The organism is Mesorhizobium sp. M7A.F.Ca.US.006.01.1.1, assembly GCF_003997935.1.
In the GTDB taxonomy this organism is placed as follows: Bacteria; Pseudomonadota; Alphaproteobacteria; order Rhizobiales; family Rhizobiaceae; genus Mesorhizobium.
The window spans coordinates 1-57,671 of sequence record NZ_RZQL01000002.1 but is presented as its reverse complement, the minus strand read 5'-3'; the positions used below and the strand labels follow the sequence as shown (position 1 = coordinate 57,671).

The following is a 57,671-nucleotide window of genomic DNA, read 5'->3' as shown; positions in this document are numbered from 1 at the left end:
CCACGCGACCAACGTGCCATAGCGCGCGATTTCATAATGTTCGACGGCCTGTGCCGCGGCGACCAGCCCTGCATCCAGCGCGGGTTCACCCTTGTATTCGTCGAGGATTTCCGACCCTTCCTCAAGAATGCCGTCGATCGCCGGACAGGTCTTGCCGCGGGCCGGTTTGTCCATAAGTTCGAACACTTGCTCGAGCCGATCGACCTGGCCCTCGGTTTCCATGCGATGTTTCTCAAAGGCTGCGGCCACCTCCTCGGATTCGGCGCCCTTTGCCATCTTCGGCAAGGCTTTGAGTATCTTCTTTTCAGCGTAGTAAATGTCCTTCAGCCCATCGAGGAACAAAGCCTCCAGTCCTTTTGTCGTCGCTCTTTTTGCAGTCGCCATGATTTGTCTCCCTTGGATTGTCGTGAAAGCTCACCGGGGGTGTAGCCATGGACTAACTTTCCATGGAAGCAGTTGTTCCCTGGGGGCGACGTGGAAGGGCAGCACGTCAAACACCGCTTTTGTCGAGAGCCGATCGCTATCAAAAGGCGATGGACGATGACGGTGTGAGAACCGCTGGCAGGGGGACGGAGATGGTGAAAAGGAACACTTCGATAGGTTCATATACAAAATCATATTTACATATAAAACAAATCATGATGATCTTGCAGTCGTGCAACGGCGGCTAAGGTGGTCGGTTCCGGCGCCCGTCGCCGAGCCTGAATGCCGGAAGATGATCGTGCAAATGAAATCAACATGATGTTGCGGTCGAGTAAGCCGTGCATTGGTCGGATCCAGGGAGTGCGGCATGCCCTTTGATGTCATCGTTGTCGGAGCCGGCGCAGCCGGGGCTGTTCTTGCCGCCCGGCTAACCGAAGATGCGGCCACGACCGTGCTTTTACTGGAAGCGGGGCCGGACTACCGGAGCGGCGAGCAACCGGCCGAAATGGCGAGTCCAAATCCCTTCAACCTGCTGCTTCCCGATCATTTTCAGCAACAATACATGTATCCCGACCTGATGGCTCGTCGCACGAAGCGGCAGGAACACCGGGTCTACTGGCGCGGCAAGGGGCTTGGCGGTTCGACGGCCGTCAATGGGCAGATTGCCATTCGCGGCGTGCTCCATGCATTCGATCGCTGGGAGGAAATCGGATGCAAGGGCTGGTCGGGAGCCGACGTGCTGCCCTTCTTCTGCCGCCTGGAGGATGACCCGATCGCGGCCAATTTTCACGGCAGCGATGGCCCGATTCCGATCTACCGCGCGCCTGTCGAAAGCTGGGGGAGCGTCGACAAGGCCATGCGCCAAAGCGCGATGGCTCTCGGCCATCCCTGGCATGACGATCTCAATGCTCCGGATGCCGAAGGGGCTTGCACCTATCCGATCAACAGTCGAGCCGGCAAGCGCGTGTCGGTCAATGACGGCTATCTGGAAGCTGCCCGCGACCGGCCGAACCTCACCATCATCGGGCAGGCGACAGTGGACAAGGTGCTTTTCGATGGCAAGAAAGCGATCGGCGTTTTGGCCATCGTGGCCGGTCAGGTTCGCAAATTCGAGGCGCCGCTGGTCATCCTCTCGGCCGGCGCCATCCACTCTCCGGTCATCCTGCAGCGCTCGGGCATCGGTCCGGCGGCTCTCTTGAATCGAAAGGACATCGAGGTGCTTGCCGACCTGCCGGTCGGCGAAGGTTTCTTCGACCATCCTTATTGCCGTATCGAACTGAAGCTGAAGCCGGAATTCAAGGCGACCGATGTCGACGCGCGGCATACCAACTGCTGTGTGCGGATGAGTTCCGGCGTGCCGGGTGCCGAGCGCGACGACATTCTCTACGTCGCCATGAACCATGGCGGTATCGGGGTGGAGTCCGACAGCGCCCAGTTCGGCGAGGCCATGGTCAATCTGATCCTGATGGAGGCCAAGAGCCGGGGCACCGTGCAGCTGCGTTCCGCCAATCCCTTCGACCAGCCGATCGTGGAAGAGAACATGCTGGACGATCCAATGGATCTTCAGCGCATGCGTATCGCCTATCGCCACCTTGGCGAGATTGCCCGGCAGGCGCCGATCCAGGCGATCGCCGAGCGCGTTCTGCTGGGGGATTCCGATCTGCCCTTGTCATGGCTCGAAACGGCAAGCGACGAAGAGGTCGACAATTTCCTGCTGGCGCAGTCTTCCGACGCACAGCATGGGATCGGTGGCTGTTGCATGGGGAGGCCCGGCGAGGCCGTGGTCGATCCGGAATGCCGGGTCTACGGTTTTGAAGGATTGCGGGTAATCGATGCGTCGATCATGCCGCTCGATTGCCAGGCAAACACCAACCTCACCTCGATCATGATTGGCGAGAAAATGGCTGACAGGCTGCGCCGGTCCATCTGACAGCCCCAGAGAGGAAAGACGATATGGAGGCTTACCAGCGGCTAAAGGATCTGGGACTCACCTTGCCGCCGACACCCATTCCTGCCGGCAACTACATTCCGGCCAAGATGTGCGACGACCTGCTTTTTCTCGCAGGGCAGGGACCGAGCCGTCCGGATGGCACATGGTACACCGGCAAGGTCGGCAGGGACGTGACCTGGGAAGATGCCTACGAGCATGCACGGCTCGTCGGCCTGCAGCTTCTCGGTGTCGCGGCCCGTATCGTCGGCGATCTCAACAGGGTCGAGGTGATCAAGGTGCTCGGCATGGTCAATGCGGTGCCCGACTTCGCCGATCATCCCAAGGTCATCAACGGCTGCTCGGACATCTTCGTCGCCGTCCTCGGCGACAAGGGCCGGCATTCCCGTTCAGCTGTCGGCATGGACTCGCTGCCGAACGGCATGACGGTCGAGGTGGAAGCCATCCTGAGAGTGCTGCCTCGCGAGTAAACCACTCGCGAGGACAGGCCCGCGCGGGCCGTGGATGTCAGCGGGTGATATCCATGGTAATCGTCTTCAGGTCGCACATTTCCATCAACGTGTGCCGACCCCCGGTGCGACCGAGGCCGCTCTGCGTCCCGGCGGCGCCGCCGGCAGGGATGTGCGGCTCCCAATAGCAGCTCATCTCGTTGATGTTGACGATACCGACCTTCAGGCTTTCAGCAAAGGCAAAGGCGTTCTTGATGGTGCTGGTGAAGACCGCGGCCGACAGGCCGTAGGGGCTGGACGCGGCAAGTTCCATCGCCTCCTCGTCGGTCTCGAAGCTCAACACGGGTGCGATCGGCCCGAAGGATTCCTCGACATTGAGCAGGCTTTCCCTGGTCAGTGCTGTGACGATCGACGGCTCGAAATAGAGATTGGTTGCAAAACCCGCTGCCACATTGCCGCCGGTGACGATCTCGGCGCCACGCGCGCGGGCGTCCGCGATGTGGCTGAGCACTTTGTCGACGGCCACCGCATTGTTGATCGGGCCCATCGTCGTCGCGGGATCGAAAGGGTCGCCCATTTTCACCTTCGCGGCCGCTTTCACGAGACCTTCGATGAAACGGTCATGGACGGATTTATGCACCAGCACGCGTTCGGTGGCCGTGCAGATCTGCCCGGCATTGGCGAAGCAGCCGGCCCCCACCTGGGCGGCGGCCATGTCGATGTCGGCATCGGCCAGCACGATGGTCGGGCCGTTGCCGCCCATTTCGAGCAGAAGCGGCTTGCCCGCGCCACGCCGGGCGATCGTCGCGCCGGTGGCGGAACTGCCGGTGAAGCCGATGGCATGGGTGCCCGGATGAACGACCGCCTCGTCACCCACCTCCGCACCGTCACCCAGAACGAGATTGATGACGCCGTCCGGCAGGCCCGCCTCGATGAAGCATTCGACAAGTGCCGTGGCAATCAGCGACGTCGTCGGCGCCGGCACCCAGACGACGGTGTTGCCCGTTGCGATGGCCGGTCCGAGATAATAGAGGCAGGGCAGGGCGAGCGGGAAATTCCAGGGCGTGATGATGGCAAAGACGCCCTTCGGCTGCAGGAAGCTGAAGGCGCGCTTGTTGGCATCGGCAAGCGGAAACGCCGCCGTCTCCAGCCACTTCATCTGCTCTGCCGCATTGCGGAAACCGAGAGCTGCCGCCGACGCTTCGGCCTTTGCCTCGCTGTGGAAGGGCTTGCCCTGTTCCAGGCAAAGCAGGCGCGCAAGCTCCTCGGCGCGCCTGTCGATCGCGTCGGCGATGCGCATGCACAGCTGAGCGCGCGCGAAGGTTCCCATCTTGCGCATGGTCTCGCGTGCGTCTTCGGCGGCTTTCACCGCGCGACCGACATCGGCGCGGGTGGAAAGGGAGAGATAGCCGAGATGCTCGCCCGTCGAAGGACTGTCGATTTTCAGGAATTTGCCCGAGCTGCCGGCAATCCACTCGCCGCCGATGCGGTTGATGCCGATTCGGGCGGCTGCTTCGGGCTCCGAGACGATCGCCATGCCGCGCAGGTTGGGGCCTTCGAGAGAAGATTTGAAATGGACTGTCATCATGCGTTCCTTTGGCCGAATTCGGATTGGATGTTCAAAATGGCGGCGCGGCTGCGTTCCACGGCTGCGATGAAAAGTCTGCTGCCGGCCTCCGCGCTCGCCTGCGATGGCGTGCCGATGACGCCGTTGTCGCGGATGGCTTCGAAACGGCGCCAGACGGTGACGGCCGGGGCGGCGTAGAGGTGAGGATCCGGCCAGGATGGCGGGGTGCCGCCTGGCGGGATGAGATCGCGGCGAACGCTGTCGCCAAGCACATGCATCATCAACGACGTTTCAAGCGCGCAAGCGTGACCGGTGCCCGTGGCGGCATCGGGCAGGGCCTCCGCCGCTATGTCGGCGATGAGATCGAAATATGAGAAACCCGCGGTGACGATGCCACGCTGGCCAAGGGTGGTGATCGCCACTTGGATCGCGGCGCGGTTTCCACCATGACCGTTCAGCATGACCGGCAGGAAGCCGTCTTCGGCAAGGCAGGTGCAGAGATCGACCAGAATGGCGATGAAGGTCTGCGGGCTGAGGCTCATCGTGCCGGAGAAGGAACGATGATGCTCGGACGAGCCATAGGCGAAAGGTTCGGCGACACGGATGGAGGCCTGTCCTTCCGCCGCGGCGAGCGCAACCGCTTCCGCAAGCCAGCAATCGACGCCGAGCGGCAGATGCGGGCCATGTTGCTCGACAGCGCCGAGCGGCAGAATGACGACGGGTTTATGCACGCCGGCTGTCGCGTGTCTTTCCGTATCCGGCGAGGTCATCAGCGCAAAGCTGGACCCAGGCGGGATCGGCAAGGCCGGAGCTGGCTCGCTCATCGTGCTGCCTCGACAAGCCGGGCCTTGGCGTAGGTCATGCCGGAATCGGCGAGCAGCGCGACCATGATGATTGCCCCCTTGTAGAGTTCGAGGCTGGAGGGATCCGTGCCGAACACCCGAAGCGCGGTCGTCAGCAGGCTGACGATCAGGGCGCCGACGACCGCGCCCCACACCGTTCCCCGTGCGCCGAAAATACTGGTGCCGCCAAGCACGGCAGCGGCGATCGCGTCCAGAAGCAGCGAGGTACCGCCGATATTGGGCGTCACGACAGGCACCCGGCTGATCATGATCACAGCCGTCAGGAAGACGAAGATACTGGAGGCGCAATAGACGAGGATCGTGTGTTTCGTCACCGGGATACCGGCAAGTTCCGCGGCCCCGGCATCCGACCCGAGCGCATAGGTACGCAGCCCGAAACGGCTGTGCCGCATCAGGATTGCTGCTACGGCGACGATCAGCAGCGTTGCGAAGATGACATTGGGAATGCCGAAGCTCCGCTCGATGCCGACCGCGCGAAGCGTCGGATCCTTCAGCATCAGGACGCCTTTGGAGGCAACGGCAAGCGTTGCGCCCTGCAGCGCGACCATTGTGGCCAGTGTCGTCACGAAGGGCGGTATCTTCAACAGTGCGATAACGGCGCCGTTCGCGAGGCCGATCACCACCATCACGGCAAAGCCGACGAGCAAGGCAAGCGGCAGGCTGGCGCCGCCGTCGATCAGGCTGGCGACGAAGACGGCACAGAAGGCGACGCCGACGCCGGCGGACAGGTCGATGCCTGCCGTCAACAGAACGATCAGCGCGCCAAGCGCCAGGATAGCGATCGGGGTCGCCTGAGCGACGATGTTGATGAGGCTGGCGGTTGAAACGATGCGGGCGTCGATGAGCGCGAAGATCGCCAGCAGGATGACCAGCAGGATCAACGGCGAGAGATCGAGAAAGCGCCTGCACCAGATGTTCTGTTGGCGGGTCATGAGGATTCTCTCATTAGATGTGCCAGGCTTCGACCGGTTCGCGCAGGCCTGATTTGACGCTGCGCAGGATTGCATCGTTGACGGCGACGGCGCGCAGGGCGTCGTCGAGCGGCATCACGAAAGCGGTGTCGTCGCGAACCGCCGAAATGAAATGGTGGACCTCCTCGAAGAGATCCCCGGTGATACGGCCATTGACGGTTGGCCAGTGCAGGGCGTCGGGTTGCGACCACTGTCCACGCGACAGGATGCGTAGACCGTGGTCGCGCACGTCGAGGTCGATCATGCCTTCGGTGCCGATAATTTCCGTGCGTGCCCAGATGCCGGTCGGAACGGTCGGTGGCAGCGTCCAGCCGAAGTAGAGCTGTCCGCTCATTCCGTTCGACAGCTCGACGGTGGAGAAGATCGCGTCTTCGGATCGAACCCCGAGCGAAGGCATGAGCTTGGCGACCGGGCGGGAGTAGACGGCGATGATGTCCGAACCCGAGATCCATTGCAGCGCATCCACGTCATGCACGCCGAGGTAAAAGCAGACGCTCGAGTTTCCGTTCATGCGAAGACCGACTTCGCGATTGGTGAAACGGCCGCTGCTGCCGTGGATCGGCTCGCCGATCCGCCCGGATTTCACCGCTGCCGCGGCCTCGCAATAGCGCGGGTCGAACCGCAGGATGTGGCCGACCAACAGACGCGCGCCGTTTCTCTCCGCTGCTTTCGCAATCGCCTTGGCAGCGGATAGATCATGAGCCATCGGTTTTTCGAGCAGCACCGGCTTGCCGGCATCGAGCAGCGTGCGGCAGACGTCTTCATGCAGCGTGTCGGGTGCCGCCACGATGTAGGCGTCGGCGGCATTGGCAGTCAGCGCGGCTGCGGCATCGGTAAAATGCCGGACGCCGAAATCGGACGCGGCCTGGCTTCCCGAGGCAGCGTTCGGATCAACGAATGCCGACAGTTCCGCGACAGGGCTGGCGGCAACCACCTGCGCATGCAGGAGGCCCATGTAGCCGGCACCGACGATGGCGATCTTCAACTTGCTCAAAGAGTTTCTCCTTACAGGCATGGTGCAAGGTTGGATGCTGGCCGGGGTGCGCAGGCTGGTGGTGTGATCGTGCGATCACCGAAGGCCAGCGTCATCACGTCTTCTTCCGTTGCCCCACGCGCCAGCGTGCCGACAGAGTGGCCTTCGCGCATGACGACGATGCGGTCGGCCACGCCGAGGACCTCGGGCAACTCGCTCGACACCATGAGGATCGCCGCGCCTTCGGCCTTCAATCTTGCGATCAGGTGATGGAGTTCGGACTTTGCGCCGACGTCGACGCCGCGTGTCGGCTCGTCGAGCAGGATGATCTTCGGCTTGGTGGCAAGCCATTTGCCGATGACGACCTTCTGTTGATTGCCGCCCGAAAGCTCGATGGTCATCTTGTCGGGCTGGGCCGGCCGCACGCCAAGTGAGCCGATGAGATCGCGCGCGAGAGCCAGGATGCGGCGAGGTCTCAGCAGGCCGAAGTGACTGTTGTCGCGAATCCAGGCGAGGGACAGGTTATCCCTGATCGACATCGTGCCGACGAAGCCTTCCAGGTGCCGATCTTCCGGTATGTAGACGATGCCGGCGCGATTGGCGGCCTTGGTGTCGCCGCCGGTCTGCTGCCCGCCGAAAATTCTGAGCGTGCCGCCATGCATGGGTTCGAGGCCGGCAATCAACCTGAGCACTTCGGAGCGGCCGCTGCCCATCAGGCCGGCGAGCGCGACGATTTCGCCCCTGCACACGCTGAGCGTGGCCGACTTCAAGAGTTTGCCATCGGAGATGTTGCTGATCTCGATCGCGGTTTCGCCGACTTGCGCTTCGAGATAGGGGAAGATGTCGCCGACATCGCGCCCGACCATCATGGAGACGATCTCGGCCTCGTTGGTCTGGCGGGTCTGGCGCTCGCCGATGAAGCGTCCGTCACGCAGAACGACGACGCGGTCGCACTGGCTGAAGATCTCTTCCATCTTGTGCGAGATGTAGAGGATGCCGGCGCCGCGAGCTCTCAGCCTGTCGATCAGGTCGTAGAGCTGGTCGCGCTCGCGGTTGGAGAGCGCGCTGGTCGGCTCGTCCATGATGAAGAACCAGGCATCGGACAGAACGGCACGGGCAATTTCCACCATCTGCCGGTGCCCGACGGAAAGCGTTCGCAGCTCAGCGCCAATGTCGATATCGAGCGACAGCTCGTCCATGATGGTTTTCGCATCACGCCGCATCCGGGCCCGGTCGAGAAATCCCAGGCGGGTGTGCGGTTCGCGGCCGATGAAGAGATTCTCCGCCACCGTCAGGTCCGGCGAAAGGCTGAAATGCTGATGGATGACGCTGATGCCCTTGGCGTCGCTGGGGGAGTGGAACTGGACTGCGTTGCCGTCGATGACGATCTCACCCTCGTCCGGGCGATGCAGACCGGAAATGCACTTCACCAGCGTCGATTTCCCGGCCCCGTTCTCGCCGGCAAGTCCCACCACCTCGCCGGCCGAGACGGCAAAGCTGACACCGTCGAGCGCCTTGACGCCCGGAAAAGACTTGCCAAGCCCGCGCAAGGCGATTCTGTGTTTGCCGACCGATGTTGCGGCGGTGCTGCGGGGCGACGGGCTGGACTTGCGGCCGCCGGCCTTGAACAGGGCGGCGACACTCTCCGGCTGGCTGGTGAGAACGGCCACCAGAATGAGGCTCGCGGTCACGAAATAGATCAGGATCTGCGGCACCTGCAGGAAGGACAGGCCGGTGTTGATGACGCCCAGCAGCAGCGCCCCGATCGCCGTTCCCCAGATCGAGCCCTGGCCGCCGGACAGTTTCGTGCCGCCGATGATCGCGGCTGTAATGGCTGTAAATTCAAGGCCGGTGCCGGCAAGCGGCTGTGCCGAACCAAGGCGGCCGATGGTGAGGATCGCGCCGAGCCCGGCTGTCGCACCGGCAATCAGGTAGACGGAGATGCGCACGAGGTCGACCGGAACCAGAGAGGCCCGCGCTGCTCCCGCATTGCCGCCGATCGCATAGATCCAGCGCCCGTACACCGTGCGATTGAGCACGAACCACCAGAGGCCCAAGCAGATGGCGGCGATGATGACGGAGACCGGCAGCAGGCCGATCGTCTCGCGTCCCGCGAAAAGCAGGACCGGATCGGCGACCGCGATGCTGGATGCGCCGGAGAGACTGAGCGCCAGGCCGCGCGCAAACGCCATGGTGGCGAGCGTTGCGATGAAGGGGGAGATGCCGGCAAAGCCGATCAGCGTTCCATTGAGCAGACCGATCGCGGCACCGCCACCGATCGCGGCGAGAAGGCTCAAGCTCGCCGAGCCGGTTGCCGTATAGGCAAGGCCCGCGGCGATGCCGGAACAGGCGAGGTTGCTGCCGACGGAAATATCGATGCCGCGCGCGATGATCACGGCCGTCATGGCAAAAGAGATGAGGGCGATGACCGCACTCTGCTGCGCGATGCTGACAAGATTGCCGGTCGACAGAAAACGCGGATCGATCCAGCCGAAGACGGCGATGGCGACCAGCAGCACCGCGATGAGAACCGGTTCGTTGCGCCGCAGTAGCGGAGAGGTCCAGGACTGGAACATGGGTCGGTCCTCTTATCGAGCATCATGCGCGGTCACCACGGAAGCGGCGACGGCGATCGTCAGGAAAAGGGGACGCCGGATGACATGTCATCCGGCGCTTGAGCCGCTTTAGGCTGTTACTTTGCCAGGGTCATGGCGGTCGCCGGAACCTTGGGACCGAGTTGTTCGGTATAGTTCTTGGCTTCCACCGCCTCCTTGTCGGTGTTGATGTATTCGAAGGTGAGGCCATCCGCCTTGAGCTTCGCCGCCGTCGCATCCGAGGTCACGAAATAGGTCGGCATGTAGAGATCCTGCGGCAGCTTTTCGCCGTTGGCCAGGCGAGCGGCAACAGCGATGTTCCAGTAGCCGACACGATAGGCACCGGTCAGCACGTCCATCACCATCTTGCCGTCGTCGATCAGCGGCTTCATCTCGGCATCGCCGTCATAGCCACCATACAGCAGCTGGGTTCCCATCGAACTGGCAACGGAATCGGCTGCCAGGCAAAGGCTGTCGGAGATGCAGCCGATGGCCTTCAGGTCCGGATAGGTGGTGAGCCATGTCTGGGCGGCATTGGTTGCCTTGGCTGCGTCCCAGCCGGTCGGCTCGATGCCGACGACCTTGATGTCCGGAAATTCCTTTTTCAGGGTTTCGACAAAGCCTTTTTCGCGCGTGTCGGACACGAAGTTGCCACGCGAACCGACAAGCAGGGCGACTTCGCCCTTGCCGCCAAGCGACTTGCCGAGCGCGCGGGCAACCATCGACATGTTGTCGTAGTCCGGATAGAGCGTCGAATAGTTCGAGCCGGCCTCGACCTTGTTGCCCATGGTGATCACCGGAATGCCGGCGGCGGTGGCTTTCTGGATGACCGGAATGACCGCGTTCTTGTCGATCGGATCGATCAGAATCGCGCTGACGCCCTGATTGATGAAATTCTCGATGATGCTGACCTGTTTTTCCAGGCTGCCCTCGGCGCTCTGCCAGGTGGATTTCACCCCATAGTCGGCGGCAGCCACGTCGCCTGCTTCCTTCATGCGGACGAAGAAGGAGTTCTGCAGGTCGATTGCCGCAAGCCCCAGAACTTTTTCCGCGGCAAGCGAGGGCGTTGCGATGGCGAGTGCAAGCAGGGCAATGGATGCTTTCAGGGAAATGCGCATGTTTCAGTTCTCCTCTTGTTGCGACAGGACGATTCTTCGCCTCTTTTTCATGTTCCGCACGACGACCGTCCCAGCGACAGGCATTCCGGCGGTATTCCGCGGCACTCGTGCCGTATCCATGTCGGGCCGCGTCCTGCGTGGACCGGCCTTTCTCAACCTCAGCCGTTCAGGCCTTCGACACCGGCGCCGCAGACAAGCCCGGCGATGCGGGCGCCGCGCGGTGGCTTGAAAGCTCCGCTCATCAACGCGGCCAGCGATGCCGCGCCGCTGAGGTCGGCGGCGATGCCGAATTCGAACCAGAGCAATTCAGCGGCCTTCTGCATGTCCGCATCCTCGACGAGGACGATGTCGTCGACGTGCTTGGCGACGATCTCGTAGATGCTTTCGTCCGTGCGGCCGCAGGCCATGGTCGCCACCTTCGTCGTTATCTCGGGCAAGCGAACGACACGGCTGGCAGCCAGGGAGGCGTGAAGGGTCGGTGAACCGGTCGGCTCGACACCAATGATCCTGGCGTCGGGTTTGACGTGCTTCAGGACTTCGGACATGCCGCTGATGAGGCCGCCACCGCCGATCGCCACGATGTAGATGTCCGCATCGGGAATCTGGTCGGCCATCTCCAGCGCCACGGTTCCCTGGCCGGACACGATCTGCGCATCGGCGAAGGGATGCATGTAGAAGGCGCCGTTCGCCTTTGCCTCGGCCAATGCCGCCTCATGCGCTTCATCCCAGACATTGCCTGCGAAGCGAACGACAGCGCCCCATTTGCGCAGCTTTTCCGCCTTCAGCGGGCTTGCATTGTTCGGCAGGTAGATGGTGGCGGGAACGCCGGCCTGGGCAGCCACATAGGCGGTGGCCAGGCCATGATTGCCGCCGGATGCGGCGACCAGTCCATTTTCGATCCGGCTCGGCTCGAGCGTCTTCACCCGGTTCGTGGCGCCCCGGATCTTGAAGGAACCGCTCACCTGGAGGCATTCGAGTTTCAAATAGACATCATTTTGAAGGTTTGCGCCCGTGGCATGGTCGAGCTTGACGACCGGGGTGCGCCGTATGAAGGGGGCAATGCGCCGGGCAGCCGCCATGATATCCTCATGGCCCATCGGTCAGTGCCTCCGGATATTCGTTGGCAAGCACGAAGCAGCAATTCCCCGGACGCACGCGGCCGGGCTGACGCTTGGCGAAAACGATGCCGTCGATGGGGTGAAGGAGATCGATGGGCGCGCGTGACGGCGTATGGAGGAAGTGAATGCGTCCGGCAAGGTCGCCCTTGCTGACGGCACTGCCGAGCGGGCTCAAAGGCTCGAAGACGCCGTCCTCCTCGGAAAGGAGATAGCCTTCGCTTCCAGGCACCTTGAGCACGCGTGCGTTGGCGCCAGGGGCAATGTCAGGCGCGCCCTTCAGGACGCCTGCATGTTTCAGCACATTGCGGATGCCCCTGCGGCAGATGGCCAGCGCATCCTGACTGACAAGGCCGCCGCCGGCCATCTCACTGCCGATGACGATCAGCCCCTGGTGGTTGGCGGACGCGGTCGAGGTCCGGGTTTCACCGAGATTGTCGACCATGACAACGGTCGGTGCCCCGAAGGCGAGCGTCGCCTTGATGTTCTTGCGATGCCCCTGCGCGGTCGGGGAGGGCTCGATGATCGCGCTCGGCAGGATCATCAGGGACGAACCGCCGGAGTGGAGATCCAGGAAGTAGTCGGCCTTCGGAAACAGGATGTCATGCACAAAGGCCGCGATCTGGCTTGTCAGCGTGCCGTTGAAATCGCCCGGAAAACTGCGGTTGAAATTCAACCCGTCGACCGGGGAGGTGCGGGTGCCGGCCTCGACAGCCCGAATGTTGATGGCCGGGATCGCGATGATGCGTCCGGCAATATCCTGTGGATCGATCTCGCGCAGAAGCTCGCCGAGCGCGATCGGCCCCTCATATTCGTCGCCGTGGTTGCCGCCCTCGATCAGGACCGTCGGACCGTCGCCGTTCTTGATGACGGCGAGCGGAACGCGGACCGTGCCCCAAGCATCGTCGTGCGGCGATTGGGGCACATGGAAGAAGCCCATCTGCTTGCCCTCGCGATCGAAATCGACGGACGTGTAAACACTGTTGTTCCGGGGCGTGATGGTCGCGCGCACAGTGTTTGCAGGTCTCTGGACGGTCATCGGGTCGGCCTCGAAATTCATTGTCCCGCCATCATGTCAGTTTTATATATGGTGTCAAGTTTGGATATAAAACCAATGGCAATTCCGATTTCTTCTCTCTATCGTGCGTGGACCACCGGGGATTCTTCGAATGGCAGATGACGCAAAAGAGAGTAGCAAACCGACCTATTCGGCCCCGGCGCTGACCAAGGGTCTGGATGTCCTGGAGCTGCTGGCGGAGGCGCGGGCGCCCTTGACGATGAAGGAGATCGCGGAAGGCCTTGGGCGTTCGAAGAATGAGATATTCCGGATGCTGATCGCGCTGCAGGAGCGTCAATATATCGAGCGCAACGCCGAGACCGACGCCTATTCGTTGACCGACAAGCTTTTCAAGCTGGGGCTGCACACGCCGAGCGCTCAGGATCTCATGTCCGCCGCCATGCCCGAACTGACGCGGATTGCCGGGGACTCAAATCAGTCGCCGCACCTGGTCGTCTTCAATCATGGCTTGACCGTCGTGACCGCGGCCGTTCCCGGCGGCGAGGACATGGCGTTCACGCTGCGCCTCGGCTACGGCCGCCTGGCTACCGACGCGACCTCCGGCCATGTGATACTTGCCTTCCAACCGCCAAAGGTCGCGGCGCGGATGATCGATGAAAGTGAGGCGCACTCCCCGGCGCCGCTGGATCGTGACGCGCTGGAAAAGCAGCTTCGGATCATCCGCGCGGACGGCTACTGGATGCGCGAAAGCCGCGACTTCGTCGGCATCACCGATATCTGCTGTCCGGTCATCGGACCGGACGGCAGCGCCGTCGCCTCCATTATCGTCGCCTATATCAATCGCCATACGCGTGAAAGCCGCCATGCCTTTACTCTGGAGGTCCTGCGTGCTGCCTGCGATCGCATCTCCATGAAGCTGTCACCGCGGGTTCGCTAAGGGATCTTAGTGCGCTGAGGGCGCGGACGAAGCATCGTCCCACGGGCCGTTTGCACCGGCTTGATGATACCAGTATAGGTCCAGTCAGGAATGTTTTGATCCTGGGTGCTTCTCGCGCGGGAGGAAAGCCAATGACAACCGTGAACCTGATCGGGCTTGTCAGTCGGGAAATGGAAGCGGCAGCGTCCGATGTGCCGCTTTACAGACGGTTGAAATCGGCGATCGAGGCAGCGATCCGCTCCAATGCATTGAAAGCCGGCGCGGTTCTGCCGGGCGAGCGGGTTTTGGCGGAAGCCCTGTCGATCTCGCGTGTCACCGTGAGAAAAGCTCTGGCGTTGCTCGAAGAGGAAGGGCAGCTCAATCGCCGGCATGGTTCCAAAACCGAGATCGGGTCGCGGGTCGAAAAATCGCTTTCGACGCTGACGAGCTTTTCGGAGGATATCCTGGCGCGCGGCCTGAACCCCGGATGTCTATGGCTTTCCAAGCAGATAATCCGTCCATCCCCAGCCGAAATGATGGCCTTGGGTATTGCGGGCAATACCAATGTGGTTCGCATGCGTCGTGTGCGGACGGCCGATGGCGCGCCAATCGCCGTCGAGGTCTCGGCCGTGCCGGTTCGCTTCCTTCCTTCGCCCGAGATGGTTCAGGATTCCCTTTATGAAGCGCTTGATGCACGCGGCTTCCTGCCTCAGAGGGCAATCCAGCGCATGCGCTCGCGCGGCGCATCGCTGGAGGATGCAAAGCACCTTCATTGCGAGGCGGGCGCACCATTGCTGATGACCGAGCGCCGCTGCTTTCTCGCCGACGGACAGATCGTCGAATACTGCGAGACACGATACAAGGGCGACGTCTACGATTTTGTCTTCGAGCTGCAAAGGTAATACCAGTTATGAACTGGTTGTAATCTGGTATTTTCCATCTATCGTGATGGCGACAGGGGAGTGCCGACGTGCAGCGACAAGACATTGCCAACAGTCTCATCGTGTCCTGCCAGCCGGTTCCCGGCGGCCCGATGGACAGTGCGCAATTCGTGACCGGCTTTGCTAGGGCCGCTGTTGAAGCCGGAGCCAAGGCCCTGCGCATCGAATCCGTGTCCTATGTCGCGGCCGCCCGCCTGGCCGTCCGCGTGCCAATCATCGGTATCGTCAAGCGCGATCTCACCGACAGCCCCGTGCGCATCACACCCTATCTGGCCGATGTCGAAGCCCTGGCCGAGGCGGGCGCCGATATCATCGCTTTCGACGCGACGGACCGCGTCCGTCCCGTTCCTGTCGATGCGCTTGTGAAAGCCGTCAAGGCCAGGAACAAGCTGACCATGGCCGATTGCTCTTGCCTTGACGATGCGCGCCGGGCTCTTGCCGCGGGTGTCGATTTCGTCGGCACGACGCTTTCCGGCTATGTCGGCGGGCCGGAGCCGGAGGATCCGGACATCGCCCTCATCGCTCAAATGCGAACCCTGACCCCCTACGTCATCGCCGAAGGGCGTATCCGATCGCCGGATCAGGCGGCTGCCGCTGCACGCGCCGGCGCCTGTGCCGTGGTTGTCGGCTCGGCGATCACTCGTACCGAGCACGTCACCTCGTGGTTCCACCAGGCGATTTCCGAGGCCTATGCGGCAAGAGGCGCGCAAACCGTGCTCGGCATCGACATCGGGGGAACCAAGACCATGGCCGCGCTGGTCAGCGGCGGCAAGGTGATCGAGGACATGATCGTGCCGACCGCGCGAGAGGCTGGACCCGACGCCTGGCTGGCATCTCTTGTGCAAAGCACGTCGGCCTGGTCGAGCCGCTTCAGTCGTATCGGCATTGCGGTGACCGGATTGGTAGAGGATGGGCGCTGGTCGGCGTTGAATCCGGCGACGCTTGGCATTCCCGATGACTATCCGCTGGTCGAAAGGGCATCCGCTGTTTTCGGCAAACCGGCCTGTGCGCTCAACGATGCCCAGGCAGCTGCCTGGGGCGAATACAAATTCGGCGCCGGGCAAGGTCGCGACATCGTCTTTTTGACCATCTCGACCGGAATTGGCGGCGGCATCGTTTGCAACGGCCGATTGCTGTCCGGTCTTGCCGGTCACTTCGGTCTGATCCGTGGTCTGTCTGAAGACCGAGCTCCGCTCGAAGACGGCACCTCCGGCCGCTGGATCGCTACGCAAGCCCTCAAGGCCGGCTTCAAGGCCGATGCCGCCGATGTGTTCGGGCGTGCGATGAAGGGCGAGGCCTGGGCCGGCGCCATCGTCTCGCAGAGCGCCTCGCGGGTCGCGACGCTGTGCCGGGACATTCAGATGATGTTCGATCCGAAATCGATCGTCATCGGCGGCAGTATCGGTCTTGCCGAGGGTTATCTCGACCGGGTGCGCGCGCATCTGAGCGACGTTCCACCGCGCCTTTCCCCCGATCTCGTACCGGCAAAGCTCGCAGGCCACGCCGGCGTCATCGGTGTTGCCGATCTTGCCGAATGGGCAAGGTAACGGCGCCCCCGGTCATGCCATGCAAAAATCATCAAAAAAGAAGGGAACGATCATGAAATTGAGCAGGACGTCTTTTGCGCTTATGGCCACCCTCCTTGCGGGGACGGCTTTGCCGACCTTTGCCAACGCAACCGTGACCGTGCTCGGCTGGCCTGGCGGCTCCGAGGAAACCGCACTGCGGGCAACCGTGGAAACCTACAACAAGCAGGCAAGCGATGCCGACAAGGTGGAGCTGCTGTTCTTCAACCGCGAAGGCTTTTACGACAAGCTGCAGGCCGACATGGCGGCCGGATCCAGTGCCTTCGACGTGAACCTCGTCGCCACCTACTCGCTCGGTCGCTACGCGCCCTATATGGAGCCGGTCGATCTTGGCGCGGACGCGGTCAAGGTTTTCGGCGAATCCGTTCTCAAGACGATGCAGTTCGACGGCAAGCAATACGGCGTGCCGACAGACCTTTCGTTGCACTTCATGTACTACCGCAAGGATCTCGTCGACGCGTTGATCAGGGATGACGCCGCCAAGAAGACCTATGGTGAAATCGCCCAGAAATATCTCGGCAAGCCGCTGCAGCCGAAAGATCCGGACAGCTGGACCTGGGACGACTGGGCGGCCACCGCCCTCTATTTCACCAAGCAGGTGAACCCCGACAGCCCGGTGCGCTACGGCACGGTCCTGCAGATGAAGAACCTGCTGTTCAACATGATGGTCTTCCAGTCCCTGCCGCGCTCCTACGGCGGCGACTGGATGGACAAGGATGGCAATGTCACGGTGGATTCCGATGCCTACAAGACCGGCCTCGAACTCTACAAGAAGCTGTATGATGCCGGTTCTTCGCCCAAGGATTCGCTGAGCTACGAATATGCGGAAACCAACGCGGCCTTCGCATCCGGCCAGGCCGCGACGGCGCTGCAGTGGAATGCCGCGGCGGCGGATCTGACCAGCACCGAAAAATCCCCGGCCGTCGCCGAGGTGACCGGGATCGTCGCGCCACCGGCAGGTCCCGACGGACGCGCTGATCATATCCACGGCCTTGGCTTGGGCCTCAACAAGAACGCCAAGAACAAGGAAGGTGCCGTCAAATTCCTGAAGTGGCTCGCCACCGAGGATGCGGCCTTGCTCTATGCGCGCAGCGGCGGTTCGCCGGCATTGTCTTCCGATGTCGTGGCCAAGGTTGCGAAGGAACGTCCCGACCTCGTCAAGCTCGGCGAATACGCCAGCAAGTACGGCTATGTCATGACCGGAGCGACGTCCGCGAGTGCGCTCCCGGTCTATGAGCTGCAGGCAAAGGAGTTCACCGGCTACTGGTCCGGCCAGCAGAGCCTCGAGGATGCGCTCGCCCACACCAAGGCGGGCATGCAGGACCTTCTCAAGAAATGATCATTGGCCGGACGCCGGGTCGAGGCTCGGTGTCCGGCGCGTTTGGCGGATCGACATGGCCCTTGTGACACGTGCCGAAGGCAGGATGTATCTGACGCCGCTGGTCGGCTTCCTGTTGCTGTTTCTCGGCTTTCCGGCGATCGTCAATCTGATCTACTCCGTTTCGACCGTCACATTCGAGACGCTGCGCAGTCCGGTGTTGAGTGGTTTCGCCAACTATGTCGCGGTGTTGAACGACCGCGAATTCTGGAGTTCGGCCTGGTTCTCTCTGCGCTTCGGTATTCTTACCGCATCGGCGGAATGTCTGGTCGGTCTTTTCCTTGCCATCTTCCTGGCGCCGCTTCTGAGCAGGCGACCAGTCCTGATGGCACCGTTGATGCTGCCGCTGATGGTCGCCCCGGCCATGGTCGGTCTCATGTACCGGCTGGTGCTGCATGAATTCGCGGGCCCCGTCCCCTACTATCTCTTCGAATGGTTCGGCGACAGCCCGGCCTTCCTCGACATCAACAATGCCTTCCGCACGCTTGTCGTCGTGGAAACGCTGCAATGGACGCCTTTCGCCTTCCTGCTCTTCTACATGGCCTATTCGGCCATACCGCTCGACGTGCGCGAAGCCTCCTCGCTCGATGGCGCATCACCGTTCGAGATCGTTCGGTGGATCGACCTGCCATTGATGAAGCCGACGCTGGTCATCGCGTTTTTCATCCGTTTCATCGACGGTTTCCGGGTGTTCGACAATGTCTACGCACTGACCGGCAGTGGCGCTGGCGGTTCAACGACGTCCTTGTCGATCTACATCTACCAGGCCTTCTTCAAGGAAGGGGCTATCGGCAAGGCGGTCGCCGCTTCGGTTGTCCTGTTCCTGGCGTCGTTCATCGTTCTCCAAGGCCTTAATCGGCTTGCCGGCCGCAGGAAGCTTTGACGATGGTCAGGGCACTGCGCTGGATCGTTTTTGCCATCGCCGTGCTGGCGATGAATTTCCCCATTATCGTGACGCTGATCACATCGCTCAAAAGCCAGCGCGAGCTTTCGACGAACCCCGGTTTGTGGATCAGCCAGCCGACGCTCGACAACTATCTGGAGGTCCTGACGCAGACCAGCCGCTTCAACATCTATGCCTATCTGCTGAACAGCACCGTGGCGGCGCTGATTGGAACCGGCCTTGCGATCGTGCTCGCGTTCCCGGCTGCCTATGCGATCGCGCGCAGCGAGGCGGGAAAGCGCTTGGTCCTGCCGATCGTCATCAATCTTCGCGCCGTGCCGCTGATCATCTTCGCGATCCCGCTTTACATGATGTACCAGTGGCTGGGCCTGCTCGATACGCGGATCGGGCTCGGGCTCATCCTGACCATCGTCAACGCGCCGCTTGCGCTCGTCATCTTGGTGAACGCGATTTCAGATGTACCGGTCGAACTCGACGAGGCGGCGAAAGTCGATGGCGCAAGTTCCTTGCAGGTGATGATGATGATCGTCCGGCCGGTGATCCGACCAGCGCTGGTCACAACCTTCATCTTCGGCTTCATCACCGCCTGGAACGAATTCCTCTTCGGCCTCATGCTGACAACCAGCCGTGCCGTGCCGATGACGGTCGGCGCGTCGTTCTTCTTCGCCGCGAGCGGCGGTGGCGTAAAATGGGGAACCGCTTCCGCCGTCATGATGCTGGGCGCCTTGCCGCCGGCCTTGCTGGGGATTGTGATGTATAGGCAGATATCGGGATCCATGACCGCTGGAGCGGTCAAAGGCTAAAGCAATGTTCCGGGGACGAGCGGGATCGCCGAGGAGCGCGAGGCGCTGCTCGCGCAAGCCGAGCAGGGCACCGCCGGCGCTGACATGGTCATCGCGTTCGTCAACGTCGAGAGCGGTTATGACGGCGAAGGCTCCGACCGACGGACGCTCGATCTGGCGCCCGGCCAACCGACGGAAGGCCGCCATACGCTTTTCCCGGAGTTGCCCCGCAGATATCGGGTCCATGATCGCTGGCGCGGTCTAAGGCTGGAGTCTGGGAATAGATCCGCGGTGCTCCCAGGCCGAGCGAGGAAGAAATGGCGCAGCTTGCTGATGGCGAGATCGCGATGGCGCAAACGCAACGCGGTCTGGTTAGGTCCAGCCTAAGCCGAACGACTGAAAATCATAATTTGTGCAGCGCACCCAACGTGCTTTGCTCCGCTATCGGCTGAAAGAAAACAAGAAAAGAACGTCAGGCGACAGGCTTCGGCGATGCATCCGGAGCGGGTTTCGTTCGGGCCGGGATAACGCCCGACTTCAGAAAAACAGGGGAACGTGATGACGACAATAATCTCGAAGTTTCGCCGGGCCGCGCTTGTGGCCGGCATTGCGCTCAGCGCCATATCGGTGAGCCTCCACGCCGAAGCTGGCAGCTTGAAACTGGGCATGACGACCTGGGTCGGATACGGGCCGCTCTTCCTTGCCCGTGACATGGGCTACTTCAAGGAAGGTGGACTCGATGTCTCGCTCGAAATCATCGAGGAAGCATCACTGTATATGGCGGCTGTTGCCGCCGGCGAGCTCGACGGCAGCGCCTCGACCGTCGACGAGATCATGAAGTATCGTTCGAAGGATGTCTGCTTCAAGTCGGTCTATGCGCTGGATGACAGCCATGGCGGCGATGGCGTGCTCGCGCCCAGTGGAGTCAAGACCATCGCCGACCTCAAGGGCATGGACGTTGCGCTGAACGAGGGGTCAGTGTCGCAGTTCTGGTTCAATATCCTGCTCAAGCAGGCCGGTCTCACCCAGGCCGATGTGAAGATCACCAACATGACGGCGGACGATGCCGCCGCCGCCTTCATGGCCGACCGCATTCCCGTCGCCGTCACCTGGGAACCGCATCTGACGCTGGCCAAGAAGGAAAACAAGGGACAGGTGCTGATCGACTCCTCCAAGACGCCCGGCTTGATCGTCGATGTGGTGGCGCTCAACTGCGACTACATCACGAAGAACCCCGGAGATGTCGAGGCGCTGGTGAAGGGCCTCTACAAGGCCAACGAGTTCATCAAGGAGAATCCTGAGAAGGCGTATGAGGTCATGGCCAAAGGCGTCGGCGGCTGGCTGAAGGATCCGAAGGACTTCGCTTCCTCGGCCGCTGGTGTGAACTTCTACGGCAAGCAGCGCAATGCCGAATTCTTCGCCGGTGGCGAGACTGGCGAAGCCGGCAAGCTGATCAAACTAGGCGGCGATATCTGGGGCGGCTTCGGCAAGCTCAAGATGGACGTCAAGTACGACGACCTCGTCGAGACGTCCTTCCTTGGGAAATAGCTTGGCCTTGGAAAGTAGTTTGGCCTTGCAAAGTAACTTGGCCTGCGAAGTAATTTGACCTTGCAAAGTGATTTGGCTGAACCGGAGGCGGACCTCGCGCCTCCGGTCCAAGCGGCCCAAAAGGGTATCCCGTGACACTAGCACCGAACACGAGCTCTCTGGTCAGCAATGGCGTGACCGCGAGAGTGGAAGAAGGTCAGGCCGGTCGATCCGTCCTGAAAGTCATCGCCACACCGTTTCGGGCTGTGCCGCGCGCTCTCTCCATCACGCTCGGCTTCATGGTCTGGATCGCCGTCATCGGCGGCTGGTTCGCGCTGACCTATTCCGGTGCGGTCAAGGAAATGTTCCTCCCTCGCCCCGAATCCGTGTTGTCCACCACCATCAGCATGGCGCTTGACGGGTCGCTGTGGGAGCATGTTTTCGCCAGCGTCCAGGTGGTGTTGATCGGCTTCGTCCTTTCGAGCATCGTTGCGGTGCCGCTCGGATTGACGATGGGCACCTACCGCATCGTCCAGGCCGTTCTCGAACCGTTGGTCAATTTCATCCGCTATCTTCCGGTGACGTCCTTCGTGCCGCTTTTCATCCTGTGGATCGGCATCGGCATCGAGCAGCGCGTTGCCGTCATCGTCTTCGGCGTCTTCTTCCAGCAGCTGGTCATGATCGCCGACAGCGCCCGCGGCGTTCAGCGCGACTTGGTCAACGCAGCCTATACGCTCGGCACGAAACGAGGCGACACGGTCTTCCACATCGTCTTTCCGGCCACGCTTCCGAACGTGCTGGATGTGCTGCGCGTCACCATGGGCTGGGCCTGGACCTATCTCGTCGTGGCCGAACTCGTCGCCGCCCGCAGCGGACTTGGCTACATCTCGCTCAAGGCCATGCGTGGCTTCCAGGTCGACGTGATCTTCATGGCCATCGCCATGATCGGCATCCTTGGTCTTTGCACCGACCAATTGTTCCGGGGCATCCGCCGCCTCGTCGCCCCCTGGGCCAATTGAGGAGTTCGCTGACATGGACGCCCTGACACTCGCTACGAAACCAAAAAACTCCGACATCGGCATCGACAATGTGGTCCTGCGCTACGGCAAGGGCGACGACGCTGTGCTGGCGCTGGACGGCATCTCGTTTCATGTCGTGCCCAACGAGTTCTGCGTGATCGTCGGCCCATCCGGCTGCGGCAAGTCGAGCCTGCTCTATCTCATAGCCGGCCTCGAGGAGCGAACCGGCGGCATGATCTCTGTCGGCGGCAAGCCAGTTACCGAGCCGGGCCCAGATCGCGGCATGGTGTTTCAGGCCTATACGCTGTTTCCCTGGCTAACGGTGGCGCAGAACGTCGAATATGGCCCGAAGCGGAAGGGCATCGCGCCAGCCGAGCGCAGGGCCATTGTCGAGCATTTTCTCCACGAGGTCGGTCTGGCAAAGTTCGCCAACCATTACCCGTCGCAGCTGTCGGGCGGCATGAAGCAGCGCGTGGCGATTGCCCGTGCGCTCGCCAATGATCCGGAAGTGCTGCTGATGGATGAGCCTTTTGGAGCGCTCGACAGCCAAACCCGTCACTCAATGCAGAAGCTTCTGCTGAGGATCTGGGATCATTCCAAGAAGACGGTCCTGTTCGTTACCCATGACATCGACGAGGCGATCCTGCTGGCGGACAGGGTTCTCGTCATGTCCGGCCGGCCCGGTCAGATCAAGAAGGAAATCCGCGTAGGCCTCCCGCGCCCGCGCAGCATGGATCTGGTCATGGAGCCGAACTTCATCGCCATGAAGCGCGAAATCCTCGAGCTCTTGAAGAACGACGAAGACGACGAGCACTGATGCATGTCGCCCAAAAGTGACCTCGGCTTTGGGAAGACATCGGCGGTCTTCGGGGTGGATCACGAAACAGGAATGGCATGAGCATCGCGGAATTCGACTATATCGTCATCGGAGCGGGCTCGGCTGGTTGTGTCCTGGCCAACCGGCTGAGCGCCAATCCTGACAACCGCGTCTGCCTGATCGAGGCCGGCGGCAGCGACGACCGCACCCGGGTGCGCGTGCCGGCCGGCATTCTCTCGCTCTACGGCAATCCGAACTTCGACTACGGCTACAAGGGCGTGCCGCAGCCGCTGCTCGACAACCGCCGCATACCGGTCAACCGGGGTAAGCTTCTCGGCGGGTCGAGTTCGATCAACTCGATGGTCTATATTCGTGGCGCCGCGCAGGACTACGACGAATGGGCAGCGCTTGGCTGCGCCGGGTGGTCCTATGCTGATGTCCTGCCGGTCTTCAAGAAATTGGAGCGGAACTGCCTGTTGCAGAGCCCCGCCTATCATGGATTCGACGGCGAATTGCTGGTCGACAATCCGCGCGATCCCAGCGTCGTATCCAGGCTGTGGGTTGAGGCAGGCAGAGGCGTAGGCCTGCCCGAGAACCGCGACTTCAATGCCGGTGGCCAACTCGGCCTCGGCATCTACAACGTCACCCAGGACAGAGGCGAGCGCTTCTCGGCCTACAGCGCCTTTGTCCGGCCGGTTCTCGGCCGCTCGAATCTGCGGATACTGTCGGGCGTCGAGGTTCTTGATCTGGCGATTGAACGCCGGCGCGTCACCGGCGTCAACATGATCAGGGACGGCGCAACCCAACGGTTAGGATGTCGAGCCGAGGTGGTCCTCAGCGCGGGTGCGATCGGATCGCCGCGCATTCTGCTTGCTTCCGGCGTCGGCCCGGCCGGGGAGCTGAAAGCAGCGGGGATTGAGCCGGTCGCGAACCTGCCGGGCGTCGGCAAGAACTTGCGCGACCATGTCGATGGCATGATCACGGTGCGATCGAACAGCCGCAAGACGCTCGGCGTTTCGCTCGCCAATCTTCCGGCGATGCTGGCGGCGCCGTTCCAGTATTTCGCCCGGCGCAAAGGCATGCTGACGACCAATTATGTCGAAGCCGGCGGCTTTGCCAGGACGAAGTATGCCGGGAGCATACCCGACATTCAGTTCCACTTCGTGCCGGGCTATCGCAGCCATCGCGGTCGGCTCGTCGAATATGGCCACGGCTATGCCGTGCACACCTGTGTGTTGAGACCAGGCAGCGTCGGCGAAATCACACTTCAGCGCGACGGCACCCGCCGCAATATGCTCATAGACCATCGCTTCTTCAGTGACGAACAGGATGCACTGACCCTCGTCGAGGGCATAAAGGTCGCGCGTTCGATCCTTGCTTCGCCGGTTTTCGGCGGCATCCGCGGACCGGAAATCCTGCCTGGCCCCGACGTGAACACCGACGACGAGATTCTCGCCTATCTGCGTGCCGAGGCTCTCACCGTCTATCATCCGGTTGGCACGGCCAGGATGGGCAACGACGCCATGGCGGTGGTTGATCCCGCCGGCCTCAAGGTGCGCGGCTTCGACAATCTGCGCGTCGCTGATGCCTCCGTCATGCCGACATTGATCGGTGGCAACACCAATGCGCCATCCATGATGATCGGCGAAAAGGCGGCTATGGCAATACTGGCGTAACCGTCTGCGCGCGGCCTATTCGGCATTTAGGGACAAGCTAACCACTGCCACATGAAATCGTAATTTTCGCTGTCCGGTCCCTCCACTAAACCAATGATCAGACCTCCGCCGCATCCGCAGAAACTCTCGGGGAGAGCCAGAAAGGGCCGCTGAAATGCCAGTCGAAACAGTAGACACGCTTGTTGTTGGCGGCGGCCAGGCGGGGTTGGCGATGAGCGAGCATCTGAGCAAGTGCGGCGTGCCTCATCTCGTCCTCGAGAGGGACCGTATCGCCGAACGCTGGCGCACCGAAAGATGGGACTCGCTGGTCGCCAATGGTCCCGCCTGGCATGACCGTTTTCCCGGCATGGAATTTCCCAATGCCGGTCCGGATGCCTTTATCGGCAAGGAGAAGGTCGCCGACTATTTTGTCGCTTACGCCGACATGATCGCGGCGCCCATCCGCTGCGGCGTGGAGGTCAGGAATGTGCAAAGGCTTGTCGGCCGTCCCGGCTTCCGGGTCGAAACCTCGGATGGCCAGATCGAAGCCAGGAGCGTGGTTGCCGCCACCGGCGCTTTCCAGCATCCGGTCATCCCGGCCGTCGTTCCCTGGGATGCCGGGCCTATGCAGATCCATTCCAGCGCCTATCGCAATCCCGGCCAACTGCCCGAAGGGGCGGTGCTGGTGGTCGGCTCCGGGTCTTCGGGGGTGCAGATCGCCGACGAACTCCAACGTGCGGGACGGCGCGTCTATCTCTCGGTCGGGCCGCACGACCGGCCGCCGCGGGCCTATCGCGAGCGTGACTTCTGCTGGTGGCTGGGGGTTTTGGGCAAGTGGGACGCGCAGGCGCCGGCGCCCGGCACCGAACATGTCACCATCGCGGTGAGCGGCGCGCGTGGCGGCCAGACGATCGACTTCCGGCGCCTTGCCGCGCGAGGGATGACGCTGGTTGGCCGGACCGAATCCTACAGGCACGGTGTCATGACCTTCGCGCCCGATCTGGCCAAGAATATCGCGTGCGGCGATGCGAATTACATGTCGGTTCTGGACGAGGCAGATGCCTATGTCGCCCGCAACGGCCTCGACCTTCCCCCGGAGCCTGAGGCCCGCAAGATTGGGCCGGACCCGCAATGCATGACCGATCCCATTCTCGCTCTGAACCTGTCTGAAGCCGGGATAGGTTCGATCATCTGGGCGACGGGATTCACCGTTGATTACAACTGGCTGAAGGTCGATGTGTTCGACGAAAAGGGCAAGCCGAAGCATCAGCGCGGTGTGTCGACCGAGCCCGGGATCTATTTTCTTGGCCTGCCTTGGCAATCGCGCAGGGGGTCGAGCTTCATCTGGGGCGTCTGGCACGACGCCCAGCATGTGGCCGACCATATTTCCACGCAGCGCAAGTACCTAGCCTACCATGAGTCCGCAAAGCGCGAGACCAAGGTGGCATAGACACGGCACCTCAAACGGATGTCCCGACCTCGAGCCTGATCCGACGGAGACCAAGATGGCGCATACAAGAATTCGCAAGTTCAACACCAAGGACACCTATCCCGAGCAGAAGCTCGACAATGATCTCTGCCAGGCGGTCGTTACGCGGGGCGGCAGGACCGTCTATCTGCGCGGCCAGTGCCCGCAGGACCTCGACACGGCCAAGAACATCGACAGCCATGATCCAGTCGAGCAGACGCACAAGGTGATGCAGAACATCCGCCAGCTGATCGAGGAGTGCGGCGGCACCATGGAGCACCTGGTCAAGGTGGTGGTCTACATCACCGATGTACGCCATCGCGAGGCGGTCTACCGCACCATGGGCGAGTACATCAAAGGCGTGCATCCCGTTTCGACCGGCCTTGTCGTGCAGGCCCTGGCGCGGCCGGACTGGCTGGTCGAGATCGACGGCACCGCCGTTATCCCGGATTAATAGCGATGACCTTTTCCATAGTAGCGCGGTGCAGCCGGACCGGCATGTTCGGGGTCGCGGTGTCCTCCTCATCGCCTGCTGTCGCGGCGCGCTGCGCCTATGCGCAGGCTGGCGTCGGCGCCATTGCCAGCCAGAACGTCACCGACCCGACGCTTGGGCTGCGAGGCCTCGAATTGCTGGCGCGGGGCGCGTCGGCGGCAGAGGCGATTGCCATATTGAAGCGCACCGGTGCCTATCCCGAATACCGGCAGGTGCTGGCTGTCGACGCCGCTGGATCGACCGCGATCCATTCAGGACCCAGGGCGCTTGGCATCTGGGCGGAGGCGCGTGCGGAAAATGTCGCCTGCGGCGGCAACATGCTGGCCCATGACGGCGTGCCACAGGCCATGGTCGAGGCCTTCCTGGCGTCCGAGGGGCATCTCGCCGACCGCCTCATCGCGACCATGCGCGCCGCGCTGAAAGCCGGCGGAGAAGCCGGTCCTGTCCATTCCGCCGGCATGAAGCTGGTGCGTGAGGTGGCGTGGCCGGTGGCCGACCTGCGCTGCGACTGGACCGACGATTGCCCTATCGAGCAACTGGCGGCGCTGTGGGAACTCTATAAGCCACAGCTCGATGCCTACGTGACCCGCGCCATAAACCCTTCCGATGCGCCGAGCTACGGCGTGCCGGGCGACGAATAGTCAAGACAGGGGTCACCTGCGATGAGCGAACTCAGCCACAAGGACTGGATCGGCAAGGCGTCCGCGATCCGTTTTCGTGACAAGGCGTTCATCGACGGCAAGACGGTCGCGGCGCGTTCGGGCCGGACCTTTGCCAGCGTCAATCCGGCGACCGGTGACGTGCTGGCCGAGGTGGCGTCTTGTGGCGAGGAAGACATCGATCTGGCGGTTGCCGCGGCTAGGCGCAGCTTCAACGCCGGCGTCTGGTCGCGCACCAGCCCGGCGCACCGCAAGGAGGTGTTGCTGCGGCTGGCGCAGTTGCTGCGCGAAAACCTGCATGAACTGGCCCTGCTTGAATCGCTCGACATGGGCAAACTCGTCAGGGATGCAGCCTCGGTCGACGTCCCCGGCTCGGCGGCGATCTTCCAATGGTATGGCGAGGCCATAGACAAGATCTATGGCGAGGTGGCGCCGACCGGCGAAGGCGATCTGGTGCTGGTGCGGCGCGAGCCGCTTGGCGTGGTCGGCGCAGTGGTGCCGTGGAACTTCCCGCTCGACATGGCGACCTGGAAGTGCGCGCCGGCGCTGGCGGCGGGCAATTCGGTGGTGCTGAAACCCGCCGAGCAGTCGCCTCTGTCGGCCCTGCTCCTGGCGGAACTGGCTGTTGAAGCGGGCCTGCCTGCCGGCGTGCTCAATGTCGTGCCCGGCCTTGGCGAAACCGCCGGCCAGGCGCTTGGCCGCCACATGGATGTGGATTGTCTCGCCTTCACCGGTTCGACTGCCGTGGGCAAGCTGTTCCTGCAGTACTCCGGCCAATCGAACATGAAGCAGGTCTGGCTGGAAACCGGGGGCAAGAGCCCCAACCTCGTCTTTGCCGACTGCAGGGATCTCGATGCGGCGGCCGATATGGCGGCCTTCGGCATCTTCTTCAACCAGGGCGAGGTCTGTTCCGCCAATTCACGCCTGCTCGTCCAGCGCGGCATCAAGGACGCCTTGGTGGAGAAACTGGTGCAACGTGCGGCGGTCACGCAGCCTGGCGATCCGCTCGATCCGGCTTCGAAAATGGGCGCCATGGTCGATAGCCGCCACGCGGCCAATGTCATGCGCTTCGTCGAGGCCGGCAAGAAGACCGCGCGCCTGGTTGCGGGTGGCGATCTGGTGACGGTCAACGGGCGTGGCAGCTTTGTCCAGCCAACCATCTTCGACGATGTCGCGCCCGCCGATCCGATCGCTCGCGACGAGATCTTCGGGCCGGTGCTTTCGGTCATCGCCTTCGACGACGAGGCCGACGCGATCCGCATCGCCAATGACAGCCCATACGGGCTCGCCGCATCGCTGTGGACCGACAGCCTGTCGCGCGCGCACCGCGTCGCCGGCCGGCTGCATGCCGGCACGGTTTCCGTCAACACGGTCGATGCGCTGAGCCTGATGACGCCGTTCGGCGGCTTCAAGCAATCGGGCTTCGGCCGCGACCTGTCGCTGCATGCGCTCGACAAGTACACCGCGCTCAAAACGACATGGATTAGATACTGATGGGCGCATAAGCGCGTCGCGATTGAACGGATTCAAGCGATGCGCTTTAGGCCTTTGCTCCATGCATGTCGTTTGCGCAAAACCGGGGCCACTTTTGCGCGACATGCATTAAGCTTGATCGAAGCCCTCAAACCGGCAACATAGCCAGCCATGCCGCTACGCTTCACGCTCAGACAGTTGGAATATTTCGTCGCCGTGGGCGAAGCCGGCTCCATCGCCAAGGCGGCCGAACAGGTCAATGTCTCGCCGCCCTCGATTTCGGCCTCGATCGCGCAGTTGGAAACCGAGTTCGGTGTCCAGCTTTTTGTCCGCAAGCATTCGCACGGCCTCTCGCTCACCGCCGGCGGCCGCATCTTCCTGAAGGAAGCCGCGCGGCTGCTCAACGATGCCGACGCCTTGCATGACGTCGCCGGCGATTTTGCCGAGAAGGTGCGCGGCCCGCTGGCGGTGGGATGCCTGCTGACCTTTGCGCAGATCGTGCTGCCGGCGCTGCGCATGCGGTTCGAGCGCGCTTATCCCGATGTGCGCGTGCGCCAGTTCGAGCGCAATCAGGGGCAATTGCTCGAGATGCTGCAGCGCGGCGAAATCGACCTTGCCTTGACCTACGATCTCGAACTGTCGCAGGACATGACCTTCGAGCCGCTGATGCTGGTGCCGGCCTATGTCATGCTGCCGGCTGGGCATCGCTTCGCGGCCAAGGCGTCGATCACGACGGAAGAGCTGGCCGACGAGCCGATGGTGCTGCTCGACTTGCCGTACAGCCGCGAATATTTCCTGTCGGCATTCCACCAGCGGGGAATACGGCCCAACATTGCCGAGCGCACCGGCGATATCGCGGTCATGCGCTCCATGGTGGCCAACGGCTTCGGCTACGGCATCGCCAATATGCGGCCGCTCAACACGCTGGCGCCGGACGGCAAGCCGCTGGTGTTCGTGCCGCTGGATGGTGATCTGCGGCCGCTGACCATGGGCGTCGCCTTGCCCAATTCCGAACACCGCACGCAAACCGCCCAGGCGTTCATCGACCACTGCCGGCATTTTGTCGTCGAGCAAGGTGTGTTCGGCGCCGAGCGGGCCGTCGGCCAGGCAGCGCTTCCACAGAAGTAGCGCCCGGTTAAGCCAGCTGCTGGTCGGCAAGCCGTTGCAGCAATTTTTCCAGCATGGCGTCGCAGCGGCGCATCTGCTCGACGCTGACGAATTCGTCCGGCTTGTGTCCCTGCGCCATCGATCCCGGTCCGCACACGACCGTAGGCGTGCCGAGATCGCGGCTGAACAGGCCGCCTTCCGTGCCGAAGGCGACCTTGATGGTGTTGTTGGCGCCGGTCAGCGATTTGACGAAGGCGACAACTTGCGAACTGGCTGGCGTGTCCAAGCCTGGATAGGTGTTGGTGATGTCGATGTCGATTGCCGCCTCGGGCGCGATGGTCGAGGCTTCGAAAGCAATACGAGCAGCCTCCTCGCGCAGGCGGTCGAGAATCTCGTGCGGATCGTCGGCCGCGACATTGCGGATTTCGAAGTCGACCTGGCAAAGGTTCGGGACGATGTTCAGCGCCACGCCGGCGTTGATCTTGCCGACATGGACGGTCGTGTAGGCAATGTCGTAGTCGCCGTCGCCGTCGCGGGCGCCATCGCGCACCAGCCGGTCCTGTTCGCGGCGCAAGGCGGCGACGAAATCGCAGCCGAGATGGATGGCGTTGAGCGCCAGCGGGGCCAGCGCCGAATGGCCCTCGCGCCCCTTGCAAAGCGCGCGTGCGGCAAGCTTCCCCTTGTGCCCCGTCGCCACCTGCATATCGGTCGGCTCGCCGACGATGCATAGCAACGGCCGATGCGGGGCCGCTCGCAGCGTGTCGATCAGGCTGCGCACGCCGATGCAGCCGATCTCCTCGTCGTAGGAGAGTGCCAGGTGCAGCGGCGTCTTCAGCGTCATTTTCGCGGCCTTGAGGCACGCGGCGAGCGCGCAGGCGACGAAGCCCTTCATGTCGGCCGCGCCGCGTCCGTAAAGCTTGCCGTCGCGGTTGGTCATCTCGAAGGGCGGCAGCGTCCAGGCCTGGCCGTCGACCGGAACGACGTCGGTGTGACCGGACAGCATGATGCCGGAAGCATCAGTCGGTCCGATGGTGGCAAACAAATTGGCTTTGTGGCCGTCCTCGCTGTGGATGATCTGGCAAGCAATGCCATGCGCGTCCAGCGGCTCCGCCACGTAGCCGATGAGGGCGAGGTTCGAGTCGCGGCTCACCGTCGGGAATGCGAGCAGCTTTTCAAGGATCTGGATGCTGTCCATGCGTCTTGTGTCTCATTGGCCGTGGCGCTATCTAACATCGCGCAGCGGTGGCCTTGAAGTCGCATTTGGCTCAGCCGAAATTCAGCGGATGCTAATCCGGGTGAACGCGATTAGGCGCGGCCTAATCGGCACAGAAGAAATCTGTTGTTTTCCGGCGCCCGCTGCAACTTATGAATGGTCTCACGGCATCACCCACTGGCCGGCCGACTTGCGCCACGGCTCGAAACCATGATCGAGCATGTGGCAAGGCGACACTGGCAGGAAGGCAAATTCCATGCGCGATCCGCGCTATGACATTCTGTTCGAGCCTGTGAAGATCGGTCCGGTGACCGCCAAGAACCGCTTCTATCAGGTGCCGCATTGCAATGGCGGCGGCTATCGCGACCCTTCGGCCGCGGCCGAGATGCGCCGCATCAAGTCGGAAGGCGGCTGGGGTGTCATCTTCACCGAGCAGACCGAGATGCACCATACATCGGAGATCACGCCCTTCATCGAGCTCAGGCTGTGGGACGATGCCGATATCCCGGCACTGGCGAAGATGGCCAAGGCTATGCATCAGCATGGCGCGCTGGCCGGCATCCAACTGGCCTATTCAGGCATCAACGGACCTAACCTCTACACCAAGGAAGTGCCGCGCGGACCGTCGGCCCTGCCCATTCGCACCTTCACCAACGATCCGGTGCAGGCGCGCGCCATGGACAAGCAGGATATACGCGACCTGCGCCGCTGGCACCGCAATGCCTTCAAACGGGCGAGGCTCGCGGGCTTCGATCTGGTGTGCCTCTACGGCGCGCATGGCTTCGGCATCATCCAGCACTTCCTGTCCACCGCCACCAACCAGCGCAGCGACGAATATGGCGGCTCGCTGGAGAACCGCTCGCGGCTGATGCGCGAGCTGATCGAAGAGGGCAGGGACGCCATCGGCGACACGTGCGGCCTGACGCTGCGGCTGTCGCTGGACGAGATGATCGGCGAACTCGGCTTCGCCAATTCCGAAGTGCGCGACATGATCGAGATGCATGCGGACCTGCCTGACCTCTGGGATCTGGCGCATGGCGCCTGGGAGGATTGTTCGGGGCCGTCGCGGTTCAAGGAGGAGGGCGCGCAGGAGAGCCTTGTGTCCGGCATCAAGAAGCTGACCTCGAAGCCGGTGGTCGGCGTCGGTCGTTTCACCTCGCCGGACGTGATGGTGAAGATGATCAAGTCCGGTACGCTCGATTTCATCGGCTGCGCGCGCCCGTCGATTGCGGATCCCTTCCTGCCGAAGAAGGTGGAGGAGGGGCGTATCGAGGACATTCGCGAATGCATCGGCTGCAACATCTGCATCACCGGCGACATGACCATGTCGATCTCGCGCTGCACGCAGAACCCGACCTTCATGGAGGAGTGGCGCAAGGGCTGGCATCCCGAACGCATGCAGGCCAAGGGCGACAGCGACAGCGTGCTGATCGTCGGCGCCGGCCCTGCAGGGTTGGAGGCGGCGCGTGCGCTCGGCCTGCGCGGCTATCAGGTGGCCATCGCCGAAGCCGGCACCGAGCTTGGCGGCCGGGTGGCGCGCGAGTGCCGCTTGCCCGGTCTCTCGGCATGGGGGCGGGTGCGCGACTATCGCCAGTACCAGATCAGCCAGATGCACAATGTCGACGTCTATTTCGAAAGCCGATTGTCGGCCGACGACATCCTGGCCTTCGGCTTTCAAAACATTGCCATCGCCACCGGCTCGACTTGGCTCCGCGACGGCGTGGCGCGCGCGCATGTCGTGCCGATGCCGGTGGACCCGGCCATGCCGGTCTACACGCCGGACGATCTGATGGGCGGCAATGTGCCGACCGGCAGCGTCGTGCTGTTCGACGACGACCACTATTACATGGGCGGTGTCCTGGCCGAGCTGATGGCGCGCCAGGGCACGAAGGTGACGCTGGTGACGCCGTCGGCCTATGTGTCCGACTGGACCCGCAACACGCTGGAGCAGGGCGCCATCCACCGCCGGCTGGCCGAGCTCGGCGTCGAGATCGTGCTGAACCGGACCGTGACGCGCATCGTGCCGGGCGGTGTCGCCACGGCGTGCGCCTATACGGGCAGCCAATGCGACTTCGCCGCGGACGCCGTCGTGCTCGTGACGTCGCGCCAACAGGACGATGGCGTCTGGTGCGAACTGAAGGCGCGGCGAGATCAATGGGCCGATAGCGGCATCCGCTCGATCAAAATCATCGGCGATGCCGAGGCGCCGGGTCCGATCGCCTGGGCAACCTACGCCGGCCACCGCTTCGCCCGCGAGCTGGACGAAGCCGATATCGGCGACGCACTGCCCTTCCGCCGCGAGGTCACGGCGCTGGCGGCGGATTAGGCGCCTGCGGCGCGGTCAGCGAATATCGGGTTGCTCAACCATACCGCATTGCACAATTCCTTCGCTTGGTCACAATGCAGGCATGGTTCGAACCGCACTCGCCGTCCTGGTGATCGATGAAAACCGCATCCGCGCCGCGATCATCGAGGCGGGGTTGCGCGAGGCCGGGCATGAGCGGGTCACGGTCATTCATGACGTGACCGGCATTGCGCGGCGGATCGCAGAGATCGAGCCCGATGTCATCGTCATCGATCTCGAAAACCCGAACCGCGACATGCTGGAAAACATGTTCCAGCTTTCGCGTGCCGTAAAACGGCCGATCGCCATGTTCGTCGACCGCTCCGACCAGGCCTCGATCGAGGCGGCGGTCGATGCCGGTGTTTCGGCGTATGTCGTCGACGGTCTGCGGCAAGAGCGCGTCAAGCCGATCCTCGACATGGCGGTCAGCCGCTTCAATGCCTTTTCGCGCATGGCGCGCGAACTGGAAGAGGTTCGCGGCGAGCTCGAGAGCCGCAAGGTGATCGACCGCGCCAAGGGCATCCTGATGAAATCGCGCGGCCTCTCCGAAGAGGCCGCCTACACGCTGCTGCGCAAGACGGCGATGAACCAGAACCGCAAGATCGGCGACATCGCCCAGAGCCTGGTGACTGCCGCGGGGCTGCTGGGACCGCCGGAGGACGAATGAGCATGGCTGCCGAGCACCAGATCACCTCCGGATTCATGCCGCTTTTCGACAGCGCCGTGCTGGTCGCGGCCGGCGAGCTTGGCTTCGCGGCACGGGAAGGCATCGACCTCACCCTGCACCGCGAGACGTCCTGGGCCAACATCCGCGACCGCATCGCCATCGGTCACTTCCATCTTGCACATATGCTGGGTCCGATGCCGCTCGCCTGCAATCTCGGGCTGACGCCGCTCGCCTCGGAAACCATCGTGCCGTTCTCGCTCGGCCTCGGTGGCAATTGCGTCACCATCTCCAACGCCGTTTGGGCGGGCATGGCAGCGCATGGCGCCAAGGCCGACCTCGACCCGGCGCGCGCCGGTGTCGCTTTGCGTGCGCTCATCCGCGAGCGCGCTGCGGCCGGCCGCGACCCGGCGCGCGCCGGTGTCGCTTTGCGTGCGCTCATCCGCGAGCGCGCTGCGGCCGGCCGCGACCCGCTGCGCTTTGCCGTCGTGCATCCGCATTCCGGGCACAATTACGAACTGCGCTACTGGCTCGCCGCCTGCGGCATCGATCCGACGCGCGAAATCGAGATCGTCATCGTGCCGCCACCCTTCATGGCGGATGCGCTGGCCACCGGCCGCATCGATGGCTACTGCGTAGGCGAACCCTGGAACAGTGCTGCGGTTGCCGCCGGCACCGGGCATATCGTCACCGTCAAGGCGCGGATATGGCGCAACAGCCCGGAGAAGGTGATCGGCGTGCGCAAAGCCTGGGCAGACGAAAACCCCGAGGCGTTGGCGGCGCTGCTGCGCGCGCTGCATCACTCGGCGCGCTGGTGCCAGGATCCGGCCAACCATGGCGAATTGGCCGGAGTGATGGCGCAGGCCGGCTTCCTCGGTCTGCCGCCGGCCGTGCAGATGCCGATCCTGACCGGCCATCTCCGACTGGGCGGCGGCGCGGAGCGGACCATCGACGACTTCTTCCTCCCCTTCGACAAGGCGGCGAACTTTCCGTGGAAGAGCCATGCGCTGTGGTTCTACACGCAGATGGTGCGCTGGGGGCACGTGGCGCACACGCCTGAAAACCTTGCCATCGCTCGCGACTGCTACCGGCCCGACCTCTACCGTTCGGCGCTGAAGCCGCTTGGCGTGGCGCTTCCCGGCGCCAATTCGAAAGTTGAGGGTGCGCTCCAAGTTGCCACCGCGGTTGGCGCGACAGGCGCCGGCCTTGTGCTCGGCCCGGATGGGTTCTTCGACGGCCAGATCTTCGATCCGGACGAGATCGACGCGTACATTACCGGCCAGAAATCGGTTCGCGCGGAAGCATGATCATTTCCGCGCCATTCTTGTGCATTGCACAAAAATTGTGCGCGCAATTGCTCTAGTGAACAATCTATAGCCTGTGCGGGATATCGTCCAACGCGCCTACGATCAGCGGTGGTTGCTGATTTTATTGATCTTTTTATCTTTCTCGAAACTGGCACGGTTCCTGCTTTAAAATAAACAGGCCCTTCACGGGTCACGGAACAGGCGTCCAATGGCGGGCGCCACAGGCAAAGCTGCCGCTCAGGTCAATGCGCGCTCCCGGTCACCCGGACGCGAAGACCTGGCTGGCGGCTTTTTTGTTTTGATCAACACGCAATCGACGACGCGGATCCCAAGCCGCGCCCAACCGGAGATGACGATGACGAAACGGATCAGGACTGGAACGACCCTCAAGGACATGACGCGCCGCGATTTTCTGGTCAGCAGCGCGATGACGGCCGGCCTTTTCGTGGCGGCCCGCAAGCTCTTCCCTTCCGGCGCCTATGCCGCCACCGCCACTCCGGAGGTCACCGGCGCCAAGCTCGGCTTCATCGCGCTCACCGATGCGGCACCGCTGATGATCGCGAAGGAGAAGGGGCTGTTCGCCAAGTTCGGCATGCCCGATGTCGAGGTGCTCAAGCAGGCCTCCTGGGGTGCGACACGCGACAATCTGATGCTCGGCGGCGCGGCCAACGGCATCGACGGCGCCCATATACTGACACCGCTGCCTTACCTCATGCACACCGGCAAGGTGACGCAGAACAACCAGCCGATGCCGATGGCGATCGTGGCGCGGCTCAACTACGACTGCCAGGGCATTTCGGTCGCCCAGGAATATGCCGGCACCGGTGTCGGCCTCGATGCCTCGAAGCTGAAAGACGCCTTCGCCGCCAAGAAGGCGGCCGGCAAGGAAATCAAGGCTGCCATGACCTTCCCGGGCGGAACGCATGATCTGTGGCTGCGCTACTGGCTGGCAGCCGGTGGCATCGACCCCGACAAGGATGTCTCGACCATCGTCGTGCCGCCGCCGCAGATGGTGGCCAACATGAAGGTCGGCAACATGGACGTGTTCTGCGTCGGCGAGCCGTGGAATGAGCAGCTCGTCCACCAGGGCGTCGGCTTCACCGCCGCCACGACAGGCGAATTGTGGAAGGGCCATCCGGAAAAGGCGCTCGGCCTGCGCGCCGAATTCATCGAGAAACACCCGAATGCCACCAAGGCGATCCTGATGGCCGTCATGGAAGCGCAGCAATGGTGCGAGGCTGCTGAGAACAAGGACGAGATGGCCGCCATCATCGGCAAGCGGCAATGGATGAACGTGCCAGTCGCCGACATCATCGGCCGCCTCAAGGGCGACATCAATTACGGCAATGGCCGCGTCGCCAACGGCACCGATCTCTACATGAAGTTCTGGAAGAGCGGCGTCTCCTATCCGTTCAAGAGCCACGATGCGTGGTTCCTTGCCGAGAACATCCGCTGGGGCAAATTCGCGCCGACCACCGACATCAAGGCGCTGGTCGATCAGGTCAACCGCGAGGATCTGTGGCGCGAGGCGGCCAAGGATCTCGGTGTCGCGGCAGCCGACGTTCCGGCCTCATCGTCGCGTGGTGTCGAGACCTTCTTCGACGGCAAGATCTTCGATCCGGCCAACCCGTCCGCCTATCTCGACAGCCTGAAGATCAAGGCGTCGGCTTGAACCCCTGCGCAAACGGCGCATTGCGCCGTTTGTCGCTCGAATTATCTGCCCCACGGAGTTTTCCCCAGACATGTCGATCCAGACTATCGAGGACACCAAGGTGAAGGCCTTTCCCGCCAAGCCGGCAGCGGTCATCGCCTTTACCGCCAGGGCGCGGCGTCGCTTCGATCCGCTCGCCATCGCCGGCAAACTGGCGAGCGCGCTGGTGCCGCCCATCATCGTCATCGCGCTGATGTTGGTCGTCTGGCAGATCGCCTGTTCGTCGCCGACATCGAGCCTGCCGCCGCCCACCCAGGTGTGGAACGAGGCCTACGATCTGATCGCACATCCGTTCTTCGACAATGGCCCGCAGGATATCGGGCTCGCCTGGCGGGTGCTGATCTCGCTGCAGCGTGTCGCCATCGGTTTCGGCCTGGCTGCGATCGTCGGCGTCGCTCTCGGCGCGCTGGTCGGCCAGTCGATATGGGCGATGCGCGGCCTCGACCCGGTGTTCCAGATCCTGCGCACGGTGCCACCCCTGGCCTGGCTGCCGCTGTCGCTGGCGGCGTTCCGCGATTCCAGCCCGTCGGCGATCTTCGTCATCTTCATCACGTCGATCTGGCCAATCATCATCAACACCGCGGTCGGCGTGCGCAACATTCCCGAGGATTACCGCAACGTGTCGCGCATCCTGCGGCTCAACCAGTTCGAATTCTTCGTCAAGATCATGGTGCCGGCCGCCGCGCCTTACATCTTCACCGGCCTGAGGATCGGCATAGGCCTGTCCTGGCTCGCCATCGTCGCCGCCGAAATGCTGACCGGCGGCGTCGGCATCGGCTTCTTCATCTGGGACGCGTGGAACTCGTCGCGGCTGCCCGACATCATCGTCGCGCTCGCCTATATCGGCGTCACCGGCTTCTGCCTTGACCGGCTGGTCGCGGCGGTCGGCGCCTTCGTCACCCGCGGCACAACGGCAAAGTGAGGAGAGGGCAATGACGGCCTATCTGAAACTCGATCATATCGACAAATCCTTTGCCCGTGGTGCCCAGGTCAGCGAGGTGTTGAAGGACATCCGATTGACCATCGACAAGGGCGAATTCGTCTCCATCATCGGCCATTCCGGCTGCGGCAAGTCGACCCTGCTCAATCTGATCGCCGGGCTGACCAAAGTGTCCGCCGGCGCCGTGCTGCTCGAGGACAAGGAGGTCGACAGCCCCGGACCGGAACGCGCCGTGGTGTTCCAGAACCACAGCCTTTTGCCGTGGCTGACCGTCTACGAAAACATCAATCTGGCGGTGTCGAAGGTCTTCGGTCGTTCGAAGAGCAAGGCCGAGCGGCATGACTGGATCATGCGCAATCTCGACCTCGTGCAGATGGCGCATGCCAAGGATAAACGCCCGGCAGAAATATCGGGCGGCATGAAGCAGCGCGTCGGGATCGCCCGAGCACTGGCCATGGAGCCGAAGATACTGCTGCTCGACGAGCCGTTCGGCGCGCTCGATGCGCTGACGCGCGCCCATCTGCAGGATGCGGTGATGGACATCCACTCCAGGCTCGGCTCGACGACGATCATGATCACCCACGATGTCGACGAGGCGGTGCTGCTGTCCGACCGCATCGTCATGATGACCAATGGCCCGGCGGCGACCATCGGCGAAGTGCTTGCCGTGCCGCTGGCGCGGCCGCGCCGGCGCGTCGAACTCTCGTCCGACCGGACCTTCCTGCGCTGCCGCGAGGCGGTGCTGAAGTTCCTCTACGAACGCCACCGCTTCGTCGAAGCCGCGGAGTAGCACCATGAGCGAAAGACTTGTCATCATCGGCAACGGCATGGCCCCCGGGCGCATGCTGGAGCACCTGCTGGAACAGGCGCCAGGCCGCTACACCGTCACCATCTTCAACGCCGAGCCGCGCGTCAATTACGACCGCATCATGCTGTCGCCGGTGCTGTCGGGCGAGAAGGCCTATGAGGAGATCATCATCCACGGCGACGGCTGGTACATCGCCAACAACATCACCCTATACAAGGGCCACAAGATCGTCGCCATCGACCGGACGGCGAAGACCGTCACCTCCGATCATGGCGTCACCGAGCCCTACGACAAGCTCGTCATCGCCACCGGCTCGGTGCCGTTCATCATTCCGGTGCCCGGCCATGATCTGCCGGGCGTGCTGACCTATCGTGATCTCGACGACGTGCAGGCCATGATGCTCGCCGCCCAGTCGCGCGCCAAGGCGGTGGTCATCGGCGGCGGCCTGCTCGGACTGGAGGCGGCGGCGGGGCTGAACGCGCAAGGCATGGACGTCACCGTGCTGCATGTCATGCCGACGCTCATGGAGCGCCAGCTCGATCCGGCCGCCGGCTATCTCTTGCAGCGTGCGGTGGAACAGCGCGGCATCAAGGTCATCACCAAGGCCAACACACAGGCGATCACAGGCAACGGCAAGGTCGGGCAGGTGGAGCTTGCTGACGGCACCATTATCCCAGCAACGCTCGTGGTGATGGCCGTCGGCATCAGGCCGAATTCGGCGCTGGCGAAACAGGCCGGCATCGCCGTCAACAGGGGCATCGTCGTCGACGCCGGCATGCGCAGCAACGATCCCGACATCTACGCGCTCGGCGAATGTGCCGAGGTCAACGGCCAGGTCTATGGTCTGGTGGCACCGCTCTACGAGATGGCACGCGTCACCGCCAGCCAGCTTGCCGGCAACGAAGCGGCGGCCTTCGTCCATATGGACACGCCAACCAAGCTAAAGGTCACCGGCATCGACCTGTTCTCGCTCGGCGATTTCGCCGAGGGCGAGGACCGCCAGGAGATCGTGCTGCGCGACGCTGCCGCCGGCGTCTACAAGCGCCTGGTGCTGAAGGACGACCGCATTATCGGCACCGTGCTCTATGGCGAGACGGCCGATGGCGCCTGGTTCAACGATCTCAAGAAGAAGCAGACCGACATTTCCGAGATGCGCGACACGCTCATCTTCGGCCAGTCCTACCAGGGGGGTGCCCCGCTGGACCCTATGGCGGCCGTTGCAGCCTTGCCGGATGATGCGGAAATCTGCGGCTGCAACGGCGTTTGCAAGGGAAAGATCACTGGCGCGATCACGGCCAAGGGGCTGACCTCGCTCGACGCTGTGCGCGCCCACACCAAGGCGTCGGCCTCCTGCGGCTCCTGCACCGGGTTGGTCGAGAAGCTGATGGTGCTGACCATCGGCGACAAGTACAATCCGGCGGCGGTGCAGCCGATGTGCGGCTGCACGACGCTCGGCCATGATGAGGTGCGCCGGCTGATCATCGCCAAGAGCCTGAAGACCATTCCCGCCGTCATGCAGGAACTGGAGTGGACGACCTCCTGCGGCTGCGCCAAATGCCGGCCGGCGCTCAACTACTATCTCGTCTGCGACTGGCCGGACGACTATGCCGACGACTACCAGTCGCGCTTCATCAACGAGCGCGTACACGCCAACATCCAGAAGGATGGCACCTATTCGGTGGTGCCACGCATGTGGGGCGGCGTCACCAATGCCGCGGAGCTGCGCGCCATCGCCGACGTCGTCGACAAGTTCGAGATCCCGATGGTCAAGGTCACCGGCGGCCAGCGCATCGACATGCTCGGCATCCGTAAGGAAGACCTGCCGGCGGTATGGGCCGATCTCGGCCAGGCCGGCTTCGTCTCCGGCCACGCCTATGCCAAGGGCCTGCGCACGGTGAAGACCTGCGTCGGCTCGGACTGGTGCCGCTTCGGCACGCAGGATTCGACGGGGTTTGGCGTCCGCATCGAAAAATTCATGTGGGGTTCGTGGACGCCGGCCAAGGTCAAGATGGCGGTGTCGGGCTGTCCGCGCAACTGCGCCGAGGCGACCTGCAAGGATGTCGGCGTCATCTGCGTCGACTCCGGCTATGAGATCCATTTCGCCGGGGCGGCCGGCCTCGACATCAAGGGCACCGAGGTGCTCGGCCTGGTCAGGACCGAGGACGAGGCGCTGGAGCACATCGTGGCGCTGACGCAGATGTACCGCGAGCAGGGCCGCTATCTCGAGCGCATCTACAAATGGGCCAAGCGCATCGGCATCCCCGAAATCAAGCGCCAGATCATGGACGATGGCGAGAAGCGCAAGGCCTATTACGACCGCTTCGTCTTCAGCCAGAAATTCGCCCAGGTCGACCCGTGGTCTGAACGCGTTTCCGGCAAGGACAAGCACGAATTCCGGCCGATGGCCTCGGTCGGGTTTGCGCAGGCGGCGGAGTGATCGCAATGAACTGGATAGCAATCGGCTCCATCTCCGACATCCCGCGCCGCGGCGCGCGCTGCGTCGCCACCCCGGAAGGCAAGATCGCCGTCTTCCGCACCGCCGACGATCAGGTCTACGCCATCGACGACCATTGCCCGCACAAGGGCGGACCGCTCAGCCAGGGCATCGTGCACGGCACGGCGGTGACCTGTCCCTTGCACAATTGGGTGATTTCGCTGGAGACGGGCAAAGCGCTCGGCGCCGATGAGGGCGCGGTGCGCACCATTCCGGTGCGGGTCGAGGGCGAGCGTCTATTCATTGCGCTGGAAGCGCTGGCCAGCCGCGCGGCCTGAACCATGGAGATTGAGGAAGCGCGCGAGGTGAGGACCACCTGCCCCTATTGCGGGGTGGGCTGCGGCGTGCTGGCGAAGGTCGCCGCGGACGGGCAAGTGTCCGTCCGCGGTGACCCCGACCACCCGGCCAATTTCGGCCGGCTCTGCTCCAAGGGCTCGGCATTGGCCGAGACCGTCGATCTCGACGGCAGGCTGCTTCATCCGGAGATCCACGGCCGCCGCGCCGGCTGGGACGAGGCGCTCGACCTCGTCGCCTCGACTTTCTCGCAAACCATCGCCGAGCATGGCCCGGATGCGGTTGCCTTCTATGTCTCTGGCCAGTTGCTGACCGAGGACTATTACGTCGCCAACAAGCTGATGAAAGGCTTTGTCGGCTCGGCCAACATCGACACCAATTCGCGCCTTTGCATGGCATCGTCCGTTGCCGGCCACCGCCGCGCCTTCGGCTCCGACACCGTGCCGGGAACCTATGAGGATCTGGAGCTTGCCGACCTGATCGTGCTGGTCGGCTCCAACCTCGCCTGGTGCCATCCGGTGCTCTACCAGCGCATCGCGGCTGCCCGGGAAAAGCGGCCGGAGATGAAGATCGTGCTGGTCGATCCGCGCCGCACCATGACTGCTGACATCGCCGACATGCACCTAGCGATCGCGCCCGATGGCGACGTCGCCCTGTTCACAGGGCTGCTCGCTTATCTCGGCCAGCACAACGCGCTCGACCGCGCCTATGTCACGACGCACACGACCGGCTTCGGGCAGGCGCTTTTCGCCGCCTCGGCGCTCTACTTGGCCGGCGTCGCCGCCGCCACGGGCCTGAGCGAGGACGAACTTGGCCGCTTCTACAGCCTGTTCGCCGCGACCTCCAAGACGGTGACGGTCTACAGCCAGGGGGTGAACCAGTCGTCGTCGGGCACCGACAAGGTCAACGCCATCATCAACTGCCATTTGGCCACAGGCCGCATCGGCAAACCAGGCGCAGGGCCGTTTTCGGTGACCGGCCAGCCCAACGCCATGGGCGGGCGCGAGGTCGGCGGCATGGCCAACATGCTGGCCGCGCATATGGAGATCGAAAATCCCGACCATCGCGACCGTGTGCAGCGCTTCTGGAACGCGCCGACTGTGGCCGAAAAAACCGGCCTGAAGGCGGTCGAGATGTTCCAGGCGCTGGCCGACGGGCGCATCAAGGCGCTGTGGATCATGGCCACCAACCCGGTCGATTCGATGCCGGACGCCGATGCCGTCGAAGCGGCGATCAAGGCGTGCCCGTTCGTCGTGGTGTCGGACGTCTTGGCCCAGACCGACACCGTCCGCCACGCCCATGTCCGGCTGCCCGCCGCCGCCTGGGGCGAGAAGGATGGCACCGTCACCAATTCCGAACGCCGGGTGTCGCGCCAGCGGGCTTTTTTGGAGCTGCCTGGCGAGGTGCTGCCCGACTGGCGGATCATTGCCGAGGTCGGCAAGCGGATGGGGTTCGGCGAGGCGTTTTCGCACGCCACGCCGGGGGAGATTTTTGCTGAGCACGCCGCTTTGTCGGGGTTCGAGAATGATGGTGTGCGGGATTTCGACATTGGTGTTTATGCCGGAGTTGATGCGGAGGGGTATGAGGCGCTGGAGCCGTTCCAATGGCCGGCGCCGAGCCAAGGCACCCCCCTCTGTCCTGCCGGCCATCTCCCCCGCAAGGGGGGAGATTGGCTGCCACCACGGCCTTCGCCAACTACCAACGATGCCGGAGATGTGCGGCCATCAAAGCTGCCAATCTCCCCCCTTGCGGGGGAGATGTCCGGCAGGACAGAGGGGGGTGTTCAAGCTGAACTTAAACCAGAAAGTAGCACCACCCGCTTCTTCGCCGACGGCAACTTCTACACACCCGATCGCAAGGCGCGCTTCATTGCCATCCGCCCGACCACGGAAGTCCGCACCAGTCCCGACTACCCGCTGATCCTCAACACCGGCCGCATCCGCGACCATTGGCACACCATGACGCGAACCGGCAAAAGCCCGCGGCTTTCGCAGCACATCGCCGAGCCCTTTGTCGAAATCCACCCGGCGGATGCGCAGCGCTTCGGCATCGGCGACGCCGACATCGCACGCGTTTCCAGCCCGCGCGGTGATGTGCTGGTGCGCGCGCTGGTGACGGCGCGCCAGCGCCAAGGCAGCCTGTTTGCACCGATGCACTGGACCGACCAGTTCTCGGCAAGGGGCCGGCTCGACACACTGACCGCGCCGCTGACCGATCCCATTTCCGGCCAGCCGGCGCTGAAACATGTTGCCGCCCGCATCGAGAAATTCGCGGCAAGGGCCTTTGGCTTTGCGGTGACGCGGCAGAGGCCGGCGCCTGATGCCGCAGCCTATTGGGCCGCGGCCAAATGCAAGGACGGCTGGCGGGTCGAGCTTGCCTTTGCCGATGACGACATCGACTGGGCCGGCTTTGCCGGATCACTGTTCGGCGCGTCATCGGGTGCCGAAATATCAGCCTATCATGACCACAACGCCGGCCAGCATCGCATCGCCGCCTTCGACGGCGATCAACTGTCTGGGGCTTTGTTCGTCGCGCCCGGTCCGGTCGCCGTGTCGCGCGGCTGGGCGGCGGAACAGTTGAGTGCCGATCATGTCGATCGGCGCAGCAGGCTGGCGATCGTGGCCGGGCGGCCGGGCGGGATCGACGTCGATCGCGGCGCCATCGTCTGCTCCTGCTTCGGCGTCGGCGCCAACCAGATCGCGGAAGCGGTACGCCGCGGCTGCGCCAGCGTTGCGGCAATCGGCGCGGCCCTGCATGCCGGCACGAATTGCGGCTCCTGCCGCGCCGAGATCAGGGTCATCATCAACGCACAGAGTCTCCAAGCAGCCGAGTGATCGCCCCCTGACCAAAGGGGCCTGCGCGACGGCGCTGGTTGGGCTATGGTGGCGCAAGCGTGCTGCGTCGCGCGCGAATCGTGTTCAGTCAGGGTCATCCAATGGCAAATCCTCCGCGCCGACCGACAAATCCGATGGCGGCCGCCGAAGCGGCTTTCAAGCCGGTGAAGAAGCCTGTTGCCCCGGTTCGTGAGCCCTCCGCCGCTCCAGGCGTCAGGGAGCTTGTTTCGATCCGGATCGACCGCGCCGTGCTGGACCACTTCCAGGAGGATGGACCCGGCTGGCAGGACCGCATCAACGACGCCTTGCGGCAGGCGATAGAAGGCAAGCCTGTTGTCGCCGAGGGCAATCGTTCAGACGACGAGTAGCACCTGTTCCAGCCAGCTCACGCCTCGAAGTGCAGGATATAGAGCTTCCGCGTCTTCTCGTGGATCGTCCATTCGCCTTTCCAGCCTTTCGGCAGCACCAGCATTTCGCCCGGACCGACGTCCTCGCTGCGGCCATCGGGACCATGTAGCGAGACCCGGCCCGACACGATGTGGCAGGTCTCGGAATTGCTCTCGCGCGATGCGGTGAAGCGGCCCGGCGTGCACTCCCAGACGCCGACTTCCAGTGTGCCGTCAGGCGAGGTCCACAGCGTCTTCGACGCTTCGAGCTGATCGCCGCTGATCGAGGTCGGCTTGGGCTCGAGCTCGCCGAGGTCGATCGAGGCGAGATGGGCGAAGGTCTGGAAGTAGGTCATGGAAATCTCTCAATGTCCTGTAATGCGGTCGGCGATTGCGGCCAGTTTTGACGTATGCTGGAGGCCGGCTTCCTCGCGCTCGTCGGCGACGCGATAGAGCTGATACATCGAGTGGACACCAAGCCAGCGCATCGGCTCGGGCTCCCATTTGCTGACCTGACGGTTGACCCAGGGCAGGCGGGTCAGTTCGGTGTCGCGGCGCAGGATGAGGTCGCGCAGCGTGCGGCCTGAAAGGTTGGAGCTCGAGACGCCGAGCCCGACATAACCGCCGGCCCAGCCGATGCCGGTTTCAAGGTCGAGGCCTGATGTCGTGCACCAGTCGCGCGGCACGCCCAGCACGCCGCACCAGGCGTGGTCGATGCGAAGTCTGGCTGTCTGCGGCAGAAGCCGGGTGAGGATCGCGTGCAGGCTTTCGATCGTCGCCTGCTGCGTCTGGCCGCGTACATCCGTTTGCGAGCCGTAGCGATAGGGTACGCCGCGTCCGCCCATGGTGATGCGGCCTTCCCTTGTGCGCTGCGCATAGCAATAGGCGTGCGCGGCGTCGCCCAGAAGCTCATGGCCCTCCCAGCCGATCTCGTCCCACAGTGATTGCGGCAGCGGTTCGGTGATGATCTGCGCGCTGTTGAGCGGCAGCCAGAGCCGCTCATTGCCTGGGATGCCGGCCGTGAACCCTTCGGTGGCGCGGATGATAATGGGCGCGCGCACGGTGCCGCGGTTCGTCGTGACCTTGCCCTTCTCGATACCGGTCACGGTGGTCTGTTCATAGATCGGCACGCCAAGCCGCTCGACGGCTTCGGACAGGCCGCGCACCAGCTTGGCCGGCTGCACACGCGCGGTGCCGTGGTGGATATAACCGCCAAGCACATTTTTGATGTTGATGCGGGCCTTGGTCTCTTCCTGGCCGATCAGGCTGACGCGATCCTGCGGCACGCTCCAGCCGATCGCATCGGCATAGGCGGCCTTGATCCGCTCGAGTTGCGGCGGGTTGGTGGCGACCGTCAGATTGTCGACGCGGCGGATGTCGGCATCGATGCCTTCGGCCTCGGTCACCTTGATCACTTCGTCGACCGTGCCGTGCATGGCGGTTTCCATGTCGATGACAGCGCCACGCGTCGAGGTCCGCAAATATTTCTCGCGCGACCAGCTGAAGCCGCCGGACAGCCAACCGCCATTGCGGCCCGACGCACCGAAGCCGGCGAACTCCCTCTCTACGATGGCGATGCGGATCGAAGGATCGGCCTTCTTGAGATAGTAGGCCGTCCATAGGCCGGTGTAGCCGGCGCCGACGACGCAGACATCGGCTTCGAGGTCGCCCGGGAGTGGCGCGCGATAGGCCGGCAGGCCGATGTCGGCATACCAGAAGGAGACGTTGCCGTTGACTTTGGCGTCCATGTCTAAAAATCCTGCGGGGAAAAGAGCGATCAGGTCATCGTCATGTCGGCGCGGTCGTCGTCGGCAAGAAGTTTTCCATCGACGACCGACCAGCGCAGATCGACCGTGTCACCAATCGAGAACGGTGTGGCTTCCAGCGACGAGCGCACGATGGCGACCGAGCCGTCTCGAAGCGTCACCTGGTATTTTGAACCCGACCCCAGATAGATCGCCTCGCTGACCTCACCGGTGAGGCTGTTCCGCCCGGCAGCGGGTGGCGTGTTGGTGCCGGCAAGCGAGAGCTTTTCCGGCCGCAGCAGGACCACCGGTTTGCGGCCGCTGGCGAGCTTGCCGTTGGCCACGATCTTCTGGCCGGCGATCGTCAGGCTGGTCTCGTTTCCGGACGTCTGGGCGGTACCACGCAAACTGGTCGATTCGCCGATGAACTTGGCCACGAACAAGGTCGTCGGCTCGTCATAGAGCTGGCGGCCAGTTCCGACCTGTTCGATGCGCCCCTGGTTGAACACGGCGATGCGGTCGGACAGGACCAGCGCTTCTTCCTGGTCGTGCGTCACATAGACGAAAGTGGTGCCGAGTTCGCGGTGGATCCGCTTGATCTCCAGCTGCAGCCATTCGCGCAGTTTCTTGTCGAGCGCGCCGAGCGGCTCATCCATCAACAGCAGCGGCGGATCGAAGACGATGGCGCGCGCCAGCGCCACGCGCTGCTGCTGGCCGCCGGAGAGCTCCGATGGATAGCGATGCGCGAAGTCGGCCATCTTGACCATGTCCAGCGCGCGCACGACGAGGCGGTCGCGCGCCTGCTTGTCCATGCCGCGCAAGGTGAGGGGGTAGGCGACGTTCTTGCCGACCGTCATGTGCGGAAACAGCGCGTAATGCTGGAAGACGACGCCGATGTTGCGCTTGTGCGCCGGCAGCGCGACGATGCTCTTGCCGCCGACGGCAAGATCGCCTGATGTGAGGTCTGTGAAGCCCGCAACGACGTTGAGCGTGGTGGTCTTGCCCGAGCCGCTAGGCCCAAGCAGCGTCATGAACTCGCCGGGCTCGATATGCAGGCTGACATCGTCGAGCGCTGTAAAATTGCCGTAACGCTTGGTTGCCCCCTTGATGTCGATGGCCGCGCCACGTTCCCTCGCAGTCATCTCAACTCCTCGTCGATTTCGAGCTGATGATCAGCCCGGCGCTGATGATCAGCGTCGTGGCAATGAAGATGATGGTTCCGACCGCCGTCACCGTCGGATCGGCGTCGCGGGTGATGCTGGTGAAGATCTGCACCGGCAAGGTCTTCAGGTAGGGGCTGGTGATGAACAGCGCGACGATGATCTCATCGAAGGAGGTGACGAAAGCAAACAAAAGCCCCGACAGGATACCGGGCGCGATCAGCGGCAAGGTCACGGTGCGGAACGTGGTGAAGCGGTTGGCGCCGAGGCTGACCGCCGCCGTCTCCAGCCGCACGTCGAAGACTTCGAGGCTTGCCGACACGGCGATGATGACGAAGGGGATCGCCAGCATCGTGTGCGCGATGACGAAGCCGGTGGTGGTGCCGACGAGCTGGTAGTCGAGATAGACGGCATAGATGCCGATTGCCAGCACCACGCCGGGCACGATCATCGGCGTGATCAGGATGGCGCGCAGCAGGCCGGCGCCGGACTGTTTCATGCGGCTGAGGCCAAGCGACGCCAGCGTGCCGATCAGCGTGGCGGCAACGGCGACGAGGCCCGCGACCCTCAGCGAATTGAAGAAGCTCGACAGCCAGTCAGGGTTGGTGAAGAAATTCTCGTACCACTGCCAGGAGAAGCCGGACGGCGGGAAAGCGAGCGACTTCTTCTCGTTGAACGACATCGGGACGATGACCAGCGTCGGCATCACCAGCCAGACGGCGACCAGCAGGCAAAACAGGCCGAGCAGAATGCGGAACGGTGCTTGCCTCATGATCTGGACGCCTGCTTGTGGCGCTGGCGCATCAGCGGGGCGGCGAGTGCCAGCAGCACGAAGGTCGCGACCAGCAGCACGACGCCCATGGCGCCGCCGCGGCCCCAGTTGAGCAGGCTGAGCACCTGGCTCTGCACCAGCGTCGACAGCATGGTGCTGCGCGGGCCGCCGAGCAGGGCCGGCGTGATGTAGAAGCCGAGCGACAGGATGAAGACGATGATGGCGCCGGCGAAAACGCCGGGCAGTGACAGCGGCAGATAGATCTGCAGGAAGGCGCGTGCCGGACGCGCACCAAGGCTGCGCGCCGCCTGCACGAGGCGCAGATCGATGCCGCGCATGACCGAATAGAGCGGCAGGATCATGAACGGCAGCAGCACCTGCGCCATGCCGATGACCACGCCGGTCTGCGTGCGGATCAGCTTGGCGCCGTCAAAGCCGAGCAGCCTGATCACGGAATTGATGATGCCGGAATCCTGCAGCAGGATTACCCAGGCCAGTGTGCGCACCACGCCGCTGACCCAGAACGGCACCAGCACGCACAGGATGAGGACGAGCCGCAGGCGCGGTCCGACCGCCGTCATGAGATAGGCATAGGGGTAGGCAGCAATGACGCAGACGATGGTGACCCATGCTGCGATGGAAAAGGTGCGCCACAGGACGGTGACGTTCACCGGCGTGGAGAAGAACCAGACATAGTTCTGCAAGCCCCAGGCCGGGTCCGAGAAGCTGCGCAGCGTGACGGTCAGCAAGGGATAGCCCATCGCCGCGATGAGCAGGAGCAGGGCCGGCATCGCCAGCAGCGACGGATAGGCGGCAAGGCGCAGGCGCCGCTGCGGCCCCTGCATGGCACCTGGCGGCCGGGGATGATCACCCCCGACCGCCAGCGTATGCGATGTCTGGCTCACGCCGTCACCTCAGTGTTAGCCGGCTCAGTTGCCGGCCATCAGCGCCGTCCACTTGTCGGACGCGGCGGCGAAGTTGGCGACCCAGAACTTGATGTTCTGCTGATAGCCGAGCTTGGCGTGGTCCGGCGTGTTGGTCAGAAAGGCGGCGACAGATGCGTCGACCTTCGGCTGTGCCTCGTCGTTGATCGGCGAGTAGGAGGTCTGCTCGGTCAGGATCTCCTGCGACCTCTTGCCGAGATAGGCGTTGATCAGCGCGTAGGAGGCATCGGTGTCCTTGGCGCCGACCGGTATGGTCAGCTGATCCATGACGACCAGCCAGTCCTTCCACACCGGCGTATAGGCAGCGCCATTCTTGACCGCCGTCATGGCGCGGCCGGTCCACATGATGATCATGTCGGCCTCGCCGGATTCGGCGAGCTGCTGGGATTCGGCGCCGGTCTTCCAGAAGATCGTGTCGGGACCGATCGCCTTGATCTTGGCGATGCCCTTGTCGATATCGGCTGGCGTCATGGCGTCGACCTTGCCGCCGTCGGCCAGGATGGCCTGTTCGATCAGGCCGCCGAGCGGGCTGCCGCTGCCGTCGATGGCGCGGGTGCCGGGGAATTTCGCGGTGTCGAAGAAATCCTTCCAGTCCTTCGGCGGATTGTCCTTGTACGTGTCGTTCTTGTACATCAGGACCATGCCGTAATTCATCGCCGGCACGCTGCACTCGCCGACCTGTCCGGGCGGGATGTGCGAGATGTCGAGCTTGGTCAGATCGAGTTTCTGGAACAGTTTTCCGCAATGCACGAAGGGCGGAAAATCATCGGTGTCGACGACATCCCAGGTCACATTGCCGGATTCGACCTGCGCCTGAAGCTTGGCGATTTCGGTCGGTCCGTCGTTCAAAAGCTTGACGCCGCTCTTGTCGACGAATTCCTTGAGCGCCGCGACCTGGCCGTCCTGGTAGATGCCGCCATAGGAGACGAAGGTCAGCGTCTTTCCCTTCAGCGACCCGTCGACGACGGTCCCGACCGGCGGTGCGTTCTGCGCGTGAGCGGCGGCCGCGAGCAAAACCAGTGCTGCGGCGCCGACAAATCCTGCCAATCGTGATCTGCTTCCCATTTTCTAATCCTCCGAAGGCTCGCTGTTTGATTTTGGCAGACCGGGCGCGAGCGTTTTCCGGGCTACATATTGGTCGAGGTCGACGGCGCCGCTTGTCGGCGGCGCAATGATCCAGAGCACTTCGGCCACCGTGTCGCCGACATTGATGGTTCGATGCGGCGTCGAGGTGGAATATTCGATGCTGTCGCCCTCTTCGAGGATGAAGCTCTCGTCGCCGAGCGTCAGTTGCACGCGTCCGCGCAGCACGAGGAACATCTCGCTCGCGTTGCCGTGCGTGTAGGGCACGTCGCCGGTCGAGCCGCCGACGGCGAACTCGCCGCAATAGACTTCCATCTCGCGGATCGGCCGCCGCGACAGCAGCGTCTTGCGATAGCCCTCGCTGGTCGGCAGCGCCGGCCGCTCGGCGCGTGTCAACACCGCGTGCGGCGAGACTTCGCATTCGTCGAAAAGATCGGCGAGGCTGATGCCGAGCGCATTGGCGATCAGCATCAGCGTGCTGGTGTTGGCTCCCGAAAGGCCGCGCTCGAGCTGGCTCAGGAAGCTGGCGGTGGTGCCGATCATGTCGCCGAGCTGGCGCAGCGTCAGGCGCCGTGTGGTGCGATAGGCCTTGATGCGATCGCCCAACACCGTCGAGCGGCGCGCCTCGGCGCTGGTCGCGGCATTGTCGTTGAGTGCGTGATCCGCAGCGATTTTCATGGGCGGTCTCAGGGTTCACTTAACATGCTATTAAGTGGGGCGTCCTGGCAAGCAGATTCGCTTGGTCACCTGAAAATCATCGATGGACCTGCAGAGGGGCATGATCCGCCGACCGGCAACGCCGTTCGGCTCGATCACTGGATCATGAAGCGCGAACTGAATGGCAGGCTTGCCGCGCCGACGGCCTTCGGGCTGATGGTGACGCGTGCCGGCAGTGCCTCGATGCCGGGGAATTCCCGGCCGATGTCGTCGCACAAGGCCTCGGCGATCTTTTGCGGCGCATAGCTGGACAGGACGACCGTCCTGAACTCGACAAACTGGGTCAGCGCGGAGATCGATGCTTTCAGGCGGTCGGAACACTCGCCCAGCCATGCGCTGTAGGCCTCGCCCAGGTCAGGCCATTCAGGGCTGCTGCTCCAGATGATTTCGGACGGGCGCCCGCGCATGGCCAGTTCGCTCTCCAGGCGCATCAGGCCGTGATCGAAGCTGGCGCTGGAGTTTCCCTTGTAGATCTGGTGGTTGAGGATGAGCCTGCTTTGCAGCCGTGCCCCCAGATAGAAGAACAGATAGTCGTTGAGCGGCTTTGCGACGCCGAACATGCTCTCGCCGCCGGCTGCCGCGGTGATGTCGTTCTGCACGAAAACCGGCAGCTTGATCTGTTCCTCGATCTCGGCCTGCAAGGCCTTCAGCGAGGTGCTCGATCCGTTGCGGGTTGCAGCCATCGTGTCGACATCGTCGGGAACGGCCAGGCCGATGCCGGCAACCCGGCTGCGCACCTCGACCGGCAGGCTGGTCATGGCTCGCCTGATCGCGCCGAACAGTTCGCTGCTTTGCGGAAAGGGATTGGCTTCATCTGCCGGCAACTGCATGTGGAAACGCACGGTGCCGATGAAGTCGATGAGCGCTATGTCGATCCGGCGCCGGCTGAAGCCGACGCCAACCGCATAGGCGCCCTCCGGGTTCAGCGAAAGCGGGATGGTGGGCGGCCCGACGCGGCCGCGCTGCGCCTCGCCCTGCGAGACCAGGCCTTCCTGTTCCAGCGAGCGGACGATCACCGAGGCCGTCTGCGCCGAGAGGCCGGTTTTCTCGCCGATTTCCATCCGCGAAATGCCTTCGTTCTGAAGCAGCAGCGACAGAACCAGCCGCTCATTGTAGCTGCGCACGCTCAATGCATTCAGCCCGCTCGCACGATCGGCGATGCGCAAGGGGTTGGGTGGCGCGAATCTCATGTCAGGCAAGGGTCGCCCCGCCGGTAAGAGCGCGTTGCCTGGCGGCGCTGTGGTCGCTCATGTCGAGCGGCTCCAGCCGATGGCATCGACCGCGCGGGCAAGTGCGGTGCCCAGCAATCTGTGCGCGTCGGCATCGATGTGAAAGCCGTCCGCTTCGCTGCAGGACACCACCGAGCCGGCATCGAAAAAGTGCAGTTCGAGCGAGTCCGCCAGGACCTCGAACTCGAGCGCGAGCAGGCGCGATTTCTCCGGTGCGCCGGCGAAGATCGACTTCCATTCCTTGACGTCGTCCTGCATCGGCGGCGGCGCCACGATCATGATCTCGGGCGTCGAGCCGCCTGGCCCAGGCGCCAGCTCCTTGATGTCGTAGACGAGGCAGCCGATGCCCATCGCCACTTCCGACGGCGGCTTGTTGAAGCGGATCTTGAGGTCGTTGGTGCCGAGCATGATGATGACGAGGTCGAGCGTCGCATGGCTCTGCAGGCAAGGACGAAGATAGGTTCGGCCGTTCTTGTGTGCGCCCTCGATCGGGTCGTCGTGGACGGTGGTGCGGCCGCTCAACCCCTCCTCGATGACATACCAGTCGGGGCCTAGCTGAGAACGCAATATGCCCGGCCAGCGTTCACCCGGTCCATAGCGCTCGAGCGGCCCCCTGCCGGGGATCTGGCCGTGCGTGTTGGAGTCGCCGTAGCACAAGACTGATCGCATGTTTTTCCCGCCGGGACTGACAGCGCGCCGATGCCGGCGAGCGCCAATCATGATGGATAGCGGAGCGGTGAAAGGCAAGCAAAGGAATAGTCATTCAACATGACTAACTATTGACAGGGCGAATCCGCTGTGCTTCTAAAGTGCCCGGAGGAGTTCTCAACCGTCATCACCGTCCAGCAGAAGTGGGCTTCGACACGCATGTGTTCGGGGGCGGGAGAATTGCGTGCATCGGTCGGTTTGCGACGACGAGCATGCATTGGGAGAGCGTCTCATGGCCGTACGCATTCGTACGGCCGGCCATACGAATTCGTAGGCCGGGGCAACCACAAGGAGGAGAGTTCAATGTTAGGATTGCTGAAAACCGTCGGCCTGGGGATGCTCGTTGCGTCCACGCTTGCCGTGACGTCGCTGGCGCATGCGGAAGACGTCAAGCTGATGGACGGCGTAGCACCGCGCCCAGACGACACGCGCATGACTGCGGCCGCTGCGTTCAAGAAGGACCCGCCCTGGGTCATCGGCATGAGCGATTTCGGCGTCAACGCCAACACCTGGACGGTGCAGGTGGCGCATGAGGCCGAGAACGCCGCGGCCAAGGACAAGCGCATCTCGAAATTCATCCTGCTCGATGCCGGCTTCGACCAGAAAAAGCAGGTGGCCGATATCGAGGACCTGATCGCGCAGCATGTCGACGCGATCATCGTTCAGCCGGTGACCAGCACATCGGCCAATGCCAGCATCGCCAAGGCGGTCGCCGCCGGTATCCCGGTCATCCTTCACACCGGCCGCATCGATTCCGACGCCTACACCACCGAAATCCAGGGCGGTGCCGAGCACTTCGGCAAGGTCATGGGCGACTGGCTGGTGAAGACCGTCGGCGACAACGGCAAGATCTGGGTCCTGCGTGGCCTGGCCGGCCATCCGGAAGACACCAACCGCTACAACGGCCTCGTGGAATCGCTCAAGGGCACGCATGTGCAGATCATTGCCGAGGAGCATGGCGACTGGCAGTATGACAAGGCCAAGAAGCTGTGCGAGACGCTCTATCTGAACAATCCGCAGGTCGACGGCATCTGGTCGTCCGGCGCCGACATGACGCGCGCCTGCGTCGATGTCTTCAAGCAGTTCGGCACACCCATTCCGCCGATTTCGGGCGAGGGCAACAATGGCTATTTCGGCCAGTGGATCACTGACGGATTCAAGTCGATCTCGCCCGAATACAGCCCCGCCCAGGGCGCTGCCGGCGTGCGCGCCGCCGTTGCCCTTCTGGAAGGCAAGCAACTCTACAAGCGCTACGTCTACAATCCCGACGGATGGGACCAGGACAAGGCCAAAAAATACTATCGCGACGACCTGACTGCCAACGTCTGGTGGCCAAGCGAACTGCCAGAAGACAAGCTCAAGGAATATTACGGCAAGAAGTGACTGCGCCGTGGCCGGCGGGGAGTGGACAAGCATTCCCCGCAGGCATTCCCCGCAGGCCGTTCCATCTGTTGAATCCGGTTCGTTCGAGGGCTTCGTGACTAATCTTATCGAGATGTCCCACATTTCGAAGGCATTCGGAGGGAGCAAGGCGCTCCATTCCGTTTCCCTCGATCTCAAGGCGGGCAGTGTTCACGCCCTGATGGGCGAGAACGGCGCCGGCAAATCGACGTTGATGAAGATCCTGGCGGGCGTGCATCAGCCCGATTCCGGCGAGATCTCCATGAACGGGGAGAAGCTCGATCTGAAATGGCCGCGCGCAGCGCTCGATGCCGGCATTTCGACCGTTTTCCAGGAGCATTCGCTGCTGCCCAATCTGTCGATCGCCGAGAACATGTTCCTCGGCCGGGAGCCGACGACCCGGTTCGGCTCGATCGACTATCGCGCGATGAAAAGCCAGACCGCCAGGGCGCTTGGCGAACTCGGCCTCACGCTTGACCCGTCGCAACTCGTTTCCAACCTGACCATAGCCGAGCGGCAATTTGTCGAGATCGCGCATTGCATCCATGCCGACGCCAGCGTGCTCATCCTCGACGAGCCGACGGCGGCGCTCAACGCGGCCGATGTCGATGTGCTCAACCGCAACATCCGCCGGCTGCGCGATAAGGGAAAGGCCATCGTCTACATCTCTCATCGCATGGAGGAGATATTCGAGCTGTGCGACACGGTGACGGTGCTTAAGGACGGCGCACTGGTCGGCACAAGAATGGTGTCCGAGATCACCACCGACGACCTCATCACCATGATGGTCGGACGCGAACTCCAGGACCTTTTTCCCGATCGCACGGATGACAAAGGCGACGAGATCCTGCGCGTCGAGAACCTCAGGATTACCGAGACATCGCAGCCGCTGTCGCTGACTTTGCACAAGGGCGAGATCGTTGCCCTGGCCGGGCTGGAGGGGCAGGGCCAGCAGCGCTTCCTGAGATCGCTGATCGGCCGCTATCATCCCTTCGCCGGGACGATTTCCATCAACGGCAAGGCGCTGAAGATGCCGCTCTCGGCATCATCGGGCGTTCGCCATTTGCAGCAGCTGAAGGTCGGCTTCGTTCCCGAGGACCGCAAGGAGGAGGGGCTCTTCCTCGCTCTGCCGATCGCCCACAACATCGCCATCGGATTGCATTCGAGGCGCCCTGAACTTGCTCCGGCGCGGCCGTATCGAAACGTCATCGCCCGCATGATGGAGGTCATGAACATAAAGGCGGCGGGGCCATCGGCTGCGGTCGGTTCGCTGTCGGGTGGCAACCAGCAAAAGGTCCTGCTCGGCCGTTACCTTGCCGCCGACCTCGATCTTCTGCTGGTGGAGGAGCCGACGCGCGGCGTCGACATCGGCGCCAAGTCCGAGATCTACCATCTGCTGCGGGACTTTACCGCCAAGGGCGGCGCCGTGCTGGTGCTGTCGCGCGAGACGATCGAATTGATCGGGCTCTGCGACCGCATCTACGTCGTGCATCACGACACCATCGTGGCCGAAATGCCGGCAGCGCAGGCGAGCGAACACAAGATCCTCGACGCGGCCCTGATGGGCGGCTCCACGCGCCAGCATTAGGGGCCTCCATGCATCGTTCGCTTTTCAACATCCTGAGTGGCCGGAACACACGGCAAGGCCTGTGGGGCCTGCCACTGCTGGTCGCCTTGCTCATTTCGCTGTGGCTGACCGTCGAGACGACGCAGTTCGCCACGGCCGAAAACCTCTTCAACCTGGTGGCCCAGGCGATGCCGCTGATCATCGCGGCGATCGGACAACTCGTCGTCGTGCTCATCGGCGGGCTCGATCTATCGGTCGGCTCGGTCATCAGCTTCACCACCGCGGTGCTGGCGCTCGACCAGCCGGCGATCGTGTTGATCCCGGCGGTCTTCGTGCTGGCGGCACTGATCGGGCTGATCAACGGCCTGGCGATCACCCGCTTCAACGTCCATCCGATCATCGCGACGCTGTCGACGCAGTACATCGTGCTCGGCATCACGCGCATCCTGCGGCCCGTCTCCGGCGGCACGGTGCCGGAGATCGTCATCGATGCCGTTTCGGGCAGTTTGCTGGGCATTCCTTATCCGGTTTTCTGGGGCATCATCGTGATCCTGGCAGCGTGGAAACTGCTCTACGGGTCCCGGTACGGGCTGCATCTGTTTGCGATCGGCGGCGGCATCGCTTCCGGCGCCGAGAGTGCTGCCCGCAATTTCGGCGTAGCCGACCGTCGCAACATCATCCTCGCCTATGTCGTCTGTTCCTGTTTCGCAGCCGTTGCCGGTGTCTTCCTGGCCGGGCGTATCGTGTCGGGCGATCCGAATGTCGGGCTGCTGTTCGAACTCGACACCGTCACTGCCGTCGCCCTTGGAGGTACCCAGCTTTCCGGCGGCATAGGCAGCCTGCACGGCACGGTGATCGGCGCGCTGGTGATGGCGCTGCTGGCCAATGGCATGAACCTCGCCAACGTCTCGCCCTTCGTCCAGACGGCGATCAAGGGCGGCATCCTGCTGGCGGTGGTCGGGCTGCAATCCCGCAAGAAGATGGGGCTCTGAAAGATGGCTGCCGTTCTCGCAAATCCGATCGCCCGGCGCCTGCTGCGCATACCGCCGTCCTATTTTGTCTTCCTCGTGCTGCTGGCGACGCTGTGGATTGCGCGGCCGAACATGCTCAACCTCAACATCATGGGTATCTTCGTCAGGCAGATCGTCCCGCTCGGCATCCTGGTGCTGGGGCAGCTCGTCGTCATGCGGGTGAAGTCGATCGACCTCTCCGGCGGCGGCATCATCCTGCTCATCAACTATTTCATCTCGTCGGGCACTTTCCCCGGCGCGTCGATGCCTTTCTTCGTCGTGCTGGCGCTCGCCACGGGCCTCGTCATCGGCCTGTTCAACGGCTTCATGATCGGCAACCGGCGGGTGTCGGCGGTCATCGTCACGCTGGCTGTCAGCATCATCCTGGTCGGGCTGGTGCAGTTCCTGTCGAGCGGCAACCCGCCCGGCGACGTGCCGAAGCTGTTCAACGACCTCTACAACACGAAATTCCTGTCGGTTCCGACGCCGGTGCTGTTCTGGGTCCTGCTGACCGCTTTGGTGTGGCTGCTTCTGTCGCGGGCCGTCTTTGGCCGCTACGTCGCCTCGGTCGGAGAG

At 63.2% G+C, this 57,671-nt stretch carries 49 protein-coding genes and 1 pseudogene (1 of these 50 running past the window's edge); 31 read left to right on the top strand and 19 right to left on the bottom strand.

Annotation, left to right across the window (positions count from 1 at the left end; genetic code table 11):
* Positions 1-384: the 5' portion of a ferritin-like domain-containing protein gene (locus tag EN943_RS00800; protein WP_127411115.1), read on the bottom strand. Its footprint begins 135 nt before the window's first position; the window shows 384 of its 519 coding nt (coding positions 1-384); its start codon is at positions 382-384; its stop codon lies beyond the left edge, outside the window.
* A 406-nt stretch (positions 385-790) separates the two neighbouring features.
* Here EN943_RS00800 and EN943_RS00795 point away from each other — a divergent pair, with 406 nt between their 5' ends.
* Both EN943_RS00795 and EN943_RS00790 read left to right on the top strand, forming a co-directional pair.
* A complete protein-coding gene (locus EN943_RS00795; protein WP_127411114.1) occupies positions 791-2,353 on the top strand; it encodes a GMC family oxidoreductase N-terminal domain-containing protein in 1,563 nt (520 codons plus the stop codon).
* A 23-nt stretch (positions 2,354-2,376) separates the two neighbouring features.
* Positions 2,377-2,841: a RidA family protein gene (locus tag EN943_RS00790; RefSeq protein WP_127411113.1), complete on the top strand. Its 465-nt coding sequence runs from the start codon at positions 2,377-2,379 to the stop codon at positions 2,839-2,841.
* A gap of 37 nt (positions 2,842-2,878) precedes the next feature.
* Here the strand turns inward: EN943_RS00790 and EN943_RS00785 are convergent, their stop codons facing one another.
* The 8 genes from EN943_RS00785 to EN943_RS00750 form a co-directional block, all read right to left on the bottom strand.
* Positions 2,879-4,405, bottom strand: coding sequence for an aldehyde dehydrogenase family protein (locus tag EN943_RS00785; protein ID WP_127411112.1), 1,527 nt, complete (start codon positions 4,403-4,405; stop codon positions 2,879-2,881).
* Entirely contained in the window at positions 4,405-5,211 is an 807-nt protein-coding gene (locus EN943_RS00780; protein WP_127411111.1) for a creatininase family protein, read from the bottom strand. The genes EN943_RS00785 and EN943_RS00780 overlap by 1 nt, the downstream gene beginning before the upstream one ends.
* Positions 5,208-6,182, bottom strand: a complete 975-nt coding sequence (locus tag EN943_RS00775) for an ABC transporter permease (RefSeq protein ID WP_127411110.1) — start codon at positions 6,180-6,182, stop codon at positions 5,208-5,210. The genes EN943_RS00780 and EN943_RS00775 overlap by 4 nt, the downstream gene beginning before the upstream one ends.
* Before the next feature lie 13 nt (positions 6,183-6,195).
* Positions 6,196-7,215: a Gfo/Idh/MocA family oxidoreductase gene (locus tag EN943_RS00770; RefSeq protein WP_127411109.1), complete on the bottom strand. Its 1,020-nt coding sequence runs from the start codon at positions 7,213-7,215 to the stop codon at positions 6,196-6,198.
* Positions 7,216-7,226: 11 nt separating this feature from the next.
* Entirely contained in the window at positions 7,227-9,770 is a 2,544-nt protein-coding gene (locus EN943_RS00765; protein WP_127411108.1) for an ATP-binding cassette domain-containing protein, read from the bottom strand.
* 116 nt (positions 9,771-9,886) lie between these two features.
* Positions 9,887-10,906 carry a sugar ABC transporter substrate-binding protein gene (locus tag EN943_RS00760; RefSeq protein WP_013530435.1) on the bottom strand — a complete coding sequence of 340 codons (1,020 nt, stop codon included), beginning with the start codon at positions 10,904-10,906 and terminating at the stop codon, positions 9,887-9,889.
* A 158-nt stretch (positions 10,907-11,064) separates the two neighbouring features.
* Positions 11,065-12,003, bottom strand: coding sequence for a threonine/serine dehydratase (locus EN943_RS00755; RefSeq protein WP_127411107.1), 939 nt, complete (start codon positions 12,001-12,003; stop codon positions 11,065-11,067).
* The gene (locus EN943_RS00750; protein WP_245475547.1) at positions 11,993-13,081 is read right to left on the bottom strand and encodes a succinylglutamate desuccinylase/aspartoacylase family protein; all 1,089 of its coding nucleotides are present in this window, start codon (positions 13,079-13,081) and stop codon (positions 11,993-11,995) included. Before EN943_RS00750 ends, EN943_RS00755 begins: the two co-directional genes overlap by 11 nt.
* Before the next feature lie 109 nt (positions 13,082-13,190).
* Here EN943_RS00750 and EN943_RS00745 point away from each other — a divergent pair, with 109 nt between their 5' ends.
* The 15 genes from EN943_RS00745 (at position 13,191) to EN943_RS00675 (ending at position 29,785) form a co-directional block, all read left to right on the top strand.
* Entirely contained in the window at positions 13,191-13,976 is a 786-nt protein-coding gene (locus EN943_RS00745; protein WP_127411106.1) for an IclR family transcriptional regulator, read from the top strand.
* 131 nt (positions 13,977-14,107) lie between these two features.
* Positions 14,108-14,857, top strand: coding sequence for a GntR family transcriptional regulator (locus EN943_RS00740; protein WP_127411105.1), 750 nt, complete (start codon positions 14,108-14,110; stop codon positions 14,855-14,857).
* 68 nt (positions 14,858-14,925) lie between these two features.
* The gene (locus EN943_RS00735; RefSeq protein ID WP_127411104.1) at positions 14,926-16,443 is read left to right on the top strand and encodes a putative N-acetylmannosamine-6-phosphate 2-epimerase; all 1,518 of its coding nucleotides are present in this window, start codon (positions 14,926-14,928) and stop codon (positions 16,441-16,443) included.
* A gap of 52 nt (positions 16,444-16,495) precedes the next feature.
* The gene (locus EN943_RS00730) at positions 16,496-17,821 is read left to right on the top strand and encodes a sugar ABC transporter substrate-binding protein (RefSeq protein WP_127411103.1); all 1,326 of its coding nucleotides are present in this window, start codon (positions 16,496-16,498) and stop codon (positions 17,819-17,821) included.
* 55 nt (positions 17,822-17,876) lie between these two features.
* Positions 17,877-18,743, top strand: coding sequence for a sugar ABC transporter permease (locus tag EN943_RS00725; protein WP_127411102.1), 867 nt, complete (start codon positions 17,877-17,879; stop codon positions 18,741-18,743).
* Positions 18,744-18,745: 2 nt separating this feature from the next.
* Positions 18,746-19,567, top strand: a complete 822-nt coding sequence (locus EN943_RS00720; protein ID WP_127411101.1) for a carbohydrate ABC transporter permease — start codon at positions 18,746-18,748, stop codon at positions 19,565-19,567.
* 537 nt (positions 19,568-20,104) lie between these two features.
* Positions 20,105-21,094 carry an ABC transporter substrate-binding protein gene (locus tag EN943_RS00715; protein WP_127411100.1) on the top strand — a complete coding sequence of 330 codons (990 nt, stop codon included), beginning with the start codon at positions 20,105-20,107 and terminating at the stop codon, positions 21,092-21,094.
* 131 nt (positions 21,095-21,225) lie between these two features.
* Complete coding sequence (locus EN943_RS00710) at positions 21,226-22,092, top strand: ABC transporter permease (protein WP_127411099.1); 867 nt, start codon at positions 21,226-21,228, stop codon at positions 22,090-22,092.
* Between the two features lie 13 nt (positions 22,093-22,105).
* The gene (locus EN943_RS00705) at positions 22,106-22,909 is read left to right on the top strand and encodes an ABC transporter ATP-binding protein (protein WP_127411098.1); all 804 of its coding nucleotides are present in this window, start codon (positions 22,106-22,108) and stop codon (positions 22,907-22,909) included.
* 77 nt (positions 22,910-22,986) lie between these two features.
* Positions 22,987-24,585 carry a GMC family oxidoreductase N-terminal domain-containing protein gene (locus EN943_RS00700; protein WP_127411097.1) on the top strand — a complete coding sequence of 533 codons (1,599 nt, stop codon included), beginning with the start codon at positions 22,987-22,989 and terminating at the stop codon, positions 24,583-24,585.
* A gap of 154 nt (positions 24,586-24,739) precedes the next feature.
* A complete protein-coding gene (locus tag EN943_RS00695; protein ID WP_127411096.1) occupies positions 24,740-26,014 on the top strand; it encodes an NAD(P)/FAD-dependent oxidoreductase in 1,275 nt (424 codons plus the stop codon).
* A gap of 55 nt (positions 26,015-26,069) precedes the next feature.
* A complete protein-coding gene (locus EN943_RS00690) occupies positions 26,070-26,486 on the top strand; it encodes a RidA family protein (protein ID WP_023809426.1) in 417 nt (138 codons plus the stop codon).
* A gap of 5 nt (positions 26,487-26,491) precedes the next feature.
* Positions 26,492-27,166 (top strand): DUF1028 domain-containing protein, encoded by a 675-nt coding sequence (locus tag EN943_RS00685; RefSeq protein WP_127411095.1) that lies wholly within the window; start codon positions 26,492-26,494, stop codon positions 27,164-27,166.
* A gap of 21 nt (positions 27,167-27,187) precedes the next feature.
* The gene (locus EN943_RS00680) at positions 27,188-28,678 is read left to right on the top strand and encodes an aldehyde dehydrogenase (protein WP_127411094.1); all 1,491 of its coding nucleotides are present in this window, start codon (positions 27,188-27,190) and stop codon (positions 28,676-28,678) included.
* 150 nt (positions 28,679-28,828) lie between these two features.
* Complete coding sequence (locus EN943_RS00675; RefSeq protein WP_127256070.1) at positions 28,829-29,785, top strand: LysR family transcriptional regulator; 957 nt, start codon at positions 28,829-28,831, stop codon at positions 29,783-29,785.
* Positions 29,786-29,792: 7 nt separating this feature from the next.
* Here the strand turns inward: EN943_RS00675 and argE are convergent, their stop codons facing one another.
* Entirely contained in the window at positions 29,793-30,959 is a 1,167-nt protein-coding gene (gene argE, locus EN943_RS00670; RefSeq protein WP_127411093.1) for an acetylornithine deacetylase, read from the bottom strand.
* Positions 30,960-31,233: 274 nt separating this feature from the next.
* On the opposite strand from argE, the gene EN943_RS00665 reads away from it, so the two are divergent.
* The 10 genes from EN943_RS00665 (at position 31,234) to EN943_RS00620 (ending at position 44,741) form a co-directional block, all read left to right on the top strand.
* On the top strand, positions 31,234-33,303 hold the full coding sequence (locus tag EN943_RS00665) for an NAD(P)-binding protein (RefSeq protein WP_127411092.1): 2,070 nt from the start codon (positions 31,234-31,236) through the stop codon (positions 33,301-33,303).
* An 82-nt stretch (positions 33,304-33,385) separates the two neighbouring features.
* The gene (locus EN943_RS00660) at positions 33,386-33,988 is read left to right on the top strand and encodes an ANTAR domain-containing response regulator (protein WP_127267110.1); all 603 of its coding nucleotides are present in this window, start codon (positions 33,386-33,388) and stop codon (positions 33,986-33,988) included.
* A gap of 2 nt (positions 33,989-33,990) precedes the next feature.
* A complete protein-coding gene (locus EN943_RS00655; protein ID WP_164778023.1) occupies positions 33,991-35,292 on the top strand; it encodes a CmpA/NrtA family ABC transporter substrate-binding protein in 1,302 nt (433 codons plus the stop codon).
* A 355-nt stretch (positions 35,293-35,647) separates the two neighbouring features.
* The gene (locus tag EN943_RS00650; RefSeq protein ID WP_127411090.1) at positions 35,648-36,964 is read left to right on the top strand and encodes a CmpA/NrtA family ABC transporter substrate-binding protein; all 1,317 of its coding nucleotides are present in this window, start codon (positions 35,648-35,650) and stop codon (positions 36,962-36,964) included.
* Between the two features lie 70 nt (positions 36,965-37,034).
* Complete coding sequence (gene ntrB, locus EN943_RS00645; protein WP_127411089.1) at positions 37,035-37,925, top strand: nitrate ABC transporter permease; 891 nt, start codon at positions 37,035-37,037, stop codon at positions 37,923-37,925.
* A gap of 10 nt (positions 37,926-37,935) precedes the next feature.
* Positions 37,936-38,733, top strand: a complete 798-nt coding sequence (locus tag EN943_RS00640; protein WP_127294759.1) for an ABC transporter ATP-binding protein — start codon at positions 37,936-37,938, stop codon at positions 38,731-38,733.
* Positions 38,734-38,737: 4 nt separating this feature from the next.
* Complete coding sequence (gene nirB, locus EN943_RS00635) at positions 38,738-41,188, top strand: nitrite reductase large subunit NirB (RefSeq protein ID WP_127411088.1); 2,451 nt, start codon at positions 38,738-38,740, stop codon at positions 41,186-41,188.
* A gap of 5 nt (positions 41,189-41,193) precedes the next feature.
* Positions 41,194-41,523, top strand: a complete 330-nt coding sequence (nirD, locus tag EN943_RS00630) for a nitrite reductase small subunit NirD (protein ID WP_127411087.1) — start codon at positions 41,194-41,196, stop codon at positions 41,521-41,523.
* A gap of 3 nt (positions 41,524-41,526) precedes the next feature.
* On the top strand, positions 41,527-44,373 hold the full coding sequence (locus EN943_RS00625; RefSeq protein ID WP_127411086.1) for a nitrate reductase: 2,847 nt from the start codon (positions 41,527-41,529) through the stop codon (positions 44,371-44,373).
* A 101-nt stretch (positions 44,374-44,474) separates the two neighbouring features.
* The gene (locus EN943_RS00620; protein ID WP_127411085.1) at positions 44,475-44,741 is read left to right on the top strand and encodes a BrnA antitoxin family protein; all 267 of its coding nucleotides are present in this window, start codon (positions 44,475-44,477) and stop codon (positions 44,739-44,741) included.
* A 17-nt stretch (positions 44,742-44,758) separates the two neighbouring features.
* Here the strand turns inward: EN943_RS00620 and EN943_RS00615 are convergent, their stop codons facing one another.
* The 9 genes from EN943_RS00615 to EN943_RS00575 all read right to left on the bottom strand — a co-directional run bounded on the left by EN943_RS00615 (position 44,759) and on the right by EN943_RS00575 (position 53,078).
* Entirely contained in the window at positions 44,759-45,115 is a 357-nt protein-coding gene (locus EN943_RS00615; protein ID WP_127411084.1) for a cupin domain-containing protein, read from the bottom strand.
* Between the two features lie 9 nt (positions 45,116-45,124).
* Positions 45,125-46,507, bottom strand: coding sequence for an FAD-binding oxidoreductase (locus EN943_RS00610; protein WP_127411083.1), 1,383 nt, complete (start codon positions 46,505-46,507; stop codon positions 45,125-45,127).
* A gap of 29 nt (positions 46,508-46,536) precedes the next feature.
* Positions 46,537-47,646, bottom strand: coding sequence for an ABC transporter ATP-binding protein (locus EN943_RS00605; protein WP_127411082.1), 1,110 nt, complete (start codon positions 47,644-47,646; stop codon positions 46,537-46,539).
* Between the two features lies 1 nt (position 47,647).
* Positions 47,648-48,436, bottom strand: a complete 789-nt coding sequence (locus EN943_RS00600; protein WP_127411081.1) for an ABC transporter permease — start codon at positions 48,434-48,436, stop codon at positions 47,648-47,650.
* On the bottom strand, positions 48,433-49,281 hold the full coding sequence (locus tag EN943_RS00595; protein WP_245475550.1) for an ABC transporter permease: 849 nt from the start codon (positions 49,279-49,281) through the stop codon (positions 48,433-48,435). The genes EN943_RS00600 and EN943_RS00595 overlap by 4 nt, the downstream gene beginning before the upstream one ends.
* Positions 49,282-49,365: 84 nt before the next feature.
* Entirely contained in the window at positions 49,366-50,445 is a 1,080-nt protein-coding gene (locus EN943_RS00590) for an extracellular solute-binding protein (protein ID WP_127411079.1), read from the bottom strand.
* A gap of 3 nt (positions 50,446-50,448) precedes the next feature.
* Positions 50,449-51,141 carry an XRE family transcriptional regulator gene (locus EN943_RS00585; RefSeq protein WP_127411078.1) on the bottom strand — a complete coding sequence of 231 codons (693 nt, stop codon included), beginning with the start codon at positions 51,139-51,141 and terminating at the stop codon, positions 50,449-50,451.
* 134 nt (positions 51,142-51,275) lie between these two features.
* Positions 51,276-52,370 carry an ROK family transcriptional regulator gene (locus EN943_RS00580; RefSeq protein ID WP_127411146.1) on the bottom strand — a complete coding sequence of 365 codons (1,095 nt, stop codon included), beginning with the start codon at positions 52,368-52,370 and terminating at the stop codon, positions 51,276-51,278.
* Between the two features lie 57 nt (positions 52,371-52,427).
* The gene (locus EN943_RS00575) at positions 52,428-53,078 is read right to left on the bottom strand and encodes an SGNH/GDSL hydrolase family protein (protein ID WP_127411077.1); all 651 of its coding nucleotides are present in this window, start codon (positions 53,076-53,078) and stop codon (positions 52,428-52,430) included.
* A gap of 342 nt (positions 53,079-53,420) precedes the next feature.
* On the opposite strand from EN943_RS00575, the gene EN943_RS00570 reads away from it, so the two are divergent.
* The 4 genes and pseudogenes from EN943_RS00570 to EN943_RS00555 all read left to right on the top strand — a co-directional run.
* On the top strand, positions 53,421-54,500 hold the full coding sequence (locus EN943_RS00570) for a substrate-binding domain-containing protein (RefSeq protein WP_127411076.1): 1,080 nt from the start codon (positions 53,421-53,423) through the stop codon (positions 54,498-54,500).
* Positions 54,501-54,594: 94 nt separating this feature from the next.
* Complete coding sequence (locus tag EN943_RS00565; RefSeq protein ID WP_127411075.1) at positions 54,595-56,106, top strand: sugar ABC transporter ATP-binding protein; 1,512 nt, start codon at positions 54,595-54,597, stop codon at positions 56,104-56,106.
* An 8-nt stretch (positions 56,107-56,114) separates the two neighbouring features.
* Positions 56,115-57,077 carry an ABC transporter permease gene (locus EN943_RS00560; protein ID WP_127411074.1) on the top strand — a complete coding sequence of 321 codons (963 nt, stop codon included), beginning with the start codon at positions 56,115-56,117 and terminating at the stop codon, positions 57,075-57,077.
* A gap of 3 nt (positions 57,078-57,080) precedes the next feature.
* Positions 57,081-57,671: pseudogene (locus EN943_RS00555) on the top strand (ABC transporter permease); the annotation flags it as partial.

Bases quoted from the DNA above. Each gene is read 5' to 3' on its own strand.
- EN943_RS00790 (WP_127411113.1), top strand. From the start codon at position 2,377: ATGGAGGCTTACCAGCGGCTAAAGGATCTGGGACTCACCTTGCCGCCG.
- EN943_RS00655 (WP_164778023.1), top strand. From the start codon at position 33,991: ATGGCTGCCGAGCACCAGATCACCTCCGGATTCATGCCGCTTTTCGAC.
- EN943_RS00610 (WP_127411083.1), bottom strand. From the start codon at position 46,507: ATGGACGCCAAAGTCAACGGCAACGTCTCCTTCTGGTATGCCGACATC.
- EN943_RS00675 (WP_127256070.1), top strand. From the start codon at position 28,829: ATGCCGCTACGCTTCACGCTCAGACAGTTGGAATATTTCGTCGCCGTG.
- EN943_RS00745 (WP_127411106.1), top strand. From the start codon at position 13,191: ATGGCAGATGACGCAAAAGAGAGTAGCAAACCGACCTATTCGGCCCCG.
- EN943_RS00595 (WP_245475550.1), bottom strand. From the start codon at position 49,281: ATGCAGGGGCCGCAGCGGCGCCTGCGCCTTGCCGCCTATCCGTCGCTG.
- EN943_RS00750 (WP_245475547.1), bottom strand. From the start codon at position 13,081: ATGAATTTCGAGGCCGACCCGATGACCGTCCAGAGACCTGCAAACACT.
- EN943_RS00615 (WP_127411084.1), bottom strand. From the start codon at position 45,115: ATGACCTACTTCCAGACCTTCGCCCATCTCGCCTCGATCGACCTCGGC.
- EN943_RS00665 (WP_127411092.1), top strand. From the start codon at position 31,234: ATGCGCGATCCGCGCTATGACATTCTGTTCGAGCCTGTGAAGATCGGT.
- EN943_RS00590 (WP_127411079.1), bottom strand. From the start codon at position 50,445: ATGGGAAGCAGATCACGATTGGCAGGATTTGTCGGCGCCGCAGCACTG.
- EN943_RS00650 (WP_127411090.1), top strand. From the start codon at position 35,648: ATGACGAAACGGATCAGGACTGGAACGACCCTCAAGGACATGACGCGC.
- EN943_RS00660 (WP_127267110.1), top strand. From the start codon at position 33,386: ATGGTTCGAACCGCACTCGCCGTCCTGGTGATCGATGAAAACCGCATC.
- EN943_RS00685 (WP_127411095.1), top strand. From the start codon at position 26,492: ATGACCTTTTCCATAGTAGCGCGGTGCAGCCGGACCGGCATGTTCGGG.
- EN943_RS00725 (WP_127411102.1), top strand. From the start codon at position 17,877: ATGGCCCTTGTGACACGTGCCGAAGGCAGGATGTATCTGACGCCGCTG.
- EN943_RS00775 (WP_127411110.1), bottom strand. From the start codon at position 6,182: ATGACCCGCCAACAGAACATCTGGTGCAGGCGCTTTCTCGATCTCTCG.
- EN943_RS00730 (WP_127411103.1), top strand. From the start codon at position 16,496: ATGAAATTGAGCAGGACGTCTTTTGCGCTTATGGCCACCCTCCTTGCG.
- EN943_RS00695 (WP_127411096.1), top strand. From the start codon at position 24,740: ATGCCAGTCGAAACAGTAGACACGCTTGTTGTTGGCGGCGGCCAGGCG.
- EN943_RS00625 (WP_127411086.1), top strand. From the start codon at position 41,527: ATGGAGATTGAGGAAGCGCGCGAGGTGAGGACCACCTGCCCCTATTGC.
- EN943_RS00780 (WP_127411111.1), bottom strand. From the start codon at position 5,211: ATGAGCGAGCCAGCTCCGGCCTTGCCGATCCCGCCTGGGTCCAGCTTT.
- EN943_RS00720 (WP_127411101.1), top strand. From the start codon at position 18,746: ATGGTCAGGGCACTGCGCTGGATCGTTTTTGCCATCGCCGTGCTGGCG.
- EN943_RS00690 (WP_023809426.1), top strand. From the start codon at position 26,070: ATGGCGCATACAAGAATTCGCAAGTTCAACACCAAGGACACCTATCCC.
- EN943_RS00600 (WP_127411081.1), bottom strand. From the start codon at position 48,436: ATGAGGCAAGCACCGTTCCGCATTCTGCTCGGCCTGTTTTGCCTGCTG.
- EN943_RS00620 (WP_127411085.1), top strand. From the start codon at position 44,475: ATGGCAAATCCTCCGCGCCGACCGACAAATCCGATGGCGGCCGCCGAA.
- EN943_RS00560 (WP_127411074.1), top strand. From the start codon at position 56,115: ATGCATCGTTCGCTTTTCAACATCCTGAGTGGCCGGAACACACGGCAA.
- EN943_RS00580 (WP_127411146.1), bottom strand. From the start codon at position 52,370: ATGAGATTCGCGCCACCCAACCCCTTGCGCATCGCCGATCGTGCGAGC.
- ntrB (WP_127411089.1), top strand. From the start codon at position 37,035: ATGTCGATCCAGACTATCGAGGACACCAAGGTGAAGGCCTTTCCCGCC.
- nirB (WP_127411088.1), top strand. From the start codon at position 38,738: ATGAGCGAAAGACTTGTCATCATCGGCAACGGCATGGCCCCCGGGCGC.
- EN943_RS00760 (WP_013530435.1), bottom strand. From the start codon at position 10,906: ATGCGCATTTCCCTGAAAGCATCCATTGCCCTGCTTGCACTCGCCATC.
- EN943_RS00575 (WP_127411077.1), bottom strand. From the start codon at position 53,078: ATGCGATCAGTCTTGTGCTACGGCGACTCCAACACGCACGGCCAGATC.
- EN943_RS00755 (WP_127411107.1), bottom strand. From the start codon at position 12,003: ATGGGCCATGAGGATATCATGGCGGCTGCCCGGCGCATTGCCCCCTTC.
- EN943_RS00715 (WP_127411100.1), top strand. From the start codon at position 20,105: ATGACGACAATAATCTCGAAGTTTCGCCGGGCCGCGCTTGTGGCCGGC.
- EN943_RS00785 (WP_127411112.1), bottom strand. From the start codon at position 4,405: ATGACAGTCCATTTCAAATCTTCTCTCGAAGGCCCCAACCTGCGCGGC.
- EN943_RS00705 (WP_127411098.1), top strand. From the start codon at position 22,106: ATGGACGCCCTGACACTCGCTACGAAACCAAAAAACTCCGACATCGGC.
- EN943_RS00605 (WP_127411082.1), bottom strand. From the start codon at position 47,646: ATGACTGCGAGGGAACGTGGCGCGGCCATCGACATCAAGGGGGCAACC.
- EN943_RS00765 (WP_127411108.1), bottom strand. From the start codon at position 9,770: ATGTTCCAGTCCTGGACCTCTCCGCTACTGCGGCGCAACGAACCGGTT.
- EN943_RS00680 (WP_127411094.1), top strand. From the start codon at position 27,188: ATGAGCGAACTCAGCCACAAGGACTGGATCGGCAAGGCGTCCGCGATC.
- argE (WP_127411093.1), bottom strand. From the start codon at position 30,959: ATGGACAGCATCCAGATCCTTGAAAAGCTGCTCGCATTCCCGACGGTG.
- EN943_RS00740 (WP_127411105.1), top strand. From the start codon at position 14,108: ATGACAACCGTGAACCTGATCGGGCTTGTCAGTCGGGAAATGGAAGCG.
- nirD (WP_127411087.1), top strand. From the start codon at position 41,194: ATGAACTGGATAGCAATCGGCTCCATCTCCGACATCCCGCGCCGCGGC.
- EN943_RS00640 (WP_127294759.1), top strand. From the start codon at position 37,936: ATGACGGCCTATCTGAAACTCGATCATATCGACAAATCCTTTGCCCGT.
- EN943_RS00570 (WP_127411076.1), top strand. From the start codon at position 53,421: ATGTTAGGATTGCTGAAAACCGTCGGCCTGGGGATGCTCGTTGCGTCC.
- EN943_RS00795 (WP_127411114.1), top strand. From the start codon at position 791: ATGCCCTTTGATGTCATCGTTGTCGGAGCCGGCGCAGCCGGGGCTGTT.
- EN943_RS00700 (WP_127411097.1), top strand. From the start codon at position 22,987: ATGAGCATCGCGGAATTCGACTATATCGTCATCGGAGCGGGCTCGGCT.
- EN943_RS00585 (WP_127411078.1), bottom strand. From the start codon at position 51,141: ATGAAAATCGCTGCGGATCACGCACTCAACGACAATGCCGCGACCAGC.